Origin of the sequence: Bacillus cereus group sp. N31 (assembly GCF_016483245.1) — a bacterium.
Classification (GTDB): Bacteria; Bacillota; Bacilli; order Bacillales; family Bacillaceae_G; genus Bacillus_A; species Bacillus_A toyonensis.
Window position 1 is genome coordinate 629910 of sequence record NZ_JAEHCH010000001.1, and the last position, 56834, is coordinate 686743.

Below are 56834 nucleotides of genomic sequence, written 5' to 3' on the forward strand. Positions count from 1 at the left end.
ATATTCATCCCAAATGCATGTTTATAGCAAATAGTTTTGAAGAAGGAGAACTATTGCTTCATAAGACTAAACCGCATATTGTAATTATGTATGTAACAGATTTTTCTCAAATAAAATATATAAAGAATATGTATAATCCACATAGTACATTCATTGTCATTTGGGATCAACAAATAACAAATGAGTTTACAGAGGTGCTTACGTTAGGAATACGTAATATTGTGATAGCACCAGTAACTCCACAAGTAGTTTTAGAAGAAGTAAATAAAAGTTTGTATCAACTTTCTTTAGTGCGGCAAGTAAGTTTGCAACAAGAACTACTGCAGATGATGTTTGATTTTCACAATGATCTATTATTTATAGTAGAAGATGATGAGATTGTTGATTGTAATACGAATTTTTTAGAGTTTTTTGGATATGAAAATTTGTTTGATTATCGTGCGCAACATTTAGTGTTTGCCGAACATTTTATTAGAGAAAATGGATATTATTCGACGACTCATGATATAACATGGTTAGATGATACATTATCATATGATAGAAGAATTAAGATGTCTAATTATGAAGGAATTGTATCAACTTTTTTATTACGTGCGACGCCGTTACCAGAAGATTTATCGAGATTTATTGTAAAGTGTACAGAGATTACAGAATTAGATGAAATCTATCAAGAACAAGAAAGACTTGCCATGATAGATTCATTGACAGAGATTTATAATCGTTTGAAGTTCCAACAAATATTAGAGGTAGAGTGGGATAATGTAATACGTAACGATGAAAAAATGGCAATTATATTATTTGATATAGATAATTTTAAAACAGTAAATGACACATATGGTCATGATTTTGGAGACTTAGCATTAATACAACTTGCAGAACTTATGAAGTCTAAAGTAGAGCAACAACATGTATTTGCAAGATGGGGAGGAGAAGAATTTATTATATTAGTGACAAATACAGTAGAAAAAGAAGCATTTCAAGTTGCAGAATCATTGCGCTTTTTTATTGAAACAAAACAATTCTCTGGAATTTCGAAATTAACAGCGAGTTTTGGAGTAGCGTTATATGAGAAAGGAATTACAAGAGAAGAATTAATGCAGCGAGCGGACATTGCATTATATGAAGCGAAAAAAAATGGGAAAAATCAGGTATGTATATATAGAAAAGAAAAAATGTGATTTTTCGCAACTAATTGTTGCGATTTTTTTTTATTGCCTGATAATAGTAGTAGGGAGACCATATGCAATGAAGTAATTATGGAGGAACAATATGATAAAAAAAATAATAGTAGTTGCTTCACTATGTACTGTTGTTTGCGGCGGAGTATACTATGCTTTCTATGCTCCCAGTGTAATGGAACAAACAGTGTTAACTACTAATGTGGCCCCGGCTATTGGGTCAGAAGTGCAAGATAATATAGAAGAAAAAGAAGAGAGACAAATTGATTATGCTAGTATATCTCAAAAATTAGATCAATATTTAGTAGGAAAGCAATTTAATGGGACAGTTTTGGTGACTGATAAAGAGCGTGTTATATTGAATAAAGGATATGGATATGCTGATGTTCAAAATAAAATAGAAAATACACCTCAAACAAAATATCGTATCGGTTCTATTACGAAAACAGTAGTTGCTACATCTATTTTACAGCTACAAGAACAAGGGAAATTAAACATTCAGGAAAATGTAAATACATATATTCCTTCATTTCCAGCAGATAAAAATATCACTTTATATCATTTATTAACGCATACATCGGGTTTACCGGAAAGCGGCAAAGGAAAAGTGAATGCGGCTTCTCGTATAAACTTAGTAAATTGGATTGGGAGTCAAAAAGTAGAGTTTCCACCAGGAGCAGGTTGGAGATATACAGATTATAATTATATGGTGCTTGCTTATATTATAGAAAGCATATCAAAAAAAACGTTAGGAGATTACATAAAAGAAAATATATTTATTAAAGCAGAAATGCACGAATCTGGTATGGGAAATATGGCTCCGGGAGATCAGCATTTTACTAAAGGGTACGTTAAGAAAGATAATGTACTTGAACCTGCACAAAAATTGTCAATGGATTGGTTATACGGTTGCGGCGAGATGTATACGACAGTTGGAGATATGAAGAAATTAGACGAAGCAATTATAAATGGGAAACTTCTTTCTGAACAAAGTATGCAAGCGATGTTTTCACCTTCAGAAGAACGGAAATATGCATTTAGTTTTTATATATACCCAGATTATTTTCATAATCATGGTGTACTATCTGGTTGGAACACTTTCAATAATTTTAATAAAGAAAAAGGGACTTTTGTTATTTTATTTTCAAATGTGAAAAATAGTATGGATGATGATTTTAATAATGAGTTTCGAAAGATGGTAAATGATTTATTAGAACAAAGGGGATGAGAATATGGAAAACAAAATTTTATCAATAGGTTTCATCGGTATTGGTGTAATGGGAAAAAGTATGGTTCGTCATTTAATGCAAGAAGGTCATAAAGTATATGTATATAATAGAACGAAAGCGAAGACAGATTCTTTAGTACAAGATGGTGCAAATTGGTGTGATACACCGAAAGAGTTAGTGAAGCAAGTAGATGTTGTAATGACTATGGTTGGATATCCACATGATGTTGAAGAAGTGTACTTTGGAAGTGAAGGGATTATAGAGAATGCAAATGAAGGCACGATAGCCATTGATTTTACGACATCTACACCAACATTGGCAAAACGTATAAATGAAGTTGGTAAAAGAAAGAATGTATTTACGTTAGATGCCCCAGTATCTGGAGGAGATGTTGGTGCTAAAGAAGCAAGACTTGCAATTATGGTCGGTGGAGAGAAAGACATATATGATAGATGTTTACCGTTATTTGAAAAACTAGGAACAAATATTCAGTTACAAGGACCAGCTGGGAGTGGACAACATACGAAAATGTGCAATCAAATTGCAATTGCATCCAACATGATTGGAGTATGTGAAGCTGTTGCTTACGCGAAAAAGGCTGGACTAAATCCAGATAAAGTATTAGAGAGTATTTCAACAGGTGCAGCAGGTAGTTGGTCATTAAATAATTTAGCTCCTCGAATGTTAAAAGGAGACTTTGAGCCAGGGTTTTACGTAAAGCATTTTATGAAAGATATGAAAATCGCTTTAGATGAGGCTGAAAAATTACAATTACCAGTACCAGGTTTAAGCTTGGCGAAAGAATTGTATGAAGAGTTAATTATGGATGGAGAAGAAAATAGCGGAACACAAGTGTTATATAAAAAGTATATAAGGGGGTAAATGAGATGGATCTCCAAAAGTTTGATGAGATGATTGATGCTGTGCAGCGAGCAACTTGTATACCAATCAATGAAAAACAAAAGGAAGCCTTTAAACAAAAATATGATTTTGAACCAAACTTTGAATATGGAAGAGATGAGAAAGGGCATTATGTCATTCGAACTTCAAAAAAGATGTTAGAAGAAATGGAGTTTTATTTGGCATTAAAATATGATCGTGATGGAGTGGATCTTTATATGCAAGCTGAGATTGACGATATATGTCATGTGTCTGTTAGCTATAGTGAAGATGCGTTACATCTACAAGAATTGTTTCAATTTCTAGAAGAAAATAAATAAAAGTCCTCATTTGAGGACTTTTATTTATTTAGGTAAATATATTTCATTTTTATAATTATAAGCTAGAAGCTCGACGGCACCGTTCAACCGGGAACGGGATAACTTGCGCCATGTGGTTAGCGCCAAATTGTTTTGAGCGAGCGTGGCGTAATATATAAAATGCGCACAGAATAGCAACAGGAATAGCGCCGTATAAACCAAAAAATAAAGCGCTTACACAAGAGGCGACAAAACCTAAAACACCAACTTCTAACTCTTCCATAATAGCTCCTAAAATAACAGGAATAGCTCCGCATAAAACTCCTAGTATAAGTGCGATAAGTAAACTCATGATTATCCCCCTCTGTTTGCAATATTATTTTCCTTCTTATTAGTTGTAGTATATCATATATAAAACAGAATTTTCAGAAAAAATTCAAAAAAAGTTCAACAAATGTTCAAAAAGGGTTGAGAAATACACTTGAAAAATCGAGTGGATAGATTGTTTCTTGGAAGAAGAGGAAAGATGCTTTGAATAAATAAAAAATCAGGCCTATTTCATTTTTTGAAATAAGCCTGTTCCATAGGAGGATGTATATATGTAGAGTGAATAAAAGGTTGGAAAAGGGGGTCCAAGTCCTTTTATTCAACTAGCTACCTTAATAGATTGGAACCCAGCCTTCAGTTGTAACAAAAATACGAATAGCCACAACTTGACGATCATCCTGCAAAGTAAAATAATGTCTTGCATTTTCAGGAACAGAGATTAGGTCGCCTGGCTCAAGTTCAACGTCAAAGAATTTTCCATCTTTGCCTTCAATAGCAAAGATGCCATGGCCACTGACAATAAAGCGAACTTCATCATCAGTATGATGGTGTTCTTTTTGGAAATTAATTAATAATTCGTCAAGGTTAGGTGTGCTACTTGAAAGTGAAATTACATCATGCGCTTTATAACCTCGGCGTGCTGAAACATCAGCGATTTCTTTTGAAAAAACAGTTAATATTTCAGCTTTGTTATCATCTGTTAACGAATAATTTTCATTTAAATGAGTAGGAAGTTTAGAAATATTCCATTTCTCATATAAAACGCCTTCCTCTTGTAGAAATTTTGATACTTCCACTTCATTCTCAATGCGAGTATTTACTTCATGAATACGAATTTGCGCCATTAGAAACGCCTCCTTGAATTGATAATAGTTTTATATGAAATTGGAATAAAAACTCATAAGCTTCTAATCTTTTCTTTGCATCAAAGCTATCTCGGCCCCATACAGTGATGCCGTGATTTCGAATTAATACTGCTCCCGAATCTCCTTGTATATGTTTTCGGAAGTTCTCCCCAAGTGTTGGGATATGAGCATGGTTTTCGATAATAGGAATGTGAATTGTTGCACCTTCCTCCCAAATATCAAGAGCTTTAATGATTTCTTGATTTTGAAGGGTGACTGTATCGCTATACAAATTTGTGATGACATTGTTATCCGTTGTATGAACATGAAGTACGCACCCGGCATTCGTATTGTTATAAATATGTGTATGCAATATTGTTTCTGCTGAAGGGCGTAATTCAGTCTCTAAAACGGGAACTCCTGCATGATCTACTAATAGAAAATCATCTGGAGTGGTTTTTGTTTTATCTTTACCGCTTGCTGTAATAAGGAAAGTAAGCGGCTCATGACTAACTTTTATAGAAATATTGCCACTTGTTGCTGGAAACCAATTTCGAGTTGTTAATTCTTTTTTAATCTCGCTTAAGTCATACCATTGACGAAACAGTTGTTTCATGATTTCACCTCCAACAAATGTTTTAATTCAGCTTGAACATCGTGAAATGTTTCAAACGGTGTATAAACAATATGATTTTCTTTACACTTTGTAATAAGGAAATCGCGAGCGAATACTTTATCTGCTTGTTTCGCAGCTTGTAAATCAGTAATAGAATCTCCGATTACAATATGGAAATTATTTGTATCACTTAATTTGCGGATTAAAGATGATTTACATAATCCACAATGATTTTGACAGTAATGATCACAAGGGTTAGGCCACTTAACTGTAATGTATTCATTTGAAAAGTCTGTTTCATTACAGTAAATTTGCTCTTTTGGAATGATTCCTTGTAAGAGTGGATAGACGAAGAAATCCATTCCACCTGATACAACGTAAAAAGAAATATTATTTTCATTTACAAATTGTATAAATTCACGAAAGCCACTACGAATTTCGGCAGTTTCTTTTAAAAATTGAATTATATCATCATGCAAATTAGTAGGTAGCAATTGAAATAATTGAGAAACACCTTCTTGAATAGAAAGCTCTTGTGATAAAATTCTTTGCTTTATTTCTTCTGCTTCTGGTGGTGCGAATTTTTCCATAATCGACATAATGTTATCGTTATTTGTAATCGTACCATCGAAATCACAAAATACTTGAATACTCATAATTTCACCTCATAAGAGGGATTTCCCCATATTTGTAGTGCGCTATGCAAATTTATGTCATCTACTTCATGGAGTAGATGACCTTGCAAAGTAGCATCAATTGCAGTGCGGAAAGCCTTTCCACCACCTTGCGCCCCATACGGATGCCCATGTATGCCGCCGCCCGCATTAATAACAACATCTTTACCGAAGTCTCGTAGAATAAAGGGAACGAAACCAGGATGAATGCCAGCAGATGGGACAGAGAAACTTTTCTTGAAAAACGCATCGTCTTCAGTTAGATAGTTTGAAATGTTGAAAGCATCTTCCTTTTCTAACGCAACACTTCCGTATGGAGACGGGAATAAAGAAAAATCAGCACCAGCATAACGTAGTAGCTTTCCAAGTAATAATGGAGATGAGACCCCATATAGCTTGGATGCTGAATAAGCACCACTTACAGCAGGGTGTGCCATAATAGGAACTGGGATTTCATCATCTTCTGCCAGTGATTGTAGTACATCTAGTCCGTAAGCAAATACATTAAATAATAGAATATCAGCACCAGCCTGCACTGCGCGTTTCGCATTTTCTTTTAAGTCGAAAGTTCGCCCTGTTAAATTTACGGCATATAATGTTTTATGGCCGTATGTTTCATATACGGATTGTAAAACTTCTTTTCCAGATACAATTCGCTTCGCAAGTGGTGTTAAGGAGTTCTCGAATAAAATTTCATCATCTTTTACGATATCCACACCACCAATTGCTTGATCGCGTAATTGAGTTTTTAAGTATCCAATATTTCGTCCAATCATTCCTTTGAAAATGCTCATTAAAAGGGGACGGTTATACACTTGTACACGATTTCGAATACCGTCTATACCGAATTTTGGACCAGGGAAGTGCTTTTTTAATTCGTCTGAAAACGTTAAGTCAATTAATTTCACTTCGCCATCAAGTGATAACTTTCCGAATGTAGTTGTTAAAATCGCTGGTAAATCTGGACTGAAATTTAATAATGGGTATTCGATTTTAATAATCCCACGTTTTACTTTTTTGCGTAGATACGAATTGATATGTTCTTGTTCATCTAATTCCTCAATATGAATGACGTTGCCTTTATGTTGTTTTAATTGTTCTTGTAATAAATGTGGCAAATGAGTCCAAGAGCCAATTGTTAAACCGAGTGCAATTTGTTCAGCTTTTTTGTCTAAGTTAAGTGAATCGTCATGGATTAAATACGTCGCTATAATTCCGCTCATTGTTATAACCTCCTAGTTAAATAAAAAAACCTCTCAGCTAAGGAGAGGTTTTTTTACAACCAGCTCCTTATCTGTCAGCGTAATGCTGCGAGAATTAGCACCGTGTCTACAATTGTAGATCGGTTGCCGGGTTTCGTCGGGCTCGTCCCTCCACCTGCTCTTGATAAGAAGTATTTAGAAATGTTTAAATTTTTAAGATAACTGAATTTTGTCAGATATTTTTCATGTTGTCAACGACTTTTTGAAAAAATTTAATTTATCAATTCGATTAATTGCTTCTCGTAATCGTTCTTCTGTGTGCAAGAGACCAACGCGGACGTATCCTTCACCGTGTTCACCAAATCCAACACCAGGAGCAACTGCAACGTGTGCTTTTTCTAGCAAAATATCAGAAAATTGCTCAGATGTATAGCCTTCTGGTACAGGAAGCCATGCAAAGAAGGATCCGGTTGGGATGTCTACATTCCAACCGATAGAGTGACAAGCTGAAATAAGAGCATTTCTTCGAGATTCGTAACTATTTACAAGATCTACGACGCAAGATTGTGAACTTAATAGCGCTTCGCGGGCAGCGTCTTGAACTGCACCAAAAATACTAACATACATATGATCTTGCAATAGGTTAATTGTTTCGATGACACTTTCATTCCCTATGGCAAAAGCAATACGCCATCCAGCCATATTGAAAGTTTTGGATAATGTGTAAATTTCAATTCCTATATCTTTTGCACCGTCTGCTTGCAAGAAACTAACCGGTTTTTGACCATCAAATCCGATCGCGCCGTAAGCAAAATCGTGAACGACTAATATATTATGTTTATTAGCAAAATGAATGGTTTCATCAAAGAAATCTTTTGATGCAGTAGCACCAGTAGGATTGTTTGGATAGTTTAAAAACATTAACTTTGCTTGTTTCGCAATAGCGTCATCAATTTTTGTATAATCTGGTAAAAATTTATTTTCGGCAATAAGCGGCATTGTTTCAAATTGTGCTTTTGCTAAAGCAACTCCGGATAAATAATCTGGATAGCCTGGATCGGGAACGAGAATCGTATCACCAGGATTGGTAAAACACATTGGTAATTCTACTAATCCAGCTTTTCCACCAAACAAAATAGCAACTTCAGTTTTTGGATTTACTACTACATCATATTCACGTTGATAGAATGTTGCCACGGCTTCTTTTAAGCTTTCGTGTCCACGAAATGGCGGATATTTATGATGAATGGTCTTTTCTGCAGCATGTTGTAAAGCTTTTACGATATGCTGCGGTGTTGGTTGATCTGGATTACCTTGACCTAGATTAATAACATCGTGACCAGCCGCAACGACTTTGTTAACTTTTGCAACAAGTGAAGCGAAAAATTGTGTTGGCAATGATGTTACTATCTCAGAAGGTTGAAATAATTTCATACTTTCCACCTCTTTTGAAAGTTGTTACAATTCTAGTGACAAATGATATAATCTTTCCAGTATTTTGTAAAGAGAAAATTAAGAATGGGGCTGAAAAAATGAAAGTCGCATGTATTCAAATGGATATTGTATTTGGAGATGTAGAAAAAAATATGGAGAACGCTAAAAACAAAATAAGCGAAGCGATGAAGGAAAGGCCAGATGTTATCGTCTTACCAGAACTATGGACAACAGGATATGATTTAACGAGGCTTTCTGAAATTGCAGATAGAGATGGATTAGAAACGAAAGAAAAGTTGAAAGAATGGTCGAAGCAATATGGTGTACATATTGTTGGTGGTTCTATAGCAAAGCAAACAGAGCAAGGGGTTACCAATACAATGTATGTTGTAAACAACGAAGGAGATCTAGTCAATGAATATAGTAAAGTACATTTATTTCAGCTTATGGATGAACACAAATATTTAATAGCGGGTAATGAAACAGGTGAATTTAAACTAGATGATATCGAGTGCGCTGGCACAATTTGCTATGATATTCGTTTTCCAGAATGGATGCGCGTTCATACTGCTAAAGGGGCAAAAGTTTTATTCGTTGTAGCAGAATGGCCATTAGTTCGTTTAGCACATTGGCGTTTGCTATTGCAAGCAAGAGCAGTTGAAAATCAATGTTATGTTGTTGCATGCAATAGGTCAGGAAAGGATCCGAATAATGAGTTTGCAGGTCATTCTCTAATTGTGGATCCTTGGGGTGAAGTCGTGGTAGAGGCAAATAAAGAGGAATCCATTTTATTTGGAGAACTTACATTCGAGAAGATTAAAGAGGTACGTAAAGGAATTCCAGTTTTTGCAGATCGCCGTCCAGAACTATACAAATAAAATATTGACAAGTGATTTTTATTCTTGGTATAGTCTTCAACATAAAGTTAAAAATTCTAAAAAATTATATAACTCTTATCAAGAGCAGGTGGAGGGATTTGGCCCGATGAAGCCCAGCAACCGACCGTAATACCATTGTGAAATGGGGCGTTTATGACGCCAAAAGGCACGGTGCTAATTCCAGCAGAAAGTAAAATTTCTGGCAGATAAGAGGGGAGAAGATAAACTTCAAACCTCTTTCTTAGTGGAAAGAGGTTTTTCTGCGTTAGAAAAACCTCTGAATTTAAAAAGGAGGAAAAGACGATGGGATATTATTCATTAACAGAAGTAACAGCTGTACAATATGCGAAAGAACATGGATATTTTGACAAGAAGGCGAATGTAGTTTGTCATGAAATAGGAGATGGAAATTTAAATTACGTGTTCAAATTAGTTGATGGAGAGAGATCAATTATAATAAAACAAGCACTTCCATATGCGAAAGTAGTTGGTGAGAGCTGGCCGTTGTCTATAAAAAGAGCGACGATTGAAAGCAAGGCATTACAAATTTTCGCGAAGTATGTACCAGATTATGTTCCGGTAGTGTACAGTCATGATGAAGAGCTAGCAGTTACAGTAATGGAAGACTTATCAAGACTAACAATTACAAGAAAAGGATTAATAGATGGAGAAGGATATCCACTTTTATCCCAGCATATCGGTCGTTTTCTAGCACATGTTTTATTTTATACTTCAGATTTCGGTTTACAGTCAGAAGAGAAAAGGGTGCTAGAAGGTACATTTGTAAATCCAGACCTTAGTAAAATTACAGAAGATTTAGTTTTTACGGATCCGTTTGGACATTACGATACGAATGATTATGAGTCAGATTTACAGTCAGTGATTGATGAACTTTGGAGTGACAAAATTTTAAAACTAAAAGTAGCACAATATAAATATAAGTTTTTAACGAGAAAAGAAGCGCTTATTCATGGTGATTTACATACTGGTAGTATTTTTTCATCACCTTCTGAAACGAAAGTGATTGATCCAGAATTTGCAACGTACGGTCCATTTGGCTTTGATATCGGTCAATTTATTGCAAATCTATTATTAAATGCTTTATCGAGAGAAGAAGAAAAGAGAAGTGTACTATTTTTCCATATAGAAAAGACATGGAGTTATTTTGTAGAAACTTTTACGAAGTTATGGATTGGAGAAGGTGTAGAAGCATATACGAAAGAAAAACAATGGTTACCAATTATTTTGCAAAATATCTTTACTGATGCCGTCGGATTTGCCGGATGTGAACTGATTCGTAGAACAATTGGTTTAGCTCATGTAGCGGATTTAGATGAAATAGCAAATAAAGAAAGAAGAATTCAAGCTAAGAAGCAAGCGCTGTACTTAGGAAAAGAACTAATAAAATATGAATCTAAGTGTGCTGATATTCAACTGTTTCGAACATTATTTCAACAGACAGTTTCAGGAGGCATAAAAGCATGAGTACATTTGTAACTGTTCCGAGGTCTGTAAGTTGGAAAGGTGATGCAATTGCGGTATTAAATCAAACAAAGTTGCCGCATAGTACAGAATATAAAACGTTGACGACTATTGAAGAGGTATGGAAAAGTATTGTAATGCTAGAAGTACGCGGAGCACCCGCAATTGGAATTGTAGCAGCATTTGGTTTGGCGCTTGCATCAAAAAAATATAACACGATACATATTGAAGAATTTCAAAAGATATTTAATAGAGATTGTAACTATTTAGGGACATCACGACCGACGGCAGTGAATTTGTATTGGGCAATTGATCGTATGAGAGAATCTATTCGAGAGATTACTACAATAAAAGAAGCGCAAAAAACATTAGAAGAAGAAGCGCTTCGCATTCAGCAGGAAGATGAAGAGGTATGCCGGAGTATTGGGGAACATGCGTTAACATGCTTTACAGACGGTGATAACATTTTAACAATTTGTAATGCTGGAAGTATTGCAACTGCAAGGTATGGTACTGCATTAGCGCCGTTTTATATCGGGAAAGAAAAAGGTGTACACTTACATGCGTATGCATGTGAAACGAGACCGGTTTTACAAGGTGGCCGTTTAACGACATGGGAGTTAAAGCAAGCGGGTATTGATGTGACGCTTATTACAGATAATACGGCAGCTCATGCAATTCGTACGAAAGAAATTGATGCAATTATCGTAGGGGCAGATCGAATTGTCGCAAATGGAGATACGGCAAATAAAATCGGAACAATGAATTTAGCTATATTAGCAAAGTATTTCGAAATTCCATTTTACGTTGCAGCTCCGTTATCTACGTTTGATATTACGAAACAAACAGGTACCGAAATTGTTATTGAAGAAAGAGATGAAACAGAAGTTACGAAAATTTTTGGCAAACAAGTGGCACCGATTGGTACAGATGTTTATAATCCTGCATTTGACGTAACACCGCATGAATTAATTACAGGTATTATTACTGAGAAAGGTATTATACGTGGAGATTATGAGCGAGAAATTGCATCATTATTTGAAAAACAAGCTAATACATAATAGCTTGTTTTTTTATGCCTAAATGTGCCTTTTCCCCTTATTTATATAATGAAAGGAGGAGAGAAGGATGGAAGAGTGGATCGGGATGATAGGTAATGTAGGCTTTCCAATTGTTGTAACATTATATTTACTCCATCGGATTGAAAGTAAATTAGATGGGATAACTGTTGCGATAGAGAAACTGCCACAGCAATTACTAAAGTACGATGATCCTCGTGATAAAAAATAAAGTTTGCTCTTCGTGAGCAAACTTTATTTTTTTATCACGCATTAACTGCCCGTAAAAGCCCGATTGGTGAGGGCTACGAATCAGTGGGGGATGAAGCCCCACTGATTAAAGTTTCACTTTATTGAGCAATATAACCACCATCGATAACGACAGCTTGACCAGTTATGCCTTTTGTTTTTTCACTCGCTAAAAACATAGCATAATCAGCAATTTCTTGTACTTGTAATAAACGTTTTTGTGGTACAAGTGGATAAATGACATCTTCTAAAACATTTTCAAGCGGTACATTTCGTGTAGTAGCTAAGTCTTGTAGTTGATTACGTACAAGAGGGGTATCGACATAACCAGGGCAAAGTGCATTAACAGTAATTCCATGGGTAGCACCTTCTAATGCGGCAACTTTTGTCAGTCCAATTACGCCATGTTTTGCGCTATTGTAGGCAGCTTTTCCGGCGAATCCGACAAGGCCATTAATAGAAGCGACGTTAATAATCCGGCCGTATTTTTGTTTTTTCATAATAGGAAAAGCGTGTTTGATGGCGATAAATGGAGCGATTTGCATAATTTTAATAAGAAGCTCGAATTTCTCAGTTGGAAAATCTTCAATCGGTGAAACATGTTGCATTCCTGCATTGTTAATTAATACGTCTAATGAACCGAAATGACTAACTGTTTGAGAAAGCGCTACTGTAATTTCTTCTTCAGATGTAACGTCACATTGTAAACCGATAGCTTGAAAGCCTTCTTTTTGTAATTGCTCAGCAGCTTCTTTCGCACGATCTTCAAGGCGATCAGTAATAACAACTTTTGCGCCTTCTTTTGCAAAAGCATTCCCCATTTCATAACCAATACCACTCGCAGCACCTGTTAAAAAGACAACTCGATTTGTAACCATGATGAAAAACACTCCTTCATAATAAAAGTTCCCTCATTGCTCTATTTAGAGGGGGAACTACGAAATTCCTGCAAACATTTGGAAAAAATCCGTTAGCTATCTTGTTTTACAAAATAGTCCCTGCTATACTATTTTGTAAAGCAAGATACTTACGCTTATCTATCTTGTAAAACAAGATAGTGGGAGGATTTCAATTATGTCGACAAGTCAAATGCTGAAAGGGATTTTAGAAGGATGCTTACTTGCTATTATTTCTGAAGGTGAAATATACGGTTATGAAATGAGTGAAAAGCTAGCGAAGTATGGTTTTACAATGGCGAGTGAGGGAAGTATTTATCCGTTGTTAATACGGATGCAAAAAGAGGGGCTAATATCAAGTGTAATGAAGGAATCTCCATCTGGTCCAAAAAGGAAGTATTATACGTTAACAGAAAAGGGAGAAGATGAACTGGATGAATTTATGGGTCGCTGGGAAGCGATGCAAAGTAGTGTAGAACGTCTACTTGAAGGGAAGGGAAGAAAATAATGCTATCAAGTGAAGCACAAAAGTTTTTGTTAGATATGAGATTGTTTTTGACCGCAAAGAGTGTGAAAGAAAGCGATATGGAAAGCTTTTTAGAAGATGCAGAGTTGCATTTAATAGAAGGTGAGAGTGACGGGAAAAGTGTAGAAGAAATTTTTGGAAGTTCGCCGAAAGAATATGCTAATGAACTTGTAAAAGTGATGGAAAGAGATAGACAGGAAACGTGGAAGCAAATTGGTTTTACAGTAATGAATATCGTAGCATTTTGGATTATTGCTTCTATTTTAATAGTGAATAACGGAAAGTTACAAATTTCACTTATTCAGTGCATTGGTTATAGTTTCACATTAATGTTAGCTGTGTTAGGCCCTAATTTTTTGCTTCGTAAAATGACCTTTGTAACAAGCTTTACAAAAACGTGGTTTTCTATGTGGTCTTTAGTCATGATCGCTCCAATGTTTTTATTAGGAGCTGTTACGATATTAGATGTAATATATCCTACAAAGATGGTTACATTCACCCAAATGCAAAGTTATATGTTAGCTGGTGGGATCTTTATCATGACAGTAGCTATAAACATGTATTTTGAAGGATGGTTTAAAAACTTATATTTAATTATTCCTCTTTCTATTATGTTAGTATTTCAAGCATTTACATCAGAAGATCTCATGCCAATGTTATTTCAGATTATATGTTTATACGGAAGTTTATTTATTTTAATTTTCGTTGAAATTATGATGAAGACGAATAGAAGAGAAACGGTTAATTAAGGGAGGGATAATAGTGTTATCGAATGAAGCACAAAAATTTTTAGATGATACTCAAGGGTATTTACGAACGAGGGGTATTAGAGAAACGGATATTATTTCTTTTATAGAAGATGCTGAAATTCATTTAATAGAAGGAGAAAAAAGAGGGAAGAGTGTAAATGATATATTCGGTCATGATCCAAAGGAATATGCTAATCAACTTGCGAAAGAGATGGAAGTTGATAGAAAAGGGAATTATAAATTATTGCTTTACTTTATTATAAACTTATTAGCATTCACGATGATGAAGAGTGTATTCTTTAGTGAAGCCGACCATCGCTTGTCTTATTCTTTAATCGAAGTAATTGGATATCCAATTATGATTTTTGTAGGGATTAGTGTATTAATATGGGGGATGAGAACAGCAGTCTTTAAACGTAAAAGAACTGAATTTTTAATTATGTATATAACTGGTGCAATATGGTTTTTATCAATTTTTAGTATTGCATTATTAAATGAATTTTATGGTACAACATTTATTAAATTTACTGCTACAGAAAGCTTCACTCTTGTAGGCGTAGTAGTTATTTTTGCAGCTATTGTAAATGTTAAAGTTGGTGGTTGGTTTACTTTGTCTTATTTACTAGTACCAATTGCATTAGAATTTGTATTTGTAAAGATAGATTTATCAAACATTATTGGAATGTATGTACAACAAGTAATTCTTTTCATTATTATTTATATGCTTCTAAAAATTCATACGAAATTAGAAAAAAGAGAAGTATACGAATAAAAAAGAGAAAGAGTTATTTATATGTATATGGAGTGGTTGTATTCTAGGTTTAATTATATTGTTCTCACAAAAAGAAATACATGATGTCTATTTCAATACTTTATTAGATAACACATCAGGATATATGTTGTTCTTCAGGTTAATAGGAAAAGGGCTGCTCTGGATATGCAAAAAAATTATTTCCAAAGAAATATTATATAGGGATTTTTAGAGGGATTACATTTATGTTTAGTTGCCTATTTTTATTTCTAGCAGCCGGAATTTGGTTTGTTGATTGGAATAAATTGTTTTAAACAGTAACAAGATTGTTACTGTTTTTTTCTTTGTAATAAAGAGCTTTGTAAAGAGAGTTCTTTTTGTTCGTTTGTTAATAAGGAATGAATATGGACGTTTTCTGGGCGGGGGACTATAGGGTACATCAGATTTGATGGAGAAGGGTGGTGTTCCGAGCCAGTTGGAGAATGAGGATCTGCATGTGTAAGTTTTCCGTGAACCCGCCTTGTGAATAAAATATGGCCAATTTCGTGAGCGAGCGTATATATATTTTTCATAGGAGCGGCTGAATTTGTTAAAACGATATAACCAGTAAGTTGTTGTTGTTTAGCTAAAGAGTAAGCACAGGCAATTACTGCTGTTTCTTTAAAATAATCACTGCCAATATAACAAATATAAAGATCACATTCTGGAGCTTCATTTACACACGTTTGGAAAAAGGATGCTAATTTTTCCTGACTTTGAATAGAATTTTTATAACTAATTTCACGGTCTGAAAAACGAAAAAGCTCATTTAATACAATTACTTCTTGAATTTGAAATGTAATGGGGTGCCAAATTGATTCTGCGACTGCTAAATCTTTTGCGATACGGTCTTCAGAAATGTTGGCGCCTGGCGTAATGCAAATACATATATTGACGTATGGATCCATAGGGAACACCTCAAATGAAAAAATTCTTCCTATAATATATGTGAGAAAAAGGTGCTATGTATGGATAAACGCCTTGTTTATTACATGAATATATAGACTACAAGTCGAAAAAATTTCATAGTTCTATAACGTAGTATGGTCATCTTTTTGATATAGTAAAGGAAAGGGGGAGAATATATGTATACATTAAAAATCGTTTCAGACAGAGAGGCTCTTTATCAATTTGCGAGTTATGTAAAAGTTGTGCAAGGGGTTGAAGATGTATATGTAGAGGTGGGAGAACCTGTATATGAGCATCCATTAATGAAGTTTTACGTACATATTAAGCTGGGGGAAACATATGATCAACATAAAGCGTTACAAGAAATAGCAAGATTAGTAGAATTGGGGCGTTTTACATACGTTCATTATCGTAATGATGAAATTGAAGAAGCTTTTGAAGCTGTAAAATATGAAAGTTTTAAGAAATAAAGTGAAAAAAGGGAGCGAAAGCTTCCTTTTTTTCTTGAAATTTACATCAACAAAATGAGAAAAATTTTGTTATGATAAGGGAGGGTGAGGAAAGGAGAGTTTACATATTGGGGTATATTGAAGAGTTACGTAAAGTCGTTGGTACAAGGCCACTTATTTTAGTAGGATCAGCAATTATTATATTAAATGATAGGCAAGAAGTATTGCTTCAATATCGTTCAGACACATATGATTGGGGTGTACCTGGCGGAGCGATGGAGCTAGGAGAAACGACAGAAGAAACTGCTCGCAGAGAACTATTTGAAGAGACGGGACTAAACGCGAAAATTATGCAATTTATCGGGGTTCTTTCGGGAAAAGAAGTGTACTTCCAATATCCAAATGGAGATGAAATTTTTAATGTCATTCATCTGTATCAGGGGCATCATGTGAGTGGGGAAGTTAAGCTTGATCATGAAGGATTACAGCTTCAATATTTTCCGGTAGATAAGTTACCGAATTTGAATAAAACAACAGAGAAGATTTTACAAAAATTTCTATACGCATTAACAGAATAGAAGGTTAATTCCTTCTATTTTTATTATATTAAATATTTTGATTTTTTAGTATGTTTATAGTATGATAGTTGTAGATATACATCTTATGGAATTTCACCTAAAAACTGACTAGGGTACATAAGAGAGGGGCAAGTACAAAATGCATAATGTTGTCATTACAGCTGCAGTTCGTTCACCAATTGGAACTTTCGGAGGAGCACTAAAAAATATAACACCAGTAGAATTAGCTGTTCCTGTACTTCAGGAAGCTGTAAAACGAGGCGGGGTAGAACCACATGAAGTTGATGAAGTAATTTTAGGTCATTGTATTCAAAGAACTGATGAAGCAAATACGGCGAGAACGGCTGCATTAGCGGCAGGATTTCCTGACACAGTTACGGGCTATACAATCCAACGCCAATGTTCTTCAGGTATGCAAGCAATTATGTCAGCTGCAATGCAAATTCAATTAGGTGTGAGTGATGTTGTTATTGCAGGTGGAGTAGAAGCGATGAGTTCGAGCCCTTATGCATTGAAACAGCACCGCTGGGGACAACGTCTACAGCACGGAGAAATTCGTGATACGGTGTGGGAAGTGCTAGAAGATCCGATTCATCATATTATGATGGGTGAAACAGCGGAAAATTTAGTTGAACAATATGAAATTACAAGAGAGGAACAAGATGAAGTTGCGCTTCGCAGTCATACATTGGCACTACAAGCAATCGAGTCTGGATACTTTGACGATCAAATTGTTCCTATTACAATAAAAGAGCGTAGAAAAGAAATTGTATTTTCTAAGGATGAACATCCGCGTGCAGATATTACAGCGGAAAAATTAGCTGGATTAAAACCAGCTTTCCGTAAAGATGGATCTGTAACGGCAGGGAATGCATCTGGTCTTAATGACGGAAGTGCAGTTCTAGTATTAATGAGTGAAGAAAAAGCGAAAGAAAAAGGCTTACAACCGTTAGCTAGAATTGTTGGCTATTCAGTAGCTGGAGTAGATCCTAAAATTATGGGAATTGGACCAGCACCAGCAATTCGTAAAGGATTAGAAAAAGTAGATTGGTCATTAGAAGATGCAGATTTACTTGAAATTAATGAAGCTTTCGCTGCGCAATACCTAGCTGTAGAGAAAGAATTAGGTTTAGACCGTGAAAAAGTGAATGTAAACGGTAGTGGTGTAGGACTTGGACACCCAATCGGTTGTACAGGAGCTCGTATCACTGTAAGTTTAATTCATGAATTAAAAAGACGTGGATTAGAAAAAGGAATTGCCTCTTTATGCGTCGGTGGCGGTATCGGGGTTGCCTTATTTATAGAAGCATTATAAAAAAGAAGCAGCGTTTGCTGCTTCTTTTTTACGACTCAAATAGATGATGGAATAATCGATCGCGATTTTCAAAGAAAAGTTTCGTCGTTTGATAATGCTCCGTTTCTTCTAAAGATGATTCGTGAATCCCCTCTTGTGTTAAAGAATATATAGTAGATTCAGGATAAGCCATTAATATAGGGGAATGCGTGGCAATAACAAATTGTGAACCTTGTTCAGCTAGTTCGTGCATTCGAATGAGCATGGAAAGTTGTCTCATCGGGGATAAAGCTGCCTCAGGCTCATCTAAAATGTATAAACCTTGTCCTGAAAAACGGTTCATAAATAAGGAGAAAAATGATTCGCCATGTGATTGTTTGTGTAGTGAGATACCACCATATGAGTCAATAACTGGATTTCCGCGTGCTTCTGGATCAGCATCCATTTCATCGATATAAGAAGCGACGTTATAAAATGATTCAGCGCGAAGAAAGAAACCATCGCTTGGTGTATTGAAACTTTTGGAAATTCGAAGATATTCATGTAAAGATGAATGTGAATTATTTGTGCTAAAACGGAAATTCTTCGTTCCACCTTCAGCATTAAAACCTAAAGCAATTGCAATTGCTTCAAGTAGTGTTGATTTACCTGTTCCGTTTTCTCCAATAATGAATGTTACATTTGGATGGAAAAGGAGCGATTGTAATGTTCGAATAGCGGGTAAACAGTAAGGATATGCGGAAAAGCTAGGGATATCTTCTTTTTTTAATGTGACACTTTTTAAAAAGGGTACGTCAATCAATATATAAACCTCAATTCATAACGGATTTTGATTTAAAAAAAGCAAAAAATACAAGTGTAAGACGACTTGCTAATAAAGTGCGCCAAAACCGAGATTTTACCAGCCGAACGTCATTCTCTGCAATATAAAAATGGAAAGAACGCTTATAAAGCCAACGAGAGCAGGCGTATATTTTATAATTTTTAAGTTCTTCCATAGAAAAAAGAAAAGTGTTAATGATATGAGAACTCCCATTTTATTTTCTGAATATTTCATGAGGATTATAACATGGAAACTATCATATTCCAATGTGAAAATAAACATTGCATGAAGGTCAATTCTCTCGTTATGATAGATGATATTCTATTGGAAATATGAAAAGGAGTTAAAATATGCCGTTTACATTTGCGCATCCAGCAGCTGTTCTCCCTTTTTCTAAAAAGCAGGTTAATTATATTTCAGTAACGGCTCTTATATTAGGTAGTATGGCACCTGACTTTGAATATTTTTTACACTTTAGACCGTATGGCGTGATTGGACATACGTGGCTTGGGTTCTTATATTTAAATTTACCTCTTGTCTTTCTATTAGCATACATATATCATTACATTTTAAAAAAGCCGTTTATAACACATTTACCTAAACCATTTGCTGGCTACTATACATATGCAGTAGATGAGAGGTGGGGACTTCATACATGGAAGGATTTCTTTGTATTTTGCTATTCTGCTTTATTTGGTATGCTCACGCATGTTGTTTGGGATGCGTTTACTCATAATACAGGCTACTTCGTTATGGAAATACCATTGTTACAAAGAGAATTACATAGTATTCCGGTGTATAAATATATGCAACATGGGAGTACATGTGTTGGTTTATTATTACTATTACACGTACTATGGAAGTATAAAGATGAAACAGGGAAAGATATTATTATAGCTTCAGAAAAAAGGAAGTATTGGGTTTCGGCAATCATTGTGGCAACTATTATATTTATCGTTCACGCGTTCGTAAATCCCTATTTTCATATTTTCCAAATAGGGGGTATAATAGTATCTGGACTGACAAGTTCGTTTTGTGGACTTCTTATTGTTTCTATAGTTTACAAGACTAGGGACTAATTTATTTTAATGAATGATAGTGTTAGGAGAAATTAAATGATGAAAGCATGGAAAAGTATTTTTGTTTTATGTAGTTTTCTTCTTATGTTAAGTGGTTGCTTCCATCAAGAAGAAAAGAAAGCTGAACCAAAGAAGAAAGAATCTATTCCTGAAACAAAAGAATATGGTGGGCGTGAGCTAAAAAAAGTTGGGCAAAAAGTGAAAGAAACAGGATGGGGTACTTTCAAGTTAGAGCAGATACATTCTGTGAATCAAACATTTGAAGTAGCACCAATGAAAATTCATGTACAAGATGTGAAAGTAATCTCTTTATCACAAATGAGTAAAGACGCAAAAAATACATTAAAAGCATATACGGCATTAACTCCTGACGAAGTAAAGCGTAGATTGGGCGATAAGGTAAGTCAAGAAGATGCTGAATTATATGCATCGCTAAGTGGAACAGAGATTAGTGATACGATTCGTTACGTTGAAATTACATATAAGGTGGAAAATAGCGGGAATAAAAATATGCAATTTTTCTCTATGAATGATGTTACGATTAATGATAAGCAACATTTTAAAGTAGCGACTCAAAACTTTTTATATGATGAAGATACGCTCGTTGGTACGAAAAATGTATCAAGAGAAGATTATAAGCCTGGTGAAACAAGAGATGGAATTATCGGTTTAATACTTGATGATGGAAAAGAAAAGGTAAAGGATATTAAATTTACAACGGATGATTTAATGGCAGGAGACACAGAAACACAAGAAACTGTTAAAGAATCACAAAGTTTTAACATTTCACTTTCTGAGTAATATGTTTTTAAAATGATATAAGGAAAAACAGTCAGCATTCTATATATTATGCTGACTGTTTTTTTATTTCTTTTATGTATGAATCTACATTTTGAAAAGGCACTTTAATTTTAAACGCATCTTTTTGTTCATTAAATTGTTTTTCATTATAGGGACCGAAACGTTTATTGTGCTTTACGTCAATAATCCAATAATGTTCACTTTTTTTATTTGCAATTGCTGCGTCAGGGTTATTTGGATCTGACTTTTCCTCTGTTTGTTTTACAATAATGTATTTATCATCCCAAGCGATGTCTGTAATTTTGGCAGGGATGTATTGTGTGGCATATACAGCATCTTGCGTAGGGAACAGTTCAAATGCATTTCCAGAAGTACGTATGAGTTCGTATTCATCGTTAATCGTATAAGATACATGGTTTGTATTTCCTGTACAAGCAGTTAATAGGACGGCGACGAATAGGATTATCCATTTTTTCAATATGGGAACCTCCTTTACAATGCTGTTGTAACACATTGTACAAGAAAAGTAAGAGAAACGCCAGTTTACAATGTTTTTTAGAAGTGGTACGATGTAACGGGTAAAGAAGGATACGAAGGAGTCGACATAAAATGAAGTTGAAGATGCATCGTCCAGCGCTTGTAATGAATCGCATAGGTGCTTCCCTAATTGACATGTTTTTAATCTCGGTTATGTATGGTGCAGTAGTAGCTGTTATGACCGGAAACTATAGTGCTATTTTTAATCGGTTTAATATAAGTTTCGGTGACTATAGATATGACCTCGCAGTAGTTTTCATATTAATGGTTCTATATTTTATTTTGTTACCTTTTATTTGGAACGGTGTTACACTTGGGAAAAAAATAACGAGAACAAAATTGATTTCATTGACGAGTGAAAAATTAACGTTGCAAACATTAACTTTACGATTTTTTGTATTGTTATTACCGAACATATTGTTACTTGGAATTCCGTTAATATGCAACGTATATATGATGTTGTTCCGCAAAGATAATTGCGGTTTTCATGATTTAATTACAAAGACAAAAGTGATGAATCTAGTATAATAAAAAACCTTTTTATGCTTGTACATAAAAAGGTTTTTTAGTATGGAAGGATATTTTTCGAAGTAGAAAGTCCTTTTTCAATAGATTGAAAATTAAGAAAATGGTATAATGAATGAAAATAATATCTTTATATAATGAAGGGGGAAGCTGTAATGACGGGAGGTAGCATAATCTTTTGGGGGATTTTAATTTTCATTGGTCTCGTTTTCGATCAGTGTAATAGTAAGAAAAAAGAAGGAGCAAAAAAGTAATCGCTTACAAATAAAAGAGTAACTTTTCTTGCTTGCAGACTAATCTTATAAAGGAGTATACTGAATGACGGTAAGACTTATAGAAGGGGTAATGAAAATGAAGCTTGCAGGAAAAGTTGCTATCGTAACTGGCGGTGGCATCGGTATTGGACGTAATACAGCTCTTTTGTTGGCTAAACAAGGCGCAAAAGTAATTGTGACGGACATTGATCAAGAGAGTGGACAAGCAACAGTGGAGGAAATTACGAATCTAGGCGGAGAAGCCCTTTTTGTATCCTATGATATGGAAAAACAAGGAGATTGGCAACGTGTTATCAGTATTACTTTGAATGCATTCAGTCGCATTGATATGCTTTTTCAAAATGCTGGTTTATATAAAATAGATTCTATTTTTTCTCGCCAACAAGAGAACGATTCCAATGTACTTTGTATTAATGACGTTTGGATAGAGATAAAACAATTAACGTCATCTTTTATGAAACAGCAAGAAGAAGTGGTGCTTAGTGACTTACCGATTTTCGGTATTATTAGCACGAAAGGACAATCATTTCATACAGTAGAAGCCCTAGTATAATAATGAAAACCGCCCTCAATGTATGTGGACGGTTTTTTTGTATGTTATATACAAGAAAAATTTTTTAGCGAATACGTTGTTCGGTTTGGCTATCAAAGAAATGCGCTTTATTTAAATCAAATGCCAATTTAATTTGGTCTCCAGGTGAGAATATATGTCTTGCATCAACACGTGCTGCAAAATCTTGATTTCCAAGTTTCATATATAAAATGGATTCAGCACCTAACAACTCAGCAACTTCAATTTTTGATGTGAAAGTAGTAGATTGTGAAGCCTCTAAAAATAGTAGTTCATCATGAATATCTTCAGGACGAATTCCTAAAACGATTTCCTTATTAACATAACCTTGTTCACGTAATAATTTCATTTTTCCTTCAGATACTTTGATTTTCAATGAATTATCTATAACGAAATCAGTTTCAGTTAATGTACCACGGAAGAAATTCATCGCTGGAGAGCCGATAAATCCGCCAACAAAAATGTTTTCAGGTGTTTCATATACTTCTTTTGGAGTTCCAATTTGTTGAATCTTTCCGTCCTTCATAACAACAAGACGGGAAGCCATTGTCATTGCTTCTGTTTGATCATGTGTTACATAAATTGTCGTTGTTCCAAGGCGATGGTGTAACTTAGAAATTTCTGAGCGCATTGCAACACGGAGTTTTGCATCTAAGTTTGATAATGGTTCATCCATTAAGAAAACTTTCGCGTCTCGAACGATTGCTCTACCTAACGCAACACGTTGGCGTTGTCCACCTGATAACGCTTTTGGTTTTCTATCTAAATATTGTTCAAGCCCTAAAATTCGTGCGGCATCTTTCACACGACGATCGATTTCATCTTTTGGTATTTTTCGAAGCTTTAATCCAAATGCCATATTATCATATACACTCATATGTGGATAAAGAGCATAGTTTTGGAAAACCATTGCGATATCACGATCTTTTGGAGGAACATCATTCATTAGCTTACCATCAATTGAAAATTCTCCTTTTGAAATATCTTCAAGTCCAGCTACCATTCGTAATGTTGTAGATTTTCCGCATCCAGAAGGACCAACAAATACGATAAACTCTTTATCTTGAATGTGTAAATTAAAATCTGTTACAGCGGTTACGTTATTATCATATATTTTATAAATGTTTTCTAATTTCAGTTCTGCCATGGTATTTCCCCCTAGAAAAAATTATGCAAACGTTTTCTTTGAGTTTATTATAAACGAATAGATTCAAAAAATAAATAAAAAAATAAAACGTTTTCATTTATTCGAGTGATATGTAGTAGTTTTCATATGTTTTCCTAGAAAAAGAAGGATAAAAATTGTAAGCGCTATTTTAAATTAAGATAGAATCTGTTATCATTCATTAGTGAAAACGTTTGCGCCTTGGGAGAAAGAGAAAAATGAATTACTAATGAAATGGGGTAGCATAATGGAAAAACAATGGTGGAAAGAAAGTGTAGTATATCAAATTTATCCTCGTAGCTTTATGGATAGTAATGGTGATGGTATAGGGGATCTTCGTGGTATTATTTCAAAGCTAGATTACTTAAAAGAATTAGGGATTGATGTAATTTGGTTATCGCCAGTCTATGAATCTCCAAATGATGATAATGGTTATGATATAAGTAATTATTGTAAAATTATGAACGAGTTCGGAACAATGGAAGATTGGGATGAGCTATTACATGAAATGCATGAACGTAATATGAAACTTATGATGGATTTAGTTGTTAATCATACTTCTGATGAACATAATTGGTTTATTGAATCACGTAAATCAACAGATAATAAATATAGAGATTACTATATATGGCGTTCTGGAAAAGAAGGGAAAGAGCCGAATAATTGGGGAGCAGCTTTTAGTGGATCTGCATGGCAATATGATGAAATGACAGATGAGTATTATTTACATCTGTTTTCTAAAAAACAGCCGGATTTAAATTGGGATAATGAACAGGTAAGACAAGATGTTTATGAAATGATGAAGTTTTGGTTAGAAAAAGGAATTGATGGATTCCGCATGGATGTTATCAATTTTATTTCTAAAGAAGAAGGTTTACCGACTGTTGAAACAGAAGAAGAGGGGTATGTTTCAGGTCATAAGCATTTTATGAACGGTCCAAACATTCATAAATATTTGCATGAAATGAATGAAGAAGTATTGTCTCATTATGATATTATGACGGTTGGTGAAATGCCTGGTGTAACGACAGAAGAAGCTAAATTGTATACAGGAGAAGCTAGAAAAGAACTACAAATGGTATTTCAATTTGAACATATGGATTTAGATTCAGGAGAAGGCGGAAAATGGGATGTAAAACCATGTCCACTTCTTACTTTAAAACAGAATTTAACAAAGTGGCAAAAAGCATTAGAGCATACAGGATGGAATAGCCTGTATTGGAATAACCATGATCAGCCGCGCGTTGTATCTCGTTTTGGTAATGATGGGATGTATCGTACTGAATCTGCGAAAATGTTAGCGACGGTGCTTCATATGATGAAAGGAACACCATATATTTATCAAGGAGAAGAAATCGGAATGACTAACGTTCGATTCGAATCAATTGATGAATATCGAGATATTGAAACGCTAAATATGTATAAAGAAAAAGTGATAGACCGTGGTGAAGATAAAGAAAAAGTCATGGAATCTATTTATATAAAAGGTCGTGATAATGCTAGAACTCCGATGCAGTGGGATGATCAGTATCACGCTGGATTTACAACGGGTGAACCTTGGATTACGGTAAACCCTAATTACAAAGAGATTAATGTGAAACAAGCAATCCAAGACGAAGGATCAATTTTTTATTACTATAAGAAATTAATTGAGTTACGCAAAAATAATGAAATAGTTGTGTATGGATCGTATGATTTAATACTAGATAATAGCCCTTCTATTTTTGCTTATGTAAGAACATATGGAGAAGAAAAGCTACTTGTGATTGCAAACTTCACTGCGGATCAATGTGTATTTGAATTGCCTGAGAACATTGTTTATAGTGAATCAGAACTGTTAATACACAATTATGACTCGGAAAATGGATTAATGGAAAACGTTACATTGCGTCCATATGAAGCAATGGTGTATAAATTGAAATAAGAAAAAGCCTTATGTCCGAGCGGCATAAGGCTTTTTCTATTACCATTTTAATATTGAGAATCCGTGCGGTGGAAGTGTAACTTGTAATACACTTGCTTCTGCTGAAAATTCTTCGTTTGTATATATATTGACTATTTTCTTCCTTGTAATATGGATAGGGAGTGAAGCTGTAATTTCATCGTTAGTAGGATTTAAAACGAAAAAGATAGTTTCATCTCCATATGTTTTCGTATAAGAAATGTAATTATGTTCATCATTTGCTTCGATGAATTGGAATGTACCATGTCCTCCAAATGCTTTATATTGTTTTCGTAATGAAAGTAATGTTTGTATATGTGTAAATAATACATGGTCTTGTTCTTTTGTATCCCAAATCATACATTTGCGGCAATCCGGGTCCATGCCGCCATCTATACCGATTTCGTCTCCATAATAAATACAAGGAGAGCCGATGTAAGAAAGATGGAATACATAGAGTAACTTTAACTTATTTTTATCTCCGTTACATGTTGTTAATATTCTTGGTGTATCATGGCTGTCTAATAAATGAAATGCGGCTTCATTTATATTCATAGAGTAGGAATGTAGGGATTCTGTAATTTGTTTCATGAATTCACTTGCTTTAATGGAATTGTTAGCAAAGTAAGAAAGTAGAGCATTTGTAACAGGATAGCTCATGACAGCATCAAATTGATCTCCGTGTAGCCATGGGAGGGCGTCGTGCCAAATTTCTCCTAAAATATATACTTCAGGATTTAACGCCTTTATCTCACTTCGGAATTCTCTCCAAAAGCAGTGGTCAACTTCATTTGCTACATCAAGGCGCCAACCGTCTATATTGAATTCTCTTATCCAATAACGCCCTACTTCAAGTAAATATTCTTTTACATCTGGGTGTGCAGTATTTAATTTAGGCATATACGGTGTAAATGCGAAAGTATCATAATTAGGAAGTGGCTCGGTTATAATTGGGAATTCATGAATGTGGAACCACTCTTTATATGCTGACTTTTCACCATGTTCTAGTACGTCTTGGAATTTATCGAAAAAGTAGCCACTATGATTAAACACAGCATCGAGCATTACTTTTATACCGTGTTTATGACATGCCTCAACAAGTTCTTTGAAAGTTTCTTTCGTCCCGAATTGCGGATCGATTTCCATGTAGTCAATAGTGTCATATTTATGGTTTGAATGAGCTTTAAAAATAGGTGTGAAGTATATTCCGGAAATCCCAAGTTTAACAAGGTAATCAAGGTTTTGAATAATACCAGCAAAATCTCCTCCGAAAAAATTAGTTGGAGTTGGTTCGGTACTTCCCCAAGGGAGGGTGTTTGCTGGGTTTAATGTGCTGTCCCCGTTAGCGAATCGTTCTGGGAAGATTTGATACCATACTGTGTCCTTAATCCAAGGTGGTGCCATGAAAACGTCTTTTGTATGAATGAATGGAAAGCAGAAAAAGTTACCGACATCGTCATCTGGAATGTTTGAGAAAAAGCCTCGTTCTGCATAAATAAGAGTTTCTGTCTCAGTTTTTAATTCGAATCCATAACGTAAGCGCTTAAATTTCGGTTCGATTGAAATGGACCAATAATCAAATAATGCAGTAGAACCAGTTTTGTACATCGGCGTATTTGACGTAATCCATTTTCCATCTGTCCATTCGTAAGGGTCACCATAAATAAGAGTGGCGATTTGAACATCGTTTCTCTTAGTACGTATTCGGATGTGAATTGTTTTTTCATCGTAAGCGTATGCATAATTATCTTTCGGCCTATGGTAAACGGCTTCTTTAAGCATATAGAAAATCCCCCTTTAATATCTCTATACATATTATTCCCTTAAATGTAATAATAAAGCCTGTATTGCAAACGATTGCCTTTCTGTTAGCTTTAATATTGCTTATAAGAGTAGTATTCATTTCATATAAAGTCAATGTATAAAGAGTATAATGACATTATTTTTAAAATTAATATTTGCAAAATGAATAAAAGAATGTATAATGATAGACAAATAGCGCAAACGTTTTCATAGATTTGAGATAGGGTTTGCGCTTCTATTAAACTTTCAAATGCAAACGTTTTCAATTAGTAAGGTACATAGACAATTTAGGGAGGTTTTTTGGGATGAAGAAAGCATTATCATTATTAACGGTTTCGGCATTATCAATTGGTATGTTATCTGCATGTGGGCCGAAAGATTCAGGGAAAAAAGAGGAAAGTAAAGCGAAGAAAGACTATGACCTTCTCGTTTGGGAAGATGATAAAAAAGGCGTTGGTTTAGAACCAGCAGTGAAAAGCTTTGAGGAAAAATATAAAGTAAAAGTAAAAGTTGTTGAAATGCAAATGACAGATCAAGTGAAGAAGTTACGTCTTGATGGACCAGCGGGGACTGGACCGGATGTTGTAACATTGCCACACGATCAAATCGGAAATGCAGTAACAGAGGGCTTACTTTCTGAAGTGAAAGCAGATGATGCTGTTAAGAGTAAGTTTACTGATTTATCAATAGAAGCACAGACATATAACGGGAAACTATATGGCTTACCAAAAGCGATTGAAACACCAGTCTTTATTTACAATAAAAAGTTTATGCAAAAAGCACCAGAAACAATGGACGAATTGTTTAACTTCTCAAAAGATTTTACAAAGGATGGCAAGTACGGATTTTTAACATTAGGAGATAATTTCTACTTTGCTAATGCATTCATGGCAGGTATGGGTGGTTATGTGTTTGGTGAAAAAGATGGAAAACCAAATGCAAGTGATGTTGGGTTAAATAATAGTGGTGCTGTACAAGGTGCTGAATATCTTCAGAAATGGTACAAAGAAAAACTATTCCCGAAAGGTATTATCGGTGAATCTGGTGGACCTGCTGCTGACGGATTATTTAATGAAGGAAAAGCAGCTTCTATCATGAACGGACCATGGGCGTTCCAAGCGATGGAAAAGAACGGAATTGATTATGGTGTTGCTCCAATGCCAAAATTACCAAATGGTCAACCGATGAAAACGTTCGTTGGGGTAAAAGGATGGCATGTAACAAGCTTCTCTAAACAAAATGATTTAGCTACTAAATTCACTGAATGGGTAACGAATGAAGAAAACGCGAAAATTAGATTTGAGAAAACGAAAGAAATTCCGCCAGTAAAATCAGTAATGGAAGATCCGATTATTAAAGATAACGAAGCTGCAAAAGCGGTTGCAACGCAATCAGAAAATGGAATTCCAATGCCAAACATTCCAGAAATGCAAGAAGTATGGAAGCCAGCTGGAGATGCCCTTCAATTAGTTGTTACAGATAAAGAGGCGCCAAAAGCAGCTCTTGATAGTGCAGTGAAGCAAATTAAAGGTAATATTGAGGCAAATCATAACAAGAAAAAATAAGGTGAAGTTCGTGCCTCTAATATGAGAGGCACGAATTCTCTCCCTTCCAAGTAGGAAGAAAAAAGGGGGAAGGAATATGCAAACATCTATGGAACCAATGAAAGATATGAACGGTTCAAAACATAGGAAAATGGCAACCATGTTATCAATCATTCCGGGCGTGGGCCAAATGTATAATAAACAATTTGTAAAAGGTCTTATTTTTCTAGTATTAACAGGTTCATTTATTGTAGCCTTTGCTGATTTATTAAATATGGGATTATGGGGGATTGTAACGCTTGGTACAGAAGTTCCACGTGATCATTCTGTCTTTCTATTAGTGGAAGGGATCTTAGCACTTATCGTTATCGTGTTTGGACTCGGAATATATGCATTTAATTTATATGATGCATATCAAAATGGAAAGAAACGTGATATCGGAACACCATTAAACTCTGTAAAAGAGCAATACCGTAATTTACTAGATCAAGGCTTTCCATATTTAATGGTTTCGCCAGGTTTTCTACTACTTATCTTTGTTGTTGTATTTCCAATCATTTTCGTAATTTTAATTGGATTTACGAACTATGATTTATATCATTCTCCTCCAGCTAAATTAGTAGATTGGGTGGGCTTCAAAAACTTTATTGATATTTTCACACTACCGATGTGGAGAGAGACATTTTTAAGTGTATTCTCTTGGACAGTCATTTGGACATTCGTTGCAACGACATTACAAGTTGCACTCGGTATTTTTTTAGCGATTATCGTAAACCAGCCTGGTATTAAAGGTAAGGCAATTATTCGAACAATCTTCATTTTACCGTGGGCTGTCCCAGCATTCGTATCTATTCTTGTTTTTTCTGGTATGTTTAATGAAACATTTGGAGCAATTAACAATCAAGTATTGGCGTTATTCGGAATTGAAAAGATAGCTTGGATGACAGATCCATTTTGGGCGAAGATAGCTTTAATTATGATTCAAACGTGGCTTGGGTTCCCATTCGTCTTTGCAATGACAACAGGTATTTTGCAATCGATTCCAGGAGAATTATATGAAGCGGCTACAGTAGATGGAGCGACAGCTTGGCAACAGTTTCGTAAAATTACATTGCCACTTGTTTTATATGCAACAGCACCAATATTAATTACGCAATATACGTTTAACTTTAATAACTTTAGTATTATCTATCTATTTAACGGCGGAGGTCCTGCTGTAGCTGGACAAGATGCAGGTGGAACAGATATTTTAATTTCATGGATTTATAAGTTGACGATGACTTCAGCGCAGTACGGGAAAGCAGCAGCTCTTACAATGATTTTATCGTTAATCGTTATTACAGTTGCGTTATGGCAATTTAAGAGAACAAAATCATTCCAAGAAGAGGATATGATGTAAATGAATATTAAAAGACAGAAGATGTTACGTCTCTCATTAAGCTATTTCGTTATTTTTGTAATGTGTGCCATCATTTTCTATCCATTATTATGGATTATTGGCTCATCGTTTAATCCGGGTGATAGTTTATCTGGATCAAGTATTATTCCGCAAAATGCAACGTTAGATCATTATCGTAAGTTATTAGATCTAGAGAATAGTAATTACTTACTATGGTATAAAAACACATTAAAAGTAAGTGTTTTAACGATGATTTTCTCAGTGTTAGCAATTAGTTTTACTGCTTATGCATTTTCGAGATACCGTTTTGTTGGAAGAAAAAATGGCTTACTAACATTTTTAATTCTGCAAATGATTCCGAACTTTGCAGCGTTAATCGCTCTTTACGTATTAGCGCAGTTAACAGGATTAATTGATACACACCTTGCATTAATTTTAATTTATGTAGGCGGGGCAATCCCTATGAATACATGGCTTATGAAAGGGTATTTTGATACGATTCCGAAAGAATTGGATGAGTCAGCTCGTATGGATGGAGCAGGGCATTTTCGTATTTTTTGGCAAATCATTATGCCGCTTGCAAAGCCAATCGTAGCGGTTGTAGCGTTATTCACTTTCATCGGTCCATTTACAGATTTCATTTTAGCGAGTATCATTTTGCGCACACCAGAAAATTATACTTTAGCAGTTGGATTATATGAAATGGTAGCGAAGAAATTTGGTAATGAATTTACGACGTTTGCAGCGGGTTCAGTATTAATTGCAATCCCAATTTCAATTTTATTCCTATCACTACAAAAATACTTTATCTCTGGTTTAACAGCTGGAGGTACGAAAGGATGAAAAATGGGACATTACGTCCCATTTTTCTTTTCATCTCCCTATAAAAAGCTTTATAGGGAGATGAAAAGAGATTTGACATCACATGTGAAAATAAGTGAAATAAATAGTATATTATAGTATAGGAAAAAAGAGCTATATCCCTTACAATACATGGAGAGGGAGAATATGATAAGTTTTGCAAGATAAAATAAATAAATGAAAGTTTATGACTTCTCCTATGACTTGCAACGAGTGCAAGATAAAATATATGAAAAATGGCAGAGAAGTGAGAGGAGGGGATTTTTTATGACAGTTACAATTAAAGATGTGGCGAAGAAGGCGAACGTAGCACCATCAACTGTTTCTCGTGTAATTGCTGATAATCCAAGTATAAGTGAAAAGACAAAGCGCCGTGTTCGAAAAGTAATGAGTGAATTAGGATATCATCCAAATTTAAATGCAAGAAACCTTGCGAACCAAACGACGAAGACACTTGGTCTTGTTATGCCAAGCTCTGCAAGTAAAGCTTTTCAAAATCCGTTTTTCCCGGAAGTTATAAGAGGAATTAGTTCATTTGCACATGTGGAAGGGTATGCACTTTATATGTCGACAGGTGAAACGGAAGATGAAATTTTTAATGGTGTTGTAAAAATGGTACAAGGGCGTCAAATTGGTGGTATTATTCTTTTATATTCAAGAGAGAACGATCGGATTATTCAATACTTGCATGACCAAAACTTCCCGTTTGTTTTAATTGGAAAACCATATGATCGAAAAGATGAAATCACATATGTAGATAATGACAATTATACAGCTGCAAGAGAAGTGGCAGAATATTTAATTTCACTAGGACATAAACAGGTCGCGTTCATTGGTGGTGGCTCAGATTTACTTGTAACAAGAGATCGTTTAGCAGGTATGAGTGATGCTTTAAAATTAGCAGACATTGTATTACCGAAAGAGTATATTTTACATTTTGATTTTTCAAGGGAAAGTGGTCAACAAGCTGTTGAAGAGTTAATGGGACTAAAACAACCACCGACAGCAATTATAGCTACGGATGATTTAATTGGACTTGGTGTGTTAAGTGCGCTTTCTAAAAAAGGATTCGTTGTACCGAAAGACGTTTCAATTGTAAGCTTTAATAATGCTTTATTATCAGAAATTGCGAGTCCGCCGCTTTCAACAGTTGATGTGAATATATATCAGTTAGGATATGAAGCAGCAAAAGCTTTAGTTGATAAAGTGGAGAATGCTGAATCTACTGCCAAGTGTATCATTATTCCGCATAAATTATTGAAGCGTCAAACATGTGATCATTATGCATAAAAAAAGCTAGGAGTTTAACTCTTAGCTTTTTTTTGTAGAAAGGCTTCTAAACGATCACAGCCTTCTTTTAAAGTTTCGATACTATATGCATAGGAAAGGCGAAGATAACCTTCACCATACTCAGAAAATGCTGTTCCAGGAACGATGGCTAGTCCAGCTTCTTTTACTAGATCAAGTGCAAAATCAAATGATGAAGATGTTAAATGGCCAACATATGGGAATAAGTAAAATGCACCTGTTGGTTTTTCAACTGTTAGCCCCATTTGAGTGAGTCTATTATATACGTAATCACGGCGTTTTTTGTATTGGTGGCGCATCATCTTCGGTGCGTCTATAGCGGCAGTTAATGCTTCGATTGCGGCATATTGAGCGATTGAAGTAGCACATGTTACATTGTATTGATGAACTTTTAAAATATGTCCTGCTAAATAGCTTGGTGCGAATAAAAGTCCAACACGCCAGCCAGTCATAGAATGTGATTTAGATAAACCGTTAATGACGATCGTCTTTTCACGCATTTCTGGGAAATGGGCGATAGATGTGTGTTTTTCTTCGTATACAAGTTCGCTGTAAATTTCATCTGAAAGAACAAAAATATTTTTATCTTCTAAGACTGATACAATATCTTTTAATTCTTCTTTTGATAAAGTTACACCAGTTGGATTAGAAGGATATGGCAGTACGACGCATCTCGTTTTTTCTGTAATAGCATTTTCTAGTGCTGCAGCAGTTAAACGAAATCCAGTTTCACGAACATCTACAAAAATTGGCGTTGCGCCGCATAGTCGAATAATAGGCTCGTAACCTGGATAAATAGGAGCAGGCAAAATTACTTCTGTCCCGGGCTCTAAAATCGTTCGGAATGCAACGTCAATTGCTTCACTAGCACCGATTGTAACGATGGTTTCGTTTTCAGCTGAATAATGTAAATCGTAGTTATCTTTTACAAAGTTACAAGCGGCCTTTCGTAATTCTAGTAAACCAGCGTTATGTGTGTAGCTTGTATAATTTTCTGTAATGGCCCGTTTTGCCGCTTCTTTTACGAGAGAAGGTGTAGGGAAATCGGGTTGCCCAATTGTTAAAGAGATAAGATTATCATAGTTTTGAATCATATTAGAGAATTGGCGGATTCCAGAAATTTGGATGTCCTTTACTCTAGGATTGATGAATTGTTCCATTGTATCTCCCTTTCTTCCGTTTGAAAATTAAGTTCATTTTATCATACTTTCTATAATTACGCTTTGTATATGAAATTTAGAAAGAGAGAACAGAAAAAAAGCCGCTATAAGCGACTTTTTAGTATCCGTATTCCCAATCTATTTCATCTTCATTCCAAAGTACAGAGGATACTTTGCCAAGGTGAACAACTGATTCGTTCACAGCACATGTGCAATCTGCTTCTCCTGTTTTATGCTGTAATTCCTCATACACTGATTTTTCAACATTTTCTAGAACAACCAAATTTTCTTCTTTTAAAACAAGCGTAGTACCCGCCATATTTATCTTCCTCCTACTAAAGTAATGATCACTTATTTGTAAACATAGATAGTATGGATTATATGCTGTATTTTACTATAGTTGTCCGTCTAGTGAAGTATTTTTTATATTTTCTTTGTAATCCGTATTCATTGTATACTGCATGAAGGAAATTTGGTACAGGGTTTACAATCATTTCGAAAATCTGTAACAATTAATATGTGTTGTTAACAAAGAATTAACAAATATGTTAAGAAAAATCAAAATTTTAAAACAAATACACTGATAAAATGATATAATCATATCAAAATACATATAGGGGATGAGAGGCTATGGAGCTTATCCGTGATTTATTGATCCAAATTGCCATCATTATTTTGCCATTATTTTTATATGAAGCGATTCGTTTAAATCGCTATCAAGAAATGCCTCCGAAGCCGAATCGTTACTTTATTATGTTTTTATCTAGCGTTACGCTCGTTCTCTCCATGACATATTCTATTTGTTTTGACAATGTTTGCGGGTATAACTTTCACCCAATCCCAATTGTCAGTGGTTTTTTATATGGTGGGATTGTCGGTTTAATCCCAGCAGTTATTTTTGTTACATATGAATGGGCACTAAAAGGAATGAGCATTCTTCCAGTTGTAGAAGTAATATTTCTATTGATAGTTCCATTGTTCTTATCAAAGAAATGGTCTCTTTTTTCAAGGGGTAAGAAGCTAATTTTAGCATTTATGATTTCGTCATTTTATGTATTGGTTTTTCTAGTATTTGGTATAATTAATGTGCTGTTAGAAACAGGTTTTACACCGTATATTTCGCAAATATATAGCGGATTTATATTTGCCTCGCTTATTATGGTTATGACTATGGTATTTCAGGTGTATTTAACGGAATATTTAAATGAAAACGCATTACTACGTACTGAGATGCAAAAATCAGAAAAACTTAATATCGTAAGTGAATTAGCAGCAAGTGTTGCACATGAGGTTCGAAATCCGCTCACTGTTGTTCGTGGATTTATCCAATTGCTAGAAAGTACGGAAGAAATGAAGAATAAGGACTATATGCGTCTCGTATTAGCTGAATTAGATCGGGCGGAACAAATTATTTCAGATTATTTAAATTTAGCAAGACCGCAAATTGAGAAAAAAGAACACATTTGTTTATCCGCGCAACTTATAGAAATGACTACTTTGATGTCATCATTTGCAGCGATGCAAGGTGTATATTTGCAAGTTGAGATTTCTGAGAGCCTTTATACGATTGGTGATAAGACGAAATTGAAGCAAGCTATTATGAATGTTGTTAAAAATGGTATTGAAGCAATTCAAGGAAATAAAGGATATTTAAAAGTAACGGCTGTTCAAAAAGACGAAACAATCGTAATAAGAGTTAAAGATAGTGGCGTTGGTATGACAAAAGAACAGTTAGCAAGGCTTGGACAACCGTATTATTCTTTAAAAGAAAAAGGGACGGGATTAGGACTTATGGTGACATTTAGTATTTTACAAGCGCATAATGGTACACTGGAATATAAAAGCGAAAGCGGAAAAGGTACTGAAGCGATTATTATATTACCGGCTGTAAGAAATAAGGAATAAAAGTTACCGATGGAAGGTAACTTTTTATTTTATATTGTTTATTCGTTTGTTCTTTCTTGTTTTGTTCGGCTAAATAAACTTTTAAATGAATGGAAGAAACCTTGTTCTTTTGAGGCGGCGACCATTCTTTTTGTTTCTTGAATTTCGCGAATAACTTGCATAAGTTGTGTATCACGGTTACTGTCTTTATTATAAATTTGATTAACGAGTTTATTCATTTTTTCTTCTTGCTTGGATTCTCGTTTATACATATGATTCATTAATAAGTCCATCTTTTCTTTTTGCAAGGCATCTGTTTGAGCGGCGTGATCAACTAACTCTTGTAGCATTTTTTCTTGAGAGCCTTCTTTTACATAAACTTGTTGCATCAATTCATCTAATTTTTCATCTTTCAAACGATTTTGTGTAATTAGAGTAGAATTTTGATGAATAATTGCTTCATTTAATTGAGCGAGCATTTCGAGTTTTAACATGAACTCCTCAAAGTTACGCCCATCTTCTTTTTCTTTCGTTTGTATTTCTTGCTTATCTTGTATAGCGGGTACAGGCGGGGCCTCTTTTTCTTTTAAAATAATAGGTATCGTTTCTGAAATATCTTCTTGAAGTTTAGCAGCTCTTTCATGTATAGATTTCAATAGTTTTAAATCATCCAGTTTATAAATACGAGCATCAGCTGTTTTTGAAATGATATAACCATGTTCCTCTAACAGTTGGCTATATTTACGGACTATATGTTTTGGGATGCCTGTTTTATTCGTGACATCTTTTGTTTTATAGATAGCTTCCATGTTATTTCCTCCCCAAAAAGTATCGTATATATCATTTCAATCTTTTTATGAGGACTTCCTTTGAAAAAGAATGTCGGAAGGTTATTAGTTTTCTACAGCATTAGTGAAAAGATGAAGAAAAATGAGAGATTTTTGGCGGAATGGCGAAGAAGAGCTAAAATAATGTCTGAAAACATATACAGGAGAAGTTTGTTATAATAACGGAGGAAAAGAAACTGGTAGAATCATGGAGGTATACATGAAGCAATTAAAAGGTATTATCATTTCAATTATTGCAATTCTTTCTATTGTAGTAGCGGTGTATGAAGTACTTGTTCCAGAGGAAACAAGTATCAAAAAAACGAATGCGTATGATCAAGTTCTAGAATTTCCGAAAGAGCGATATCCAGAGACAGGGAAACATATTACGGATGCTATAAAAGAAGGACATTCAGAAGTTTGTACAATTGATCGCGGTGGTGCTGGAGATAGAAGGAAATTATCGTTAGCTCCATATCCATCAAAAAAAGGCTATGATCGTGATGAATGGCCCATGGCGATGTGTAAAGAAGGCGGAAAAGGGGCGCATATTGAATATATAAGTCCAGCGGATAATCGCGGAGCAGGTTCTTGGGTAGGAAATAAGTTAGATAAATATCCAGATGGTACGCGTGTGAAATTTGAAGTGAAGTAGTGTTACATATTTCATAATGAAGGAGAAGGGGAACGATGGAGTTAACAATTTCTTATTCACAATTAATGTTGATGAACTATGACGGTGAACAGCCTTACGTAGACTGGACGGATGAAGATTTTGATAGAGGTTATGCTAAGGCGGATGGAACTGTTATTTTTGAAGCACTTTCTGATTATACTTGTGAAGTAAAAGTGACTTGTGGAAAACATATTGAGAAAGAAGAAGTAATTAGAACAGTTACGGTTCCTTTTACAGTTAAAAATGAATGTATCGTTGTAACGAGTATTCTTTCAAATAAATTTCAAATTCCTATTCCAAATGGTGAGTATACAGTTGTATTGCAGGTAATTCCTCTTGAAGAACCAACGGATGATGAGTTATATAAACTACAATACGAATTCTTTTTTGAAAGTAAAGAATAAAAAATGGGTTATCCTAAGGAAGGATAACCCATTTTTGTTATGCATTTGTTTTTAAAAGGGAACGAGCATCTTTTGCTGCTTGCACCATGTGTTCTAAAGCTGGAATAACTTCTTCCGTTTTTCTTGTTTTTAAACCACAGTCAGGATTAATCCAGAAATATTTAGGATCACATACTTGTAAAGATTGTTCTACGATTTCAAACATTTCATCTTTACTTGGTACACGTGGGCTATGAATATCGTATACCCCTAGACCGATCCCTTTTTCATATGTTGTATGTTTTAATGTATCAATAAATTCTCCGTGACTACGTGATGTTTCGATAGAAATGACATCCGCATCTAATGCACGAATAGCATCTACAATATCTTCGAAGTTACTGTAACACATGTGCGTATGAATTTGCGTTTCATTGGCTACAGAAGATGTTGCTAAAAGGAAGGATTGAACTGCCCATGTAATATATGCATCCCAATCTTTTTCTTTTAGTGGCATTCCTTCACGAAGCGCTGGCTCATCGACTTGGATTACTCTAATTCCAGACGATTCAAGTAATTCAATTTCATGACGAAGTGCTAATGCAATTTGATAGGAAACTTCTTTTCTTGAAATATCATTTCGAACGAATGACCAATTTAAAATAGTGACAGGTCCAGTTAGCATACCTTTTACTACTTTTTCTGTTAAGCTTTGTGCGTATACAGTTTCTTTAATAGTCATTCCATTTATAAAGGCAACATCACCATAAATAACAGGTGGTTTCACGCAACGGGAACCATACGATTGTACCCAACCGTTTTTAGTGAAGGAGAAACCAGCAAGACGTTCACCGAAGTATTCGACCATGTCAGTTCTTTCAAATTCACCATGAACAAGAACATCAAGACCGATTTCTTCTTGGTAACGAATCCATTTTTCTGTTTCTTTTTCAATAAATTGCTCATATTGTTCATTTGAGATAACGCCGTTACGCCATTCTTTTCGCGTTTGACGAACTTCAGTTGTTTGCGGGAAGCTACCAATGGTTGTTGTTGGTAATAACGGTAACTGCAGAGCAACTTGTTGTAATTCGTATCGTTTTTCAAATGGAAGAGGGCGTGAAAAATCTTCTTCTTTTAGTGCTGTTCGTGCTGCTTTGACATCTTCTCGGTTACGTGCAGCAGATGAACGTATTGTATGGTGCGCATTGCGATATGTTTCAAGTTCGTTACTAATGCTTTCTGTACCTTGAGTCAAAGCAGAATGAATGAGAACTAACTCTTCTAATTTTTGATTTGCAAATGCTAACGCATCGAATAGCTCAGTCGATAAGTGAGTTTCTTCTGTTTTATCGATTGGTGTATGCAATAAGCTACAAGAAGGCTGAACGATGAAATTTTTCGTTTGGACTTGTTTTTGTAACGTTGTAAATAACGTAAGAACTTCATCAAGGTCAGCTCTCCAAATGTTACGGCCATCTATACAACCGACTGCTAAAGTTTTGTCAGCTGGGAATCCGTATTTCGCAATAGCATTTAAATTACCTTCTTTACCGTGAACGAAATCTAAACCAACACTAGATACAGGGAATGTAATAATTTCTTCATAGTTTTCTTCTACACTATCAAAATATGTTTGTAAAAGAAGATTCGCGTTTGGAACTTCTTTACGAATAGCTTCATAAATTTCTTTCGCATGCTGAATTTCTTCTTTAGTTAAAGAAGCGAAAATCGGTTCATCAACTTGAATGATTTGTGCACCAGCCGCATGTAGTTCTGAAAGTAGTTGTACGTAAGGTGTAACTAACTGTTTTAAAATAGTAGCAAATTGATCTTGTTTATAGCCTTTTGCTAATTTTAAGAAAGTATATGGTCCTAAAATAACAGGCTTTCCATCTACGCCTAATTCTTGTTTTGCCTCTTCGTATAAGCGAAGTGGACGATTATCTTTTAAAGAGATTTGTAATCCCTCTTCATATTCAGGAACAATATAATGATAGTTTGTGTTAAACCATTTAGTCATTTCGGAAGCTACGTGATCTTTAGAGCCACGCGCCATTGCAAAATATACATCAAGGTAAGATGTAAACTCAGAAAAACGTGACGGGATAAAACCTAACATATAAGCAGTATCCAGAACGTGATCATAATATGTAAAATCGCCGACTGGAATGAGTTCAATTCCTTTTTCTTGCTGTACTTTTACGTGTTGAAGGCGAATTTCTTTCATCGATGTTAAAAATTGTTCTTCATCAATTTTATTGGACCAAAAAGCTTCCAATGTTTTTTTCCATTCTCGTTGTAGTCCGATACGTGGATAACCTAAGTTACTTGTTTGAATTGCCATTTTAAATTCCTCCCTAATTGAAAGTAAGCATTTCCGTTTACTAGGAAATACTTATAACAAAAAGTACAAAGACATAGAAAATAAGCCTTCCTTTTTGTTTTAACACCTCATCATCATCCGTGAATCTATCAGTGTTGTTAAAACAGGCAGGTCTCCTGACTTATGCTTCATATAATTTCTTTCACCTTCCCGTTCTCACAGTGGCACTAACAAAGAAATCTCAGCATTTACAGTGGCGGGACCGTGTTGGAGTTTCACCAAGCTTCCCTTTTAAACACGAAACGAAATTTTCGTGTACCTATTTTCCTTTTGAAAGGAATTTAACAAGCGATATGATATTGAAACAAATTCTAACATAATTTTTGGAATTTTGTCTACTGTTTTAAAATAAGAAAATTCTAAAGTTTTTATTTCTTAATATTCTGAATAATTTGGGTGTTTTTCAGATTAATGATATATAATGGAATGTGAAAATATAGAAAAATTGAGCGAGTAAAGAAGAGGGAACGTCTTCTTTACTCGCTCAATTTTCATCTACATCAAATTTTGAAAGTCGTCCTGCTATGGCATCGTTAAGGAGAGTACTTAACCATTGTAATTCAACGGTAATATGCTCAATAACACTTTGTAAAATATATAGTTGTGCACGTGGAATTTTTCCTTTACTGCAATCATATATAGTTTGCATTTTATGTAAATATTGAACGGTATCATGTTTCTTTTTTTCTAAAATTGGAACTAATTCTTGATCATCACCAAAATGAGTGAAAGAAAGTGCTGAATAAATTGGTTTATATATTTGGTTTTTTGCTTCGAACTGTTTTAAGAGTAACGTGTGAAATAGTTGTTTACCTTCCTCTGTTATATGAAAGATTGTTTTATCTGGTCTATTCGTATCACGAACAATAGTTGTAATGCGAATTGCACCTTGCTTTTCTAATTGCTCGAAGGCGTAATAAAGTGATCCTTTTGCATATTTAATATAATAATCCATCTGTCTTTCTTTCATTATGTGCTGCACTTCATATGGATGTTTATCTCCTTCGAGTAGCAAGCCGAGAATGACTAATTTCATGCTCATTCTGTCTCAACTCCTGTACATAAAAACTGTATCCCTACTAATTAAAGTTTGATTTTATACATATTATAAACGGCATATCCTTTTTCATAAAGGGATATGCCGTTCCTTTTTTAATACTAACTTACTTGTTTTTGCTTTTGTTTCGCTTTCGGTCCTGTAAATAGGCGTTCATTTCCCATAAGTAAAATACAAATAATACTTAGTACAGCTGGGATCAGTGCCCAGAAGAATGTGTTGGCAATAGATGTAGCGAGAGCTTCTTTAATACCAGTTAATATTTCTGCTGGAATCTTCTCGGTAGCACCTGGTGATAATAAGAAACTTGTGTCTCCACCTTTTGGAGCTAATTTTGCAAGTTCAGGAGGGAACACAGTGTTTAATTTATTAATAAAAATATGATTTTGAATTGTACCGAAAATCGTTACACCAAGAGTCATACCGAGTGAACGGAAGAATGAGTTTGTTGATGTAGCAGAACCACGGTCTCTCATTTCTAATTTGTGGATAGAAGACATACTTAAAACTGAGAATGAGAAACCAACCCCAAGTCCAGCGAGAACCATAAATAGCGTTACAAGCATACGAGGTGTGTCCATTGTTAAGGTGCTTAGTAAATAAATACCAAGAACGAAGAAAACGCCAGATACCATCATAATGTTACGATAGCTTGTTCGTGAAGCTAACTGTCCACCTGTTTGACTTCCAATTACAGAGCCGACCATCATTGGTGTTAAAATTAATCCAGCATTTGAGGCTGAACCTCCGAGAACACCTTGAACGAAGATTGGGATATAAACTGTACAGATGATAAAAGCAGCACCATAGAAAAAGGCAACGCCTTGGCTAGCTGCAAATAAAGGTTTTTTAAATAGATGGAAAGAAATGATAGGCTCAGTTGCTTTTCGTTCTACGAAGAAGAAAATAATAAGCATAATAACAACAGTTGCAAATAAACCGATAATTACATTAGAGTCCCATGCATACGTTTTACCACCAAGTTCTAGTGCGAACATCAAGCAAATAATACTAATGACAAGTGTAATAGCACCAGCCCAATCAATTTTTTGTTTTCTAAATTCTAGAGATTCACTGTAGTATTTAGTAATGAAGAAGAAGGAGATAAGCCCTAATGGAATATTAATATAGAAGACCCAATGCCAACTTATATAGTCCGTAATATAGGCACCTAATAAAGGTCCAAATACACTTGATGTCCCGAAAACTGCACCGAATAGCCCTGTCATATTCCCACGTTTTTCTGGCGGGAATATGTCATACATAATTGTGAAGGCGATAGGCATAAGGGCGCCACCACCAATACCTTGAATTGCTCTATAAATACTTAATTGTTCAATACTAGATGCTGTCCCGCAAAGTGCAGAACCGAATAAGAAAAGAATGAGTCCACCAATATAAAAACGTTTCCGTCCGTACATATCAGAAAGTTTTCCGAAAATAGGCATCCCTGCCATTGTTGCTACCATATATGCCGATGTGACCCAAACAAACTTGTCAAATCCTCCTAAGTCTCCGACAATCGTCGCCATTGCGGTTGCAACAATTGTATTATCCATTGCTGCCATTAAAATACCAAGTAGTAAACCAGCAACAACAAACTTTGTATTGTTGGAGTCTTTTTTTGATAGTTGAGTTTCCAAATATGCCCCTCCTTTAATAATAAGTAAACTATATTAAGTTTTAAATGCAACGCATAAAAATCTAAAGCATAGTTCCTCTTAAACTCTCTTACATAAGTGCACTGACATGCCATAAAGAATATTATAGTCAAATTTGACTAAAAGGCAAACTTTTTCTTTCACCAAAATATCCTTTTGTATGGAAAGAAAAAGAGTGAGCAATACTGAATATTGTTATAAAGTCAATGAAGTAAATTGTAAAAAATATTTCAGTAAGAATACTTCCTGTTAACAGTTGAAAAATGGTTTTTTCTTTATATTGTCGAATAGGATAAAAGGAAGGGAACTATTAAATATCGTTTGTAACAAGCGTTCATCATTTTTGTAGTTTATTGTGTAAAGCGAAAGAATAGAATTGTATGGATGGTACATCTGAAATGAGGTGAATATATATTATGAAAATATGGAAGCGAATTTCGGATCAAGGAAGGGATACAATACCGTTACAGCCGGTATTGTGGATTGATGGCTCAAAAAAGGAAGGCGAACTTCCTAATGTAGCAGTTACATTACAAATCCGTAGTATGTATGAAGAAAAATTTTCATATGAACTAATCTATGATGTAAACGACATACTTATTATGCGAATTGAAGTTGAAAATAAAGGAATTGAAGTGATTTCGCGAGTCGTTGTAAGTCATATGATTAGAGATTGCTTTTCGTATATTCCGAATTCTCTGCAGGTTAATAAGGGGATGAGCGAGTTTTTATTCCAGCTTGTAAGGTGGAGAATCGATAATTTATTGCCGAACGAGAAGGTGGAACTAAGTTGTAAATTAAAAGCAAATAAAGATAAAGCGGTTAAAACTGCATTGTTTAAGGCTACATACACATTTCAACATAAAGCAGTCTCATATGGCCCATTGCAAACAAATGAAGTTGTGGTGCGGCAATGATAAAAAGGAACCTGCGCGAAAGGTTCCTTTTTTAATGGAGGTTGTGCTTCTTGAGTATTTTCTTTTGTTCGATTCCTTTTTTTCCTACATAGTTATTTTTATAACCAAAATATAGAATGAATAGAAATGAAATAACATTTACAATAGCGTCGATTTGATCGTTCGTAATAAAGTTTATTCCGAAAGAGGTAAATAGTAGCTTTAATGATAACAAAAAACCAGCTAGTAAACGTATAGCATCTGATAGATTTTCTTTTTGTAACATATAGGTCACTCCTTTCTATAAACGATATATAGTATATATATGAAATAGAATAAAAAGGAATACAAGCTCTAGCGGAAATGTACATAGAATATGTACATTTTTTATTTGGTAGAAAAACATTATTGTTATAGAAACATATATTGGTATAGAAAGGAGAGGAAGTATGAAACATAAAGGGAAGATTAGTGGATTATTACTAGGGAATACTGTTGCTGTTACGGAATGGATTGCGCTTCAGGATGTAATTGCAAAATTAGATTCGCGATCATTTTATACTGTCTTTATTATTTATATTTTGCAACTGTTGCTAAGTTGTTACTTTGGCCATTGGTACGATAAAAGAGAAAACGGACGTATGAATATGGAAGTAGGGGGAATGGCGAGTAATGATTTTGTTGTTGATTTTTTTGAAAAAGTAGCTGCTTTATCTGAACGAGATTCTCGCAATATTACAGTGTACATTCTTTCCGTTAAAGAATGGGAGGGATTAAAGGAAACAGTGCAAGAAAAAAAGTTGGAAGCGTTAGTACAGAGAGTGGAGTCTACTATTGTAAAGACGATTCGAAAAGGTGATGTCGTTACAAAATGGGATGAAAATAAATATGTTATTGTAGCGATTGATAATGGTCATGAAAAATCAACAATAACACGACGATTAATGAAAAATATTGAAAGTGAAATAGAAAGTGGTTTATTAAGTGTGACGCTATTATTTGGGGCTGCTAGTTATCCAGTAGAAGGGAAAACTTTTGAAGAATTGTTAAGAAAGGCACAGAATCAATTGTACCAGTATAGAAATTTGAAAGATAACGAGTAAAACTTTGAGTTAAAGAAGTATGATATGAAGAAATTCGGATTGTAACATTTTTTTGACTTTTATTACAAAAACAACTTTTATTGTAATAAAAGTCTTTAAAAATATATGAAATAGGCATATAATTATGATGGATGTGTCAATGCATTTGCACAATGTGTTTCATTTTAAAAGTGTAGAGGAAAACATGCTCTACACTTTTCCTTTTTAGGAAAGGAAAAGAATATTTGTAAGTTGTTGCGAGGTAGTATTTGTACTGTGTAAAATGAACAAAGAGATTATTTGATAGAAAGCGGAAAGGGAATGATAGATGTGAGAGATCGACAATCATCTTTTATCAGGTGAATTATTATAGTTGTTCTTCTAATTATTATGGCTCTGGTGAATTCCATTGTATTTTAAGGTAATACATAGTGTGAGTAGAGAATGAAAAGTGCAAAGTGAAATATACTTAGTAGATGGACATGAAACTGCTACATAATTCAAAGAGAATAACGTGAAAAATAATTTCAAGTAATAAATGTGTACAAGCATGATAAACAATACTGATGATCTTCGTAAAAAAGATGCGAGTGTGAAGTGTATAGAAGGATTATATGATTTTTATAGCTTTTTTACACAAGGATCGTTTATAAGTAGGAGGAAAAGATGTTGAAATATAGTAAATTAGCAATTGTAGCCGCATTCTCAATGGTTTTATTAGCGGGTTGTTTCGGGCCAAAACCAGAAGAGGAATTATATGTAGCATTTGAAAATGCTGCCAAGCAAGAAAAGACAATGTTTGAAGATGCAAAAAAACTTGAAACCTTAGAGAAAGAAGGACAAGAATTATATAACCAAATTGTTCAAGAAGGAAAAGATAATAATCAAGTCGTTAAAGAAAAGCTGAATCAAGCAGTAAAGAATACAGATGAACGAGAAAAAGTGCTTACAAAAGAAAAAGAGGCTTTAAATAAAGCACAAGAAGAAGTGAAGTCAGCTGATAAGTACGTAAAGAAAATTGAGGATAATAAATTAAAAGACAAAGCGGATAAAGTTAAAAGTGCGTATGAGAAAAGACATGAGTCATTTAACAAGATGTTTGATAGCTATAATAAATCTTTAAAGCAAGAAAAAGAGTTATATACGATGCTACAGGATAAAGGTACAAAATTAAAAGATATTAGTGAGAAAGTTAAAGTAGTAAATCAATCGTATAAGGATATTGAGTCAGAAAAAGATAAGTTTAATGAATTCACGAAATCTTATAATACAGAAAAAGTTGCATTTTACAAGCAAGCCAATATTAAAATTAAAGAAGAGAAAAAATAAAACAGTTTGGCCTAACATAGGCCAAACTGTTTTATTTTTTTGTATAAGTGCGGCTATACCATGGAACAGGTTCACTTAATTTTTTTTCTTGTTTCAGTGCTTCAGGACCAATATAATCTTGAAGTGTTTTTTTGGAAACTGTTAAAGACAAGGTTGTTTTCGGGTTTCGGTAGGAGGATTCAAGATGACCAAGATGTGGTAGGTTTCGAAAATCTTCTTTCGTAGGAGGGATGTGGAAATAATAATCGCCTAACCGTATAAGAACATCAGATTGTTGTTGGCTAAAACGTGGATTTCTAGAGAAATGTAATCCTTCTTTAATTGCTTTTTTTTCGGCGATTAAACGCTCTAAAGCTGTCTTTTTTAACCAGTATAAATATTTAGGGTTAGTTGCAGCTTTGGCATGACGATTCACAACGAAAATAGATTGAGCTAGTCGATTAATAGGATGTGGGTTTTGTAATTGAGATTGTGGTTGTGAAGGTTTCATATTGAATCTCCTTTCAATTTTTCATTATTATAACATAAATAAAAGAGGTTTTTATTATATGCAAAAAGTGATTGTATACATTTTCAATATTAAAGCAATATTGTTACAAAAAACAACTATTTTGTATAATAGTAATAGAATGTGTTTTGAAATTTGATAATGAAAGAGTGAGAAGTTTGAAAGAACTATTAAAACAACAATATGCCATTATAGATATTGGATCTAATACAATGCGTTTAGTTATTTATGAAAAGCAAAATGGAGGTTTTTATAAAGAAATTGAAAATACGAAAGTGGTTGCTCGGTTAAGAAATTATTTAATCGATGGTGTTTTGAATGAAGAAGGTAAAGAAGTATTGTTACAAACATTATTTCAATTTCAAGAAAGTACAAAATTCCATCAGCTGCATCATGTACTTTGTGTTGCAACGGCAACAATTAGACAGGCTGAGAATCAAGAGGAGATTAAAAAACTTGTTGAAGGACAAACAGACTTTACTCTTAGAGTGTTATCAGAATATGAGGAAGCACGTTACGGCTATTTAGCAGTTATGAATTCTACTTCGTTTTCGGAAGGAATAACAGTAGATATTGGTGGCGGAAGTACGGAAGTTACATATATTAAAAATAGAGAGATTTTAGAGTACCATAGTTTTCCTTTTGGTGCGCTTTCTTTAAAACATCTATTTATTAAAGGTGATATTCCTACTAAAGATGAATTAGAGGAAATTCGAGAGTATTTAGAGTGTCAATTTCGAACGTTACCATGGTTAATTGATAAGAAATTGCCTCTTATTGCAATTGGTGGTAGTGCGAGAAACTTAGCAAAAATCCACCAAAATTTAATAAACTATCCTATAGCGGGAGTACATTTATACAAAATGAAAGAAGAAGATATTGAAAATGTAAAAGGTACATTAGAAAAACAATCGTTTATCGAACTTCAGAAAATGGAAGGATTGGCAAAAGATCGAGCTGATACAATTATTCCAGCGGTTGAAGTATTTCATAAACTTGTAAATATTATAGAAGCAACGGCATTTGTATTAAGCAAAAAAGGATTAAGAGAAGGTGTTTTCTATGAAGAGTTGACGAAAGATTTAGGGATTTCATATTATCCGAATGTAGTTGAAGAAAGCTTACATTTGTTATCACACGAATATGAAATGGATATGGAATTTGTCATTCAACTTATTAAACATGGAAGATTGATTTGTAAACAACTCGAAGAAATGGGACTGATTTCTGTTTCAATAAAAGACTGGGAAGCATTCCATCAAGCAGCGAAAGTATTTAACATTGGAAAATATATAGACGAAGAAGCGAGTCGTTTACACACGTTTTATTTATTGGCGAATAAAACAATTGATGGCATGATGCATAAAGATCGAGTGAGGTTAGCGCTTATTGCATCTTATAAATCAAAAATGCTATTTAAACAACATTTATCTCCATTTGAAGGTTGGTTTGATAAAAGCGAACAAAAAAAAATCCGCCTATTAGGGGCTGTTTTACAATTTTCAGCTGCTCTAAATGTAAGACAAAGATCGCTTGTTGATACGATATCCATAACAGAAAATAAAGAAGGATTAACGTTTAGAATTTTATGTGAGCAATCGGCATTAGCAGAAAAAGTACAAGCTGAAAAACAAAAAAAGCAGCTAGAAAGAGTGTTAAAAACGAATATTAACTTGTCATTTGAATGAAAACGTTAGGTTGTACGGATGTCTTTACAAAAAAATTACACTTTATAATATTGTAATTTGCTAAAATAGAAGTAACTAAATTATAGTAAAAAAGTTTCAAGGGGAAGTGTGAAGGGAATGGAATTGTTGAAGGGGAACATCGTAAATTTAAATGATACAGCATATTATAATAACCGAGAGCTAAGTTGGTTAGCATTTAATGAACGTGTACTACAAGAAGCGCAAGATGAAAATAATCCACTCTTGGAAAGATTAAAGTTTATAAGTATTTTTAGCTCGAATTTAGATGAATTCTTTATGGTACGTGTAGCGGGTTTGAAAGATCAAGTGAGTGCTGGGTTTAATCAACCAGAAAATAAAGCTGGCTTAACACCAAAAAAACAATTAAATAAAATTGCGATAAAAGCCCATGAATTAATGACCGTACAATATGATACGTTTAAAAATTATGTATTGCCAGCGCTTGAATTAGAGGGGATTGAGCGTTTAACATTCCATGATTTGACGAAAGAACAGAGAGAATTTATAGAAGATTATTTTGATGAGCAAATTTTTCCGGTTTTAACGCCTGTAGCTATCGATGCATACCGTCCATTTCCGATGTTATTAAATAAAAGTTTGAACTTAGCTACTCTTTTATATGATGAGAAGCAAGTGGAGGAAGAAAACCGTACGAAGTTAGGAATTGTGCAAGTTCCTTCATTACTTGAACGCTTCATATTTTTACCGAGTGAAGGGCAAAAGCATAAATTTATTTTATTAGAAGACGTAATTAGTAGTTTTACTCATAAATTATTCACAGGATATAAAGTATCATCTGTTACTCGTTTCCGTATTACACGTAATGCGGATTTAACAATTCATGAAGAGGGTGCGAGGGATTTATTAAAGGTAATTGAAAAAGAGTTGAAAAAGCGTAAGTGGGGAGCTGCTGTACGTTTAGAAGTTGGCAAAGAACACATTGATGAAAGAGTATTAACATTATTATACGAGGTGTTGGAAGTAAAAGATGAAGATGTATATATAATGGATGGACCGTTAGATTTAACATGTTTATTCTCTTTATATAAAAAATTAGCACCATTATATGAACATCTCATTTATCCAGCCCTTATTCCGCAACCACCTCAAGACTTAGGTGATGAGGAAGATGTATTTGAAAAGGCGATTGAGCATGATATTTTATTACATCATCCTTTTGAATCGTTTCAGCCAGTAGTTGATTTTGTCCGTGATGCGGCAGACGATCCGAATGTACTTGCGATTAAACAAACATTATATCGAGTAAGTGGTGATTCTCCGATTATTCAGGCACTAAAAGTAGCAGCTGAAAAAGGAAAACAAGTCACAGTGTTGGTGGAGTTAAAAGCAAGGTTTGATGAAGAGAATAATGTTCATTGGGCTAAAGAATTAGAACAGGCTGGGTGTCACGTTATTTACGGTGTAAGTCACTTGAAAACGCATAGTAAAATTACGCTAGTTGTAAGAAGAAAAAACGGAAAAATCGAAAGGTTCGTACATCTTGGAACCGGAAATTATAATGATGCAACAGCAAAGCTATATACCGATTTTGGCTATATTACATCACGAAAAGACTTTGGGGTCGATGCAACAAATTTCTTTAATTATTTAAGTGGTTATACAACGAAACCGCATTTTCACCATTTATCAGTTGCACCATTTGATATAAGAGAGCAATTTATGGATTTAATAGATGAAGAAATTCGTTATCATAGGCAATATGGAAATGGCTATATTATCGCTAAGATGAATTCACTAACGGATAAACCATTAATAAAAAAAATGTATGAAGCATCACAAGCGGGAGTAAAGGTAGAGCTCATCGTTCGAGGAACATGTTGTTTAAGACCTGGTATTCCAAATGTAAGTGAAAATATTCGTGTAGTTAGTGTTGTAGGAAGATATTTAGAACATAGCCGTATTTATTATTTCCATCATAATGGAGAGGAGAAAATATATTTATCTTCAGCTGATTGGATGACGCGAAATATGGAGAAACGAGTAGAAATATCCTTCCCAATTCTAGATATTGAAATGAAAGCAAGAATAAAGGCGATTTTACAGCTTACTTTAGCAGATAATGTGAAAACACGCGAACAAAATAAAGACGGTGACTACTATTATGTTATTAATAGTGGTGCAGAGGAGATTGATAGCCAAGTGAAGTTGTTTAAGATGGCGTATCAAAATACAGATGCTGAATAGCAAGAACAAAGTAAAAAACCTCTTATTAATAAGAGGTTTTTTACTTTGTTCTCTACTTATTATACGTTCTCAAAATAGAAGAATGTGTAGAGAGAATAGTTTTTATTGTAAGCATATTAATCGATTGTCTAATAGAGAGAATAGCGTTGGTAGAATTGTTGGCATACATTAATAATAGTATGGTTGTTGACAAGGTCCACCATAACAAGGATAAGGTGCTGGTGGCGGGTAAGGTGGTGGATAAGGTGGATAAAATGGTCTAGGGCCGAAAGCTAATGCTCCGCCGAGCAATCCACCAGCAATTCCAGCTAGAAATGGAACGCCAAAAAACGGAAAGAATCGTGAGTCGCCTACTGGGCCAATAGGTGCTGAACGAACTGGGATTGGTTGATAATATGGATACATGAACAAACCTCCTTTATTGGACTCACTTTTATCATATGGTAAACGAAACGTGGATGAGCGCGTACAAGAAAGGATATGTAAGAAAATAGGCGAATTATTACGAATGTTGTAGGGTGAAAAGTGTAATTTCAGGTTTTGACATAAACCGGAATGGGACACGTGTTCTTCCAAGTCCGCGATTGACATAGAGAGATAAGTCTTGAATGGAATAGAAGCCTTCAATGTAGTGTTTGGCAAGTGATGGGGTAACGATAGCACCTAAAAAAGGGATTTTTACTTGTCCGCCGTGGCTATGACCAGAAAGTTGCAAGTTGATTGGATATGTAGCAATTTGTGGCGCAATATCTGGCTCGTGAACAAGAACAATGTTATAAGTATTTTGCCGCGCTTGTTGTAGTGTTTCCGCTATTTTTGGTTTGCCAAGTAGTATATCATCGAGTCCGAAAATAGAAATTTCACTATTATCCAGTAGACGAATTCGTTTTTCGCTATTTTGTAATAGTTCAAATCCAGATTCACGCATGATGTGATCATAGTATTCAGTTCCATATCCGCCGTGATCATGGTTACCATAAATAGCAAATTTACCGAAGGGTGCTTGTATATTCTTTAAAATGGATGCAACGAAAGGAGTGTCAGTATATGTTTGGTAATTATCAATGAGATCACCAGTAAAAAGGACAATATCTGGGTTTGCAGCATTAATCTTAGAAATGATTTGAGATAAATGTTGGAGCGAGAAATAGTATCCGAGATGTAAATCGCTAAATTGAAGAACCTTCATACCATGAAAACTTTTTGGTATGAGCTGTGATTTTAGTGTGTGCTCTGTAAAAGAGATCATATGCGGCTCTATGTATTTAGCGTAATAGTAACCGATACTAGTGGTTATAAATGAATATAGACAAGTGCGTATTCCATTTTTTAAAAAATTTCTTCTTGTAAGTTGCTTCATAAAAGTATGAGTATACCTATTTGATTTATATCATGTGTTTTCGTTCCATATACAGGCTACTCAAATCTCCTTTCAGTTTTTTTTTAATATATTTAAAATAATAAAGAAGTAGTATAGCTTACGGAAAAATGAATGAAAAGAAGTCTCTTTAAGTTAAAATATCAGAAAAGTTTAAAAATATAAAGATTTCTATCAAATAAAATGATAAAATGAATGTGTATTCATTTTTGGGAGGGATATATGTGAAAGAGAAGGTAGTAATTATAACAGGTGGATCGAGTGGAATGGGAAAAGGAATGGCAACTCGTTTTGCGAAAGAAGGGGCACGAGTTGTTATTACAGGGCGTACAAAAGAAAAACTGGAGGAAACAAAGTTAGAGATTGAACAGTTTCCAGGGCAAATATTGCCTGTACAAATGGATGTACGAAATACTGAAGATATTCAGAAAATGATTGAACATATTGATGAAAAGTTCGGACGAATTGATATTTTAATAAATAATGCAGCTGGCAACTTTATTTGTCCAGCAGAAGATTTATCTGTGAATGGCTGGAATTCGGTCATTAATATTGTGTTAAATGGTACATTTTATTGCAGTCAAGCTGTCGGGAAGTATTGGATTGAGAAAGGTATAAAAGGAAATATCATTAATATGGTAGCGACATATGCATGGGATGCAGGTCCAGGAGTTATTCATTCGGCTGCAGCAAAAGCTGGCGTATTAGCAATGACTAAAACGCTTGCTGTTGAGTGGGGACGTAAATATGGAATACGAGTTAACGCTATCGCACCAGGGCCGATTGAACGTACGGGCGGTGCCGATAAATTATGGATTTCAGAAGAAATGGCTAAGCGTACACTACAAAGTGTGCCACTTGGAAGACTAGGTACGCCAGAAGAAATTGCAGGTCTAGCTTATTATATATGTTCAGATGAAGCTGCATACATAAATGGAACATGCATGACAATGGATGGAGGACAACACTTGCATCAATATCCATTTTAAGAGGGATGACCAAATGAATGTTTGATTCATTTTTTGTGGTAAAATGTGACGGAATTGTGACATGTGAAAGAAAGGTATTTACAAGAGGTCATATATACGGTATATTTAAGACCTCTTTTTTCTTCATAGTAGAATTGCTAATTCCCCTTAGCATTTTACCCCTCTAATCCCTTCAGGAAAACTGAAGGGATTTTTTATTATTTTTCCGTAAATATCGTGTTATAATTTTTGAAAAGTAAAGGGAGGGAAGCACGTTGATAGATGCATTAGATGTAATGAGTAACTTGGATAAAGTCCTTCCTTATTATCAAGCTATTTTTAGTGCTGATGAACATACAGTAATTGGATATGAAGTAGTAGGACGTATTCAAACAGAAGAGGGCATACAAAGTTTAGCTTCGTTCTTTCATGATGATTCTATTCCAAGTGAGTTTCAACTGGAAGCGGATAATATTATAGTAGAAAAAGCTTTAAACCGTTATTTAGAAAGCAATCAAAAATTGTTATTATTTATACATCGAAATGCTAACGTATTAATGAATGACGAAGATGAAAGTTTACTTCAACTTTTATTGATGTATGAAAAACAAGGTTTAAATTTGAACCACATTGTTTTAGAGATAACAGAGCATGAATGTAAAGAAGATATTGAGCAATTTAATCATTTGCTTATGTATTATCGTACATATGGTATTCAGATTTCGATTAATAAAGTTGGAACGGGTACAAGTAATTTAGAACGTATTAGCGTGTTAGCACCTGATATTTTAAAAGTAGATTTAACAAACTTAAGGCAAACTGCACTTATACAATCTTATCAAGATATTTTATATTCCTTATCTTTACTTGCAAGAAGAATTGGTGCAACGTTGTTATATGAAGAAATTGATGCTTTTTATCAACTACAATATGCTTGGAAAAACGGTGGTAGATACTATCAAGGTAATTATTTAAAAGAATGTTTACCTGATTTTATTGAAACGAATGTTTTAAAAGAGAGACTTGGTAATGAATGTCATCAATTTATTCAGCATGAGAAAAAGAAGTTGCAAAAAATTTATCATTTAACAGAGATGTTACGTGATCGAATTGGTGATGTTCTGTCAAAACAAAAAAAGAATGAAGATATAAATGATTGGTTATTACAATTTAGCCAAAGTATATCACAATGTAGTTTTCGCATATTTATTTGCAATGAAGATGGTTTTCAACAATCAGGTAATGTTATGAAAAAAGATGGGGAATGGATTGTGATGCCGGAGTATTATATGAAGAACTGGAGTTGGCGTCCGTATTTTCTTGAGAATATTATGAAAATGCGTTTTGAAAATAAGGCGAGACTTTCAGATTTATATGCCGATATTGAAACTGGTGAAATGGTACGAACATTTTCTTTCCCGATTGATGATGAAAACTTTTTATTTATAGATTTATCTTATGAATATTTATATGAAGAAGATGTTTTATTTTAATGCACGAAGAGATTCGTGCATTTTTTTGTTTGTTTTTATCAGAAATTGGTAATAGTGAAAATGGTGATGAAAATGCTGTCTATCGTTGTAAAGATTTTACGAACGAAACCATCCCTTTCTTTGCATAATCATTGTTACAATGAATACTACAAAGACAAGTTCTTTTAAAAGGAAGGTGGAAAAATGAGGAAATATGGAATATGGCTTGTTCTATTTGTATGTGTTGCCTTTCTAGTTGGTTATAGTGTTACAACTGTTTTAGGAAAAGAGGAATTGAAAGTCGATCGGAAAGACGTGTTTACAACGATACAAAAAGGCTATGAAACCCAATTTTCAATTCGCGGGAAGCATTTGCCGATGAATAAGATGATAGAGACGTTATCACCGTATTTTACAGATAATTTCCTTCAAGTATTTACAGATGAAAATAGTAGAAGTGATAAACAAAGTGGTGAATATTTACTTCCAGCAAAAGAAGCACCGTTTTCTTTTAATTCGGAAACGAAAATGGCGTATGATGAAGAGCATAAAAATTTATATGTATATGAGCGGGCGAAAAGTGGACAATATCAAATTGTAACATTGAAAAGGGATCAAGATAAATGGAAATTAGCAGGGTATCATGAAAGCCAAGAACTTTTAACTGAAATAAAAAGGTTACAACAATTATAAAGTGCAACTTTAATCAGTGGGGGCTTTATATCCTACTGATTATTAGCTTTCATCAATCGGGAGTTTTACTGCCCATAAATAACGAGATAAAAATAGGAATAGGTATTTACCTATTCCTATTCTATATTGAGTAGCTGTTGTAATTTTTCGATTTGAAAACCTGCAACCACTTCACCGTCGATTACAACTGTTGGAGTTGAATAGGAATCATAGTCGTATAAAAGGCGATCGCGAGCAGCAGCGTCTTTTTTTACGTCAAATTCTTCATATGCAACGTTATTATGCTTTAAAAATTCTTTCACAATGACACATGGCGGACAATCAGGTTGTGTGTAAACCTCAATTTTTTTCATTGTAATTCCTCCTTTTTTCTGTTTTTTATTATATTATTCCAGTATGGAAATCGCAATAAAGAAGGAAAAAGATGTTCTTTCTGTGTTTTCCTTTGCATTTCGACAAATTTTTAGTTGAGTTTCTGGCCAATAACCTTTATCCTAGACTGTGGAACATTTTTTCTGTTATGACGGATAGAATGAGTATAGCTGTAAAACCTATTGGTAGGAAGATTAGAGAAAGGAGAGATTTCATGTCTCTACTCCAAGGAATTTTAACACGACTTGTTAGTCTACAAGAACAAGCTGTAAGCGGTGAAGTAGCACAACGCTATTTTGAAGTGAACGGTGAGCGCAAATGTAGCGTGAAATTTTTCGATAAAAGTGAAATGTATGAATTAGAAGTGTATCAACAAGGTGAAAAACCTCAAGTGTATCAATTCGATAATATCGATATGGTTGCAATTGAGATTTACGATATCATTTCTTGATACATATAAAAAAGGTACTGCCTATGGCAGTACCTTTTTTAGTTCTTTTACTTTCCAGTATATATGTATAGGAATTTTTCGTTTTTCCTACAATGGTAATAAAGTAAGACTTTAATCAGTGGAAGTGCTTATTATCGACTGATGATTGGCCTACATCAATCAGGAGTTTTACTGCTCGAAAATAGCGTGATAAAAATAAATAGGAGGTGTGTTATGTGGAACGTTTACCAGTTGTGATCTGTCCTAATTGCCACAATTCTGCAGAGATTATTCATGTATTAACGGCTCAATCGAATCAAAATGTAATTTATACTTGCCAAGTTTGTCATTTTGTAATGCGAAATATTGAGACGAATAAAGGATAGTAAGTTATAATTTTTGTTTTTGTCCCATACAATGAGAATACGAAAAGTCTGTCTAATGGAAAGGACGTGACTATGTGGACGGTGGGCATAAATTCTATAATGTTTCAGAGAGACATTTGAATTTTGATACGGTCTTTAACCGCATTTGTAGTTTCATTGAAAAGGATCCACGAAATT

At 34.4% G+C, this 56834-nt stretch carries 62 protein-coding genes, 2 pseudogenes and 3 riboswitches (2 of these 67 cut by a window edge); of the genes and pseudogenes, 40 read left to right on the top strand and 24 right to left on the bottom strand.

All coding sequences use genetic code 11. The annotated features are described in order from the left end of the window. The 4 genes from JDS81_RS03430 to JDS81_RS03445 all read left to right on the top strand — a co-directional run. Window positions 1–1178, top strand: the 3' portion of a protein-coding gene (locus tag JDS81_RS03430) for a GGDEF domain-containing protein (protein WP_142316302.1). Its footprint begins 115 nt before the window's first position; the window shows 1178 of its 1293 coding nt (coding positions 116–1293); its start codon lies off the left edge, out of view; the stop codon is at window positions 1176–1178. A 91-nt stretch (window positions 1179–1269) separates the two neighbouring features. Further along, complete coding sequence (locus JDS81_RS03435; protein ID WP_000591854.1) at window positions 1270–2406, top strand: serine hydrolase domain-containing protein; 1137 nt, start codon at window positions 1270–1272, stop codon at window positions 2404–2406. Window positions 2407–2410: 4 nt separating this feature from the next. Next, entirely contained in the window at window positions 2411–3289 is an 879-nt protein-coding gene (locus tag JDS81_RS03440) for an NAD(P)-dependent oxidoreductase (RefSeq protein ID WP_000428222.1), read from the top strand. Window positions 3290–3294: 5 nt separating this feature from the next. Next, window positions 3295–3627 carry a DUF3909 family protein gene (locus JDS81_RS03445; protein WP_097953025.1) on the top strand — a complete coding sequence of 111 codons (333 nt, stop codon included), beginning with the start codon at window positions 3295–3297 and terminating at the stop codon, window positions 3625–3627. A 55-nt stretch (window positions 3628–3682) separates the two neighbouring features. Here the strand turns inward: JDS81_RS03445 and JDS81_RS03450 are convergent, their stop codons facing one another. The 6 genes from JDS81_RS03450 to JDS81_RS03475 all read right to left on the bottom strand — a co-directional run bounded on the left by JDS81_RS03450 (window position 3683) and on the right by JDS81_RS03475 (window position 8704). Beyond that, a complete protein-coding gene (locus JDS81_RS03450) occupies window positions 3683–3958 on the bottom strand; it encodes a hypothetical protein (RefSeq protein WP_000054649.1) in 276 nt (91 codons plus the stop codon). Window positions 3959–4265: 307 nt separating this feature from the next. Further along, a complete protein-coding gene (locus JDS81_RS03455; RefSeq protein WP_000057312.1) occupies window positions 4266–4778 on the bottom strand; it encodes a 1,2-dihydroxy-3-keto-5-methylthiopentene dioxygenase in 513 nt (170 codons plus the stop codon). Next, entirely contained in the window at window positions 4756–5394 is a 639-nt protein-coding gene (locus JDS81_RS03460) for a methylthioribulose 1-phosphate dehydratase (RefSeq protein WP_000811318.1), read from the bottom strand. Before JDS81_RS03460 ends, JDS81_RS03455 begins: the two co-directional genes overlap by 23 nt. Next, window positions 5391–6050, bottom strand: a complete 660-nt coding sequence (locus JDS81_RS03465) for a 2-hydroxy-3-keto-5-methylthiopentenyl-1-phosphate phosphatase (RefSeq protein ID WP_000027454.1) — start codon at window positions 6048–6050, stop codon at window positions 5391–5393. Before JDS81_RS03465 ends, JDS81_RS03460 begins: the two co-directional genes overlap by 4 nt. Further along, on the bottom strand, window positions 6047–7291 hold the full coding sequence (mtnW, locus tag JDS81_RS03470; RefSeq protein ID WP_097953026.1) for a 2,3-diketo-5-methylthiopentyl-1-phosphate enolase: 1245 nt from the start codon (window positions 7289–7291) through the stop codon (window positions 6047–6049). Before mtnW ends, JDS81_RS03465 begins: the two co-directional genes overlap by 4 nt. Window positions 7292–7355: 64 nt before the next feature. Continuing rightward, window positions 7356–7461: riboswitch (SAM riboswitch) on the bottom strand. Window positions 7462–7513: 52 nt separating this feature from the next. After that, window positions 7514–8704: a pyridoxal phosphate-dependent aminotransferase gene (locus tag JDS81_RS03475; RefSeq protein ID WP_000765539.1), complete on the bottom strand. Its 1191-nt coding sequence runs from the start codon at window positions 8702–8704 to the stop codon at window positions 7514–7516. Window positions 8705–8718: 14 nt separating this feature from the next. Here JDS81_RS03475 and JDS81_RS03480 point away from each other — a divergent pair, with 14 nt between their 5' ends. The 4 genes from JDS81_RS03480 (at window position 8719) to JDS81_RS03495 (ending at window position 12354) form a co-directional block, all read left to right on the top strand. Then, window positions 8719–9582, top strand: a complete 864-nt coding sequence (locus JDS81_RS03480) for a carbon-nitrogen family hydrolase (RefSeq protein WP_033661364.1) — start codon at window positions 8719–8721, stop codon at window positions 9580–9582. Window positions 9583–9654: 72 nt separating this feature from the next. Next, window positions 9655–9795: riboswitch (SAM riboswitch) on the top strand. 90 nt (window positions 9796–9885) lie between these two features. Continuing rightward, window positions 9886–11067 (top strand): S-methyl-5-thioribose kinase, encoded by a 1182-nt coding sequence (mtnK, locus tag JDS81_RS03485; RefSeq protein ID WP_097953027.1) that lies wholly within the window; start codon window positions 9886–9888, stop codon window positions 11065–11067. Continuing rightward, entirely contained in the window at window positions 11064–12125 is a 1062-nt protein-coding gene (mtnA, locus tag JDS81_RS03490) for an S-methyl-5-thioribose-1-phosphate isomerase (protein WP_097953028.1), read from the top strand. Before mtnK ends, mtnA begins: the two co-directional genes overlap by 4 nt. Before the next feature lie 67 nt (window positions 12126–12192). Further along, window positions 12193–12354 carry a YvrJ family protein gene (locus tag JDS81_RS03495; RefSeq protein WP_000393323.1) on the top strand — a complete coding sequence of 54 codons (162 nt, stop codon included), beginning with the start codon at window positions 12193–12195 and terminating at the stop codon, window positions 12352–12354. A 118-nt stretch (window positions 12355–12472) separates the two neighbouring features. Here JDS81_RS03495 and JDS81_RS03500 read toward each other — a convergent pair whose 3' ends face one another. Then, window positions 12473–13249, bottom strand: a complete 777-nt coding sequence (locus tag JDS81_RS03500) for a 3-hydroxybutyrate dehydrogenase (RefSeq protein ID WP_097953029.1) — start codon at window positions 13247–13249, stop codon at window positions 12473–12475. 196 nt (window positions 13250–13445) lie between these two features. Between JDS81_RS03500 and JDS81_RS03505 the strand changes: the two genes are divergently transcribed. From JDS81_RS03505 to JDS81_RS30265, 4 genes and pseudogenes are all read left to right on the top strand, one after another. Further along, window positions 13446–13775: a PadR family transcriptional regulator gene (locus tag JDS81_RS03505; protein ID WP_000107973.1), complete on the top strand. Its 330-nt coding sequence runs from the start codon at window positions 13446–13448 to the stop codon at window positions 13773–13775. Next, complete coding sequence (locus tag JDS81_RS03510) at window positions 13775–14542, top strand: DUF1129 domain-containing protein (protein WP_097953030.1); 768 nt, start codon at window positions 13775–13777, stop codon at window positions 14540–14542. The genes JDS81_RS03505 and JDS81_RS03510 overlap by 1 nt, the downstream gene beginning before the upstream one ends. 13 nt (window positions 14543–14555) lie before the next feature. Then, window positions 14556–15314: a DUF1129 domain-containing protein gene (locus JDS81_RS03515; protein ID WP_142316303.1), complete on the top strand. Its 759-nt coding sequence runs from the start codon at window positions 14556–14558 to the stop codon at window positions 15312–15314. A gap of 19 nt (window positions 15315–15333) precedes the next feature. After that, window positions 15334–15607, top strand: a pseudogene (locus JDS81_RS30265) (DNA-binding protein). 15 nt (window positions 15608–15622) lie between these two features. Here the strand turns inward: JDS81_RS30265 and JDS81_RS03520 are convergent. Then, window positions 15623–16240 (bottom strand): ImmA/IrrE family metallo-endopeptidase, encoded by a 618-nt coding sequence (locus JDS81_RS03520; RefSeq protein ID WP_000371630.1) that lies wholly within the window; start codon window positions 16238–16240, stop codon window positions 15623–15625. A 177-nt stretch (window positions 16241–16417) separates the two neighbouring features. On the opposite strand from JDS81_RS03520, the gene JDS81_RS03525 reads away from it, so the two are divergent. From JDS81_RS03525 to JDS81_RS03535, 3 genes are all read left to right on the top strand, one after another. Beyond that, the gene (locus tag JDS81_RS03525; protein WP_000288323.1) at window positions 16418–16711 is read left to right on the top strand and encodes a DUF3928 family protein; all 294 of its coding nucleotides are present in this window, start codon (window positions 16418–16420) and stop codon (window positions 16709–16711) included. 107 nt (window positions 16712–16818) lie between these two features. Beyond that, window positions 16819–17268, top strand: coding sequence for an NUDIX hydrolase (locus JDS81_RS03530; protein ID WP_000540531.1), 450 nt, complete (start codon window positions 16819–16821; stop codon window positions 17266–17268). A 139-nt stretch (window positions 17269–17407) separates the two neighbouring features. Further along, entirely contained in the window at window positions 17408–18583 is a 1176-nt protein-coding gene (locus JDS81_RS03535; protein WP_000552062.1) for an acetyl-CoA C-acetyltransferase, read from the top strand. Window positions 18584–18611: 28 nt separating this feature from the next. On the opposite strand, the gene JDS81_RS03540 is transcribed toward JDS81_RS03535, so the two are convergent. Next, window positions 18612–19364, bottom strand: a complete 753-nt coding sequence (locus tag JDS81_RS03540; protein WP_000567990.1) for an AAA family ATPase — start codon at window positions 19362–19364, stop codon at window positions 18612–18614. Between the two features lie 10 nt (window positions 19365–19374). Next, window positions 19375–19619: pseudogene (locus tag JDS81_RS30890) on the bottom strand (hypothetical protein). 116 nt (window positions 19620–19735) lie between these two features. On the opposite strand from JDS81_RS30890, the gene JDS81_RS03545 reads away from it, so the two are divergent. Next, window positions 19736–20464 (top strand): DUF4184 family protein, encoded by a 729-nt coding sequence (locus JDS81_RS03545; RefSeq protein WP_001116887.1) that lies wholly within the window; start codon window positions 19736–19738, stop codon window positions 20462–20464. A gap of 36 nt (window positions 20465–20500) precedes the next feature. After that, window positions 20501–21265 carry a hypothetical protein gene (locus tag JDS81_RS03550; RefSeq protein ID WP_097953033.1) on the top strand — a complete coding sequence of 255 codons (765 nt, stop codon included), beginning with the start codon at window positions 20501–20503 and terminating at the stop codon, window positions 21263–21265. Window positions 21266–21311: 46 nt separating this feature from the next. On the opposite strand, the gene JDS81_RS03555 is transcribed toward JDS81_RS03550, so the two are convergent. After that, window positions 21312–21743: a DUF3997 domain-containing protein gene (locus JDS81_RS03555; protein WP_000758796.1), complete on the bottom strand. Its 432-nt coding sequence runs from the start codon at window positions 21741–21743 to the stop codon at window positions 21312–21314. Between the two features lie 131 nt (window positions 21744–21874). On the opposite strand from JDS81_RS03555, the gene JDS81_RS03560 reads away from it, so the two are divergent. From JDS81_RS03560 to JDS81_RS03570, 3 genes are all read left to right on the top strand, one after another. After that, on the top strand, window positions 21875–22330 hold the full coding sequence (locus JDS81_RS03560; RefSeq protein WP_000769092.1) for an RDD family protein: 456 nt from the start codon (window positions 21875–21877) through the stop codon (window positions 22328–22330). A gap of 152 nt (window positions 22331–22482) precedes the next feature. After that, a complete protein-coding gene (locus JDS81_RS03565; RefSeq protein ID WP_097953034.1) occupies window positions 22483–22581 on the top strand; it encodes a flagellar motor protein in 99 nt (32 codons plus the stop codon). Window positions 22582–22645: 64 nt separating this feature from the next. Next, window positions 22646–23155: an SDR family NAD(P)-dependent oxidoreductase gene (locus JDS81_RS03570; RefSeq protein ID WP_000218418.1), complete on the top strand. Its 510-nt coding sequence runs from the start codon at window positions 22646–22648 to the stop codon at window positions 23153–23155. Window positions 23156–23219: 64 nt separating this feature from the next. Here JDS81_RS03570 and JDS81_RS03575 read toward each other — a convergent pair whose 3' ends face one another. Further along, a complete protein-coding gene (locus tag JDS81_RS03575) occupies window positions 23220–24320 on the bottom strand; it encodes an ABC transporter ATP-binding protein (protein ID WP_000818938.1) in 1101 nt (366 codons plus the stop codon). Window positions 24321–24585: 265 nt separating this feature from the next. Here JDS81_RS03575 and malL point away from each other — a divergent pair, with 265 nt between their 5' ends. Then, entirely contained in the window at window positions 24586–26262 is a 1677-nt protein-coding gene (malL, locus tag JDS81_RS03580) for an oligo-1,6-glucosidase (protein WP_097953035.1), read from the top strand. Between the two features lie 39 nt (window positions 26263–26301). On the opposite strand, the gene JDS81_RS03585 is transcribed toward malL, so the two are convergent. Beyond that, window positions 26302–28062 carry an alpha-glycosidase gene (locus JDS81_RS03585; RefSeq protein ID WP_097954292.1) on the bottom strand — a complete coding sequence of 587 codons (1761 nt, stop codon included), beginning with the start codon at window positions 28060–28062 and terminating at the stop codon, window positions 26302–26304. 326 nt (window positions 28063–28388) lie between these two features. On the opposite strand from JDS81_RS03585, the gene JDS81_RS03590 reads away from it, so the two are divergent. The 4 genes from JDS81_RS03590 to malR all read left to right on the top strand — a co-directional run bounded on the left by JDS81_RS03590 (window position 28389) and on the right by malR (window position 33177). After that, the gene (locus JDS81_RS03590) at window positions 28389–29648 is read left to right on the top strand and encodes an extracellular solute-binding protein (RefSeq protein WP_000709915.1); all 1260 of its coding nucleotides are present in this window, start codon (window positions 28389–28391) and stop codon (window positions 29646–29648) included. A 76-nt stretch (window positions 29649–29724) separates the two neighbouring features. Then, a complete protein-coding gene (gene malC / locus JDS81_RS03595; RefSeq protein ID WP_001195002.1) occupies window positions 29725–31026 on the top strand; it encodes a maltosaccharide ABC transporter permease MalC in 1302 nt (433 codons plus the stop codon). Beyond that, the gene (malD, locus tag JDS81_RS03600; protein WP_001022595.1) at window positions 31027–31869 is read left to right on the top strand and encodes a maltosaccharide ABC transporter permease MalD; all 843 of its coding nucleotides are present in this window, start codon (window positions 31027–31029) and stop codon (window positions 31867–31869) included. It abuts the gene before it with no gap. 285 nt (window positions 31870–32154) lie between these two features. Continuing rightward, the gene (gene malR, locus JDS81_RS03605) at window positions 32155–33177 is read left to right on the top strand and encodes a maltose operon transcriptional repressor MalR (protein ID WP_000219032.1); all 1023 of its coding nucleotides are present in this window, start codon (window positions 32155–32157) and stop codon (window positions 33175–33177) included. Between the two features lie 14 nt (window positions 33178–33191). Here malR and JDS81_RS03610 read toward each other — a convergent pair whose 3' ends face one another. Beyond that, window positions 33192–34355, bottom strand: coding sequence for an aminotransferase A (locus tag JDS81_RS03610; protein ID WP_097954291.1), 1164 nt, complete (start codon window positions 34353–34355; stop codon window positions 33192–33194). Between the two features lie 118 nt (window positions 34356–34473). Further along, on the bottom strand, window positions 34474–34674 hold the full coding sequence (locus tag JDS81_RS03615) for a hypothetical protein (RefSeq protein ID WP_000929282.1): 201 nt from the start codon (window positions 34672–34674) through the stop codon (window positions 34474–34476). 311 nt (window positions 34675–34985) lie between these two features. Between JDS81_RS03615 and JDS81_RS03620 the strand changes: the two genes are divergently transcribed. Continuing rightward, window positions 34986–36260 (top strand): sensor histidine kinase, encoded by a 1275-nt coding sequence (locus tag JDS81_RS03620; RefSeq protein ID WP_000420365.1) that lies wholly within the window; start codon window positions 34986–34988, stop codon window positions 36258–36260. Window positions 36261–36298: 38 nt separating this feature from the next. Here JDS81_RS03620 and JDS81_RS03625 read toward each other — a convergent pair whose 3' ends face one another. Continuing rightward, on the bottom strand, window positions 36299–37048 hold the full coding sequence (locus JDS81_RS03625) for a DUF3967 domain-containing protein (protein ID WP_000387496.1): 750 nt from the start codon (window positions 37046–37048) through the stop codon (window positions 36299–36301). A gap of 238 nt (window positions 37049–37286) precedes the next feature. Between JDS81_RS03625 and nucA the strand changes: the two genes are divergently transcribed. Both nucA and JDS81_RS03635 read left to right on the top strand, forming a co-directional pair. After that, window positions 37287–37721, top strand: coding sequence for a DNA-entry nuclease (gene nucA, locus JDS81_RS03630; RefSeq protein ID WP_000811503.1), 435 nt, complete (start codon window positions 37287–37289; stop codon window positions 37719–37721). Between the two features lie 35 nt (window positions 37722–37756). Further along, the gene (locus JDS81_RS03635; protein WP_000424021.1) at window positions 37757–38146 is read left to right on the top strand and encodes a competence protein ComJ; all 390 of its coding nucleotides are present in this window, start codon (window positions 37757–37759) and stop codon (window positions 38144–38146) included. A 37-nt stretch (window positions 38147–38183) separates the two neighbouring features. On the opposite strand, the gene metE is transcribed toward JDS81_RS03635, so the two are convergent. From metE to JDS81_RS03650, 3 genes are all read right to left on the bottom strand, one after another. Continuing rightward, the gene (gene metE, locus JDS81_RS03640) at window positions 38184–40472 is read right to left on the bottom strand and encodes a 5-methyltetrahydropteroyltriglutamate--homocysteine S-methyltransferase (protein ID WP_097954290.1); all 2289 of its coding nucleotides are present in this window, start codon (window positions 40470–40472) and stop codon (window positions 38184–38186) included. Window positions 40473–40600: 128 nt separating this feature from the next. After that, a riboswitch (cobalamin riboswitch) is annotated at window positions 40601–40789 on the bottom strand. A 206-nt stretch (window positions 40790–40995) separates the two neighbouring features. Beyond that, the gene (locus JDS81_RS03645; RefSeq protein ID WP_000062081.1) at window positions 40996–41553 is read right to left on the bottom strand and encodes a PadR family transcriptional regulator; all 558 of its coding nucleotides are present in this window, start codon (window positions 41551–41553) and stop codon (window positions 40996–40998) included. 116 nt (window positions 41554–41669) lie between these two features. After that, entirely contained in the window at window positions 41670–43211 is a 1542-nt protein-coding gene (locus JDS81_RS03650) for an MDR family MFS transporter (protein WP_097954289.1), read from the bottom strand. A gap of 434 nt (window positions 43212–43645) precedes the next feature. On the opposite strand from JDS81_RS03650, the gene JDS81_RS03655 reads away from it, so the two are divergent. Continuing rightward, the gene (locus JDS81_RS03655) at window positions 43646–44146 is read left to right on the top strand and encodes a hypothetical protein (protein WP_097954288.1); all 501 of its coding nucleotides are present in this window, start codon (window positions 43646–43648) and stop codon (window positions 44144–44146) included. Between the two features lie 31 nt (window positions 44147–44177). Here the strand turns inward: JDS81_RS03655 and JDS81_RS03660 are convergent, their stop codons facing one another. Then, on the bottom strand, window positions 44178–44411 hold the full coding sequence (locus tag JDS81_RS03660) for an SPP1 phage holin family protein (protein WP_000939445.1): 234 nt from the start codon (window positions 44409–44411) through the stop codon (window positions 44178–44180). 163 nt (window positions 44412–44574) lie between these two features. Here JDS81_RS03660 and JDS81_RS03665 point away from each other — a divergent pair, with 163 nt between their 5' ends. Both JDS81_RS03665 and JDS81_RS03670 read left to right on the top strand, forming a co-directional pair. After that, complete coding sequence (locus JDS81_RS03665) at window positions 44575–45228, top strand: diguanylate cyclase domain-containing protein (RefSeq protein ID WP_000680808.1); 654 nt, start codon at window positions 44575–44577, stop codon at window positions 45226–45228. A 645-nt stretch (window positions 45229–45873) separates the two neighbouring features. Further along, window positions 45874–46536: a YkyA family protein gene (locus JDS81_RS03670; protein ID WP_097954287.1), complete on the top strand. Its 663-nt coding sequence runs from the start codon at window positions 45874–45876 to the stop codon at window positions 46534–46536. A gap of 31 nt (window positions 46537–46567) precedes the next feature. On the opposite strand, the gene JDS81_RS03675 is transcribed toward JDS81_RS03670, so the two are convergent. Next, complete coding sequence (locus JDS81_RS03675) at window positions 46568–47026, bottom strand: YkyB family protein (protein WP_097879212.1); 459 nt, start codon at window positions 47024–47026, stop codon at window positions 46568–46570. A 176-nt stretch (window positions 47027–47202) separates the two neighbouring features. Here JDS81_RS03675 and JDS81_RS03680 point away from each other — a divergent pair, with 176 nt between their 5' ends. After that, a complete protein-coding gene (locus JDS81_RS03680; RefSeq protein ID WP_000661381.1) occupies window positions 47203–48732 on the top strand; it encodes a Ppx/GppA family phosphatase in 1530 nt (509 codons plus the stop codon). A 117-nt stretch (window positions 48733–48849) separates the two neighbouring features. After that, window positions 48850–50958, top strand: a complete 2109-nt coding sequence (locus tag JDS81_RS03685) for a polyphosphate kinase (RefSeq protein ID WP_087969768.1) — start codon at window positions 48850–48852, stop codon at window positions 50956–50958. Window positions 50959–51126: 168 nt separating this feature from the next. Here JDS81_RS03685 and JDS81_RS03690 read toward each other — a convergent pair whose 3' ends face one another. Together JDS81_RS03690 and JDS81_RS03695 are read right to left on the bottom strand one after the other, a co-directional pair. Next, on the bottom strand, window positions 51127–51363 hold the full coding sequence (locus JDS81_RS03690) for a hypothetical protein (RefSeq protein WP_000283739.1): 237 nt from the start codon (window positions 51361–51363) through the stop codon (window positions 51127–51129). A gap of 97 nt (window positions 51364–51460) precedes the next feature. Beyond that, window positions 51461–52318, bottom strand: coding sequence for a metallophosphoesterase (locus JDS81_RS03695; RefSeq protein ID WP_097954286.1), 858 nt, complete (start codon window positions 52316–52318; stop codon window positions 51461–51463). 242 nt (window positions 52319–52560) lie between these two features. Here JDS81_RS03695 and fadH point away from each other — a divergent pair, with 242 nt between their 5' ends. From fadH to JDS81_RS03715, 4 genes are all read left to right on the top strand, one after another. After that, window positions 52561–53325, top strand: coding sequence for a 2,4-dienoyl-CoA reductase (gene fadH / locus JDS81_RS03700; RefSeq protein WP_000660910.1), 765 nt, complete (start codon window positions 52561–52563; stop codon window positions 53323–53325). Window positions 53326–53579: 254 nt separating this feature from the next. Continuing rightward, a complete protein-coding gene (locus JDS81_RS03705) occupies window positions 53580–54797 on the top strand; it encodes an EAL domain-containing protein (protein ID WP_000564311.1) in 1218 nt (405 codons plus the stop codon). Further along, a complete protein-coding gene (locus JDS81_RS03710) occupies window positions 54797–54925 on the top strand; it encodes a hypothetical protein (protein ID WP_000544074.1) in 129 nt (42 codons plus the stop codon). The genes JDS81_RS03705 and JDS81_RS03710 overlap by 1 nt, the downstream gene beginning before the upstream one ends. A gap of 55 nt (window positions 54926–54980) precedes the next feature. Next, complete coding sequence (locus tag JDS81_RS03715) at window positions 54981–55469, top strand: DUF3993 domain-containing protein (RefSeq protein WP_001233803.1); 489 nt, start codon at window positions 54981–54983, stop codon at window positions 55467–55469. A gap of 116 nt (window positions 55470–55585) precedes the next feature. Here the strand turns inward: JDS81_RS03715 and JDS81_RS03720 are convergent, their stop codons facing one another. After that, window positions 55586–55822, bottom strand: coding sequence for a glutaredoxin family protein (locus tag JDS81_RS03720; protein ID WP_000717871.1), 237 nt, complete (start codon window positions 55820–55822; stop codon window positions 55586–55588). Between the two features lie 233 nt (window positions 55823–56055). On the opposite strand from JDS81_RS03720, the gene JDS81_RS03725 reads away from it, so the two are divergent. The 3 genes from JDS81_RS03725 to JDS81_RS03735 form a co-directional block, all read left to right on the top strand. Then, window positions 56056–56292, top strand: a complete 237-nt coding sequence (locus tag JDS81_RS03725) for a YkuJ family protein (RefSeq protein ID WP_000055152.1) — start codon at window positions 56056–56058, stop codon at window positions 56290–56292. 215 nt (window positions 56293–56507) lie between these two features. Next, window positions 56508–56657 (top strand): hypothetical protein, encoded by a 150-nt coding sequence (locus JDS81_RS03730; protein ID WP_000440536.1) that lies wholly within the window; start codon window positions 56508–56510, stop codon window positions 56655–56657. A 74-nt stretch (window positions 56658–56731) separates the two neighbouring features. Continuing rightward, window positions 56732–56834: the start of a ribonuclease H-like YkuK family protein gene (locus tag JDS81_RS03735; RefSeq protein WP_000348650.1), read on the top strand. It continues 416 nt past the right edge of the window; 103 of the gene's 519 nt are visible here — the first part of the coding sequence; it begins with the start codon at window positions 56732–56734; its stop codon lies beyond the right edge, outside the window.

Bases quoted from the DNA above. Each gene is read 5' to 3' on its own strand.
- JDS81_RS03435 (WP_000591854.1), top strand. From the start codon at position 1,270: ATGATAAAAAAAATAATAGTAGTTGCTTCACTATGTACTGTTGTTTGC.
- JDS81_RS03440 (WP_000428222.1), top strand. From the start codon at position 2,411: ATGGAAAACAAAATTTTATCAATAGGTTTCATCGGTATTGGTGTAATG.
- JDS81_RS03445 (WP_097953025.1), top strand. From the start codon at position 3,295: ATGGATCTCCAAAAGTTTGATGAGATGATTGATGCTGTGCAGCGAGCA.
- JDS81_RS03450 (WP_000054649.1), bottom strand. From the start codon at position 3,958: ATGAGTTTACTTATCGCACTTATACTAGGAGTTTTATGCGGAGCTATT.
- JDS81_RS03455 (WP_000057312.1), bottom strand. From the start codon at position 4,778: ATGGCGCAAATTCGTATTCATGAAGTAAATACTCGCATTGAGAATGAA.
- JDS81_RS03460 (WP_000811318.1), bottom strand. From the start codon at position 5,394: ATGAAACAACTGTTTCGTCAATGGTATGACTTAAGCGAGATTAAAAAA.
- JDS81_RS03465 (WP_000027454.1), bottom strand. From the start codon at position 6,050: ATGAGTATTCAAGTATTTTGTGATTTCGATGGTACGATTACAAATAAC.
- mtnW (WP_097953026.1), bottom strand. From the start codon at position 7,291: ATGAGCGGAATTATAGCGACGTATTTAATCCATGACGATTCACTTAAC.
- JDS81_RS03475 (WP_000765539.1), bottom strand. From the start codon at position 8,704: ATGAAATTATTTCAACCTTCTGAGATAGTAACATCATTGCCAACACAA.
- mtnK (WP_097953027.1), top strand. From the start codon at position 9,886: ATGGGATATTATTCATTAACAGAAGTAACAGCTGTACAATATGCGAAA.
- mtnA (WP_097953028.1), top strand. From the start codon at position 11,064: ATGAGTACATTTGTAACTGTTCCGAGGTCTGTAAGTTGGAAAGGTGAT.
- JDS81_RS03495 (WP_000393323.1), top strand. From the start codon at position 12,193: ATGGAAGAGTGGATCGGGATGATAGGTAATGTAGGCTTTCCAATTGTT.
- JDS81_RS03500 (WP_097953029.1), bottom strand. From the start codon at position 13,249: ATGGTTACAAATCGAGTTGTCTTTTTAACAGGTGCTGCGAGTGGTATT.
- JDS81_RS03505 (WP_000107973.1), top strand. From the start codon at position 13,446: ATGTCGACAAGTCAAATGCTGAAAGGGATTTTAGAAGGATGCTTACTT.
- JDS81_RS03510 (WP_097953030.1), top strand. From the start codon at position 13,775: ATGCTATCAAGTGAAGCACAAAAGTTTTTGTTAGATATGAGATTGTTT.
- JDS81_RS03520 (WP_000371630.1), bottom strand. From the start codon at position 16,240: ATGGATCCATACGTCAATATATGTATTTGCATTACGCCAGGCGCCAAC.
- JDS81_RS03525 (WP_000288323.1), top strand. From the start codon at position 16,418: ATGTATACATTAAAAATCGTTTCAGACAGAGAGGCTCTTTATCAATTT.
- JDS81_RS03535 (WP_000552062.1), top strand. From the start codon at position 17,408: ATGCATAATGTTGTCATTACAGCTGCAGTTCGTTCACCAATTGGAACT.
- JDS81_RS03545 (WP_001116887.1), top strand. From the start codon at position 19,736: ATGCCGTTTACATTTGCGCATCCAGCAGCTGTTCTCCCTTTTTCTAAA.
- JDS81_RS03550 (WP_097953033.1), top strand. From the start codon at position 20,501: ATGATGAAAGCATGGAAAAGTATTTTTGTTTTATGTAGTTTTCTTCTT.
- JDS81_RS03560 (WP_000769092.1), top strand. From the start codon at position 21,875: ATGAAGTTGAAGATGCATCGTCCAGCGCTTGTAATGAATCGCATAGGT.
- JDS81_RS03565 (WP_097953034.1), top strand. From the start codon at position 22,483: ATGACGGGAGGTAGCATAATCTTTTGGGGGATTTTAATTTTCATTGGT.
- JDS81_RS03570 (WP_000218418.1), top strand. From the start codon at position 22,646: ATGACGGTAAGACTTATAGAAGGGGTAATGAAAATGAAGCTTGCAGGA.
- JDS81_RS03575 (WP_000818938.1), bottom strand. From the start codon at position 24,320: ATGGCAGAACTGAAATTAGAAAACATTTATAAAATATATGATAATAAC.
- malL (WP_097953035.1), top strand. From the start codon at position 24,586: ATGGAAAAACAATGGTGGAAAGAAAGTGTAGTATATCAAATTTATCCT.
- JDS81_RS03585 (WP_097954292.1), bottom strand. From the start codon at position 28,062: ATGCTTAAAGAAGCCGTTTACCATAGGCCGAAAGATAATTATGCATAC.
- JDS81_RS03590 (WP_000709915.1), top strand. From the start codon at position 28,389: ATGAAGAAAGCATTATCATTATTAACGGTTTCGGCATTATCAATTGGT.
- malC (WP_001195002.1), top strand. From the start codon at position 29,725: ATGCAAACATCTATGGAACCAATGAAAGATATGAACGGTTCAAAACAT.
- malD (WP_001022595.1), top strand. From the start codon at position 31,027: ATGAATATTAAAAGACAGAAGATGTTACGTCTCTCATTAAGCTATTTC.
- malR (WP_000219032.1), top strand. From the start codon at position 32,155: ATGACAGTTACAATTAAAGATGTGGCGAAGAAGGCGAACGTAGCACCA.
- JDS81_RS03610 (WP_097954291.1), bottom strand. From the start codon at position 34,355: ATGGAACAATTCATCAATCCTAGAGTAAAGGACATCCAAATTTCTGGA.
- JDS81_RS03615 (WP_000929282.1), bottom strand. From the start codon at position 34,674: ATGGCGGGTACTACGCTTGTTTTAAAAGAAGAAAATTTGGTTGTTCTA.
- JDS81_RS03620 (WP_000420365.1), top strand. From the start codon at position 34,986: ATGGAGCTTATCCGTGATTTATTGATCCAAATTGCCATCATTATTTTG.
- JDS81_RS03625 (WP_000387496.1), bottom strand. From the start codon at position 37,048: ATGGAAGCTATCTATAAAACAAAAGATGTCACGAATAAAACAGGCATC.
- nucA (WP_000811503.1), top strand. From the start codon at position 37,287: ATGAAGCAATTAAAAGGTATTATCATTTCAATTATTGCAATTCTTTCT.
- JDS81_RS03635 (WP_000424021.1), top strand. From the start codon at position 37,757: ATGGAGTTAACAATTTCTTATTCACAATTAATGTTGATGAACTATGAC.
- metE (WP_097954290.1), bottom strand. From the start codon at position 40,472: ATGGCAATTCAAACAAGTAACTTAGGTTATCCACGTATCGGACTACAA.
- JDS81_RS03645 (WP_000062081.1), bottom strand. From the start codon at position 41,553: ATGAGCATGAAATTAGTCATTCTCGGCTTGCTACTCGAAGGAGATAAA.
- JDS81_RS03655 (WP_097954288.1), top strand. From the start codon at position 43,646: ATGAAAATATGGAAGCGAATTTCGGATCAAGGAAGGGATACAATACCG.
- JDS81_RS03660 (WP_000939445.1), bottom strand. From the start codon at position 44,411: ATGTTACAAAAAGAAAATCTATCAGATGCTATACGTTTACTAGCTGGT.
- JDS81_RS03665 (WP_000680808.1), top strand. From the start codon at position 44,575: ATGAAACATAAAGGGAAGATTAGTGGATTATTACTAGGGAATACTGTT.
- JDS81_RS03670 (WP_097954287.1), top strand. From the start codon at position 45,874: ATGTTGAAATATAGTAAATTAGCAATTGTAGCCGCATTCTCAATGGTT.
- JDS81_RS03675 (WP_097879212.1), bottom strand. From the start codon at position 47,026: ATGAAACCTTCACAACCACAATCTCAATTACAAAACCCACATCCTATT.
- JDS81_RS03685 (WP_087969768.1), top strand. From the start codon at position 48,850: ATGGAATTGTTGAAGGGGAACATCGTAAATTTAAATGATACAGCATAT.
- JDS81_RS03690 (WP_000283739.1), bottom strand. From the start codon at position 51,363: ATGTATCCATATTATCAACCAATCCCAGTTCGTTCAGCACCTATTGGC.
- JDS81_RS03695 (WP_097954286.1), bottom strand. From the start codon at position 52,318: ATGAAGCAACTTACAAGAAGAAATTTTTTAAAAAATGGAATACGCACT.
- JDS81_RS03710 (WP_000544074.1), top strand. From the start codon at position 54,797: ATGCACGAAGAGATTCGTGCATTTTTTTGTTTGTTTTTATCAGAAATT.
- JDS81_RS03715 (WP_001233803.1), top strand. From the start codon at position 54,981: ATGAGGAAATATGGAATATGGCTTGTTCTATTTGTATGTGTTGCCTTT.
- JDS81_RS03720 (WP_000717871.1), bottom strand. From the start codon at position 55,822: ATGAAAAAAATTGAGGTTTACACACAACCTGATTGTCCGCCATGTGTC.
- JDS81_RS03725 (WP_000055152.1), top strand. From the start codon at position 56,056: ATGTCTCTACTCCAAGGAATTTTAACACGACTTGTTAGTCTACAAGAA.